We start from the raw sequence: 57,347 nt of genomic DNA on the forward strand, positions 1-57,347 counted from the left end.
ACAGCTGCTGACCGAACGCACCAACCTGCAGGGCGACCTGCAAAAGGCCCTGGCAGACGCCAACACCCTGAACATCACCGCCCAGACTCGCCCCGAGCGCGCCCAGGCCGAAATCAGCAGCAGCCAGACACGCATCCTGCAGATCAATGCCGCGCTCAAATCCGGCAAGGACAGCGGCAAGCTGCTCAGCACTGACCAGCGCAACCTGCTCAACGCCGAACTGGCGGCGATCAACGCCCTGATCCCCCTGCGCCGCCAGGAACTGGCCGGCAACAGCCAGTTGCAGGACCTGGGCAGCAGCCAGCATGACCTGCTGATGGAAAAGACCGCGCGCCTGGAACAGGAAATCCAGGACCTGCAGACCCTGATCAACCAGAAGCGCCTGGCCCAGTCCCAGGAAACCGTGACCCAGCAGTCCATCGAAGCGCAGAAAGCCGGGAGCAGCAGCCTGCTGGCCACCGAGAGCGCCACCAATCTCAAGCTCTCCGACTACCTGCTCAAAAGCACCGACCGCCTCAACGAATTGACCCAGCAGAACCTGCTGACCAAGCAGCAGCTGGACAGCGTGACCCAGAGCGACGCCGCCCTGGACGAGCAGATCAACGTGCTCAAGGGCAGCCTGTTGCTGTCGAAGATTCTCTATAAACAGAAGCAGGCCCTGCCCCGCCTCAAACTCGACCGCGACCTGGCGGACGAAATCGCCGATATCCGCCTGTACCAGTTCGAGGTCAACCAGCAGCGCGAACTGCTGGGCAGCCCCAGCAGCTACGTCGACAACCTGCTCAAGACCCAGCCCCCGGAGCAGGTCACGCCACAATTGCGCCGGACCCTGATCGACCTGGCCATCACCCGCGCCGACCTGCTGGAGCGGCTGAACCGCGAACTGAGCGCGCTGCTCAATGAATCCATCACCCTGCAACTGAACCAGAAGCAGTTGCTCAGCACTTCCCAGAGCTTGCGGGCGACCCTCGACGAGCAGATGTTCTGGATCCCCAGCAACAAGCCGCTGGATGCCGAATGGCTGCAAAGCGTGCCCCAGCGCCTGGAACGCCAGGTCACGACGCTGCCCTGGGCTTCAAGCCTCAGCGAACTGACCGACGGCCTGGCCCAGCGACCGCTGCTGTTCCTGCCCCTGGCGCTGCTGATCGGCGCCCTGCTGTGGCGGCGCAAGGCCCTGTATGCGCGCCTGAACAAGGTGCACAAGGACATCGGCCACTTCAAACGCGACAGCCAGTGGCACACGCCGCTGGCGATCCTGGTGAACATTCTCCTGGCGATGCCGGTCACCCTGGCCCTGGCCTTGTGCGGTTATGCCCTGCAGATCGACGCCCGCGGACAGAACGCCAACCTCGGCGCGGCGCTGTTGCAGATCGCCCAGGCCTGGCTGGTGTTCTACACCGCCTATCGGATCCTCGCCCCCGGTGGCGTGGCCGAGCTGCATTTCCGCTGGGAAAAACCCCAGGTGGAATTCCTCCAGGGCTGGGTCCGGCGCCTGGGCCTGGTCGTGCTGGCCCTGGTGGCGGTGGTCGCGGTGGCCGAACATCAACCGGCGGCCCTGGCCGATGACGTGCTGGGCATCGCCGTGGTGCTGACCTGCTACGCGCTGATGGCCTGGCTGCTGAGCCGCCTGCTGCTGAGCAGCCCGACGCACCAGAACACCGCGCTGTTTCGCAAGGTCATGGGCGTGCTGTTCACCCTGTTGCCGATCGCCTTGTTCATCGCCGTGTGCTTCGGCTACTACTACACCGCCCTGAAACTCAGCGACCGGCTGATCAACACCCTGTACCTGCTGATGTTCTGGCTGGTGATCGAGGCCACCTTCGTTCGTGGCCTGAGTGTCGCCGCGCGGCGCCTGGCCTATCAGCGGGCCCTGAGCAAGCGCCAGGCAGCCAAGGAAGCCGGGGAAAGCGGCGAGTCGGTGGTGGAAGAGCCAACCCTGGATATCGAGAAAGTCAACGAACAGTCCCTGCGCCTGATCCGCCTGGCCCTGCTGGGCGGTTTCATGGCGGCGCTGTACTGGGTCTGGGCGGACCTGATCACGGTCTTCTCCTACCTAGACAACGTCACCCTCTACGAATACACCAGCGGCACCGGCGCCAACATGAGCATGGTGCCCATCAGCATCGGCGACGTGCTCGGGGCGCTGATCATCGTCGGCATCACCTTCGCCCTGGCGCGCAACCTGCCGGGCCTGCTCGAGGTCCTGGTGCTGTCCAAACTGGACCTGGCCCAGGGCAGCGCCTACGCCACCACCACCCTGCTGTCCTATGCCATTGCCGGGATCGGTTTCGTCGCCACGCTTTCGACCCTCGGGGTCAGCTGGGACAAGTTGCAGTGGCTGGTAGCGGCCTTGTCGGTGGGCCTGGGCTTCGGCATGCAGGCGATCTTCGCCAACTTCATCTCCGGCATCATCATCCTGTTCGAGCGCCCGGTACGGATCGGCGACACCATCACCATCGGCAACCTGTCGGGCACGGTGAGCAAGATCCGCATCCGCGCCACCACCATCACCGACTTCGACCGCAAGGACATCATCGTCCCCAACCAGACCTTCATCACCGGGCAACTGATCAACTGGTCGCTGACCGACACCATCACCCGGGTGACCCTCAAGCTCGGCGTCGACTACGGCTCGGACCTGGACCTGGTGAAAGAGCTGCTGCTCAAGGCCGCCCGGGAGAACCCGCGGGTGCTCAAGGAACCGGAGCCCCATGTGTACTTCCTGAACTTCGGTGAAAGCACCCTGGACCATGAACTGCGCATGCACGTGCGTGAGCTGGGGGACCGCAACCCGGTGGTCGACGAGGTCAACCGCTTCATCAACCGCGAATTCAAGAAGCAGCACATCAACATCTCGTTCCGGCAGATGGAGGTCTACCTGAAGAACCTCCACGGCCAGGAATACAAGATGGTGCCCATCGAACCCGAGACCAAGACCATAGTCCCGGTGGCCGAGGGCAAGCCGCTGCAGGAACCGCCGCCCGGCAAACTCGACTAAGGCCTCTATCCCTAGCAGAATGCTCGGACATTCTGCTGGGAGATGGCCGTTGAAAGCCCTCGACGAACTGACCTTCGACAACCGCTTCGCTCGCCTGGGCGATGCCTTCTCGACCCACGTACTGCCCGAACCCCTGGACAACCCGCGGCTGGTGGCGGCCAGCCCCGCCGCCATGGCGTTGCTGGACCTGGACCCGGCCGTGGCCGAAAGCCCGGTGTTCGCCGAACTGTTCGGCGGGCACAAGCTATGGGCCGAAGCCGAACCCCGGGCCATGGTCTATTCCGGGCATCAGTTCGGCTCCTACAACCCGCAACTGGGGGACGGTCGCGGCCTGCTGCTGGGCGAGGTCTACAACCAGGCGGGGGAACACTGGGACCTGCACTTGAAAGGCGCCGGGCAGACCCCTTACTCCCGCATGGGTGATGGCCGCGCGGTACTGCGCTCGTCGATCCGTGAATTCCTCGCCTCCGAAGCCCTGCATGCCCTGGGCATTCCCAGCAGCCGCGCGCTGTGCGTGATCGGTTCGGACACCCCGGTGTGGCGCGAGAAGCAGGAGCGCGGGGCGATGGTCCTGCGCCTAGCGCCGAGCCATGTCCGCTTCGGCCACTTCGAATACTTCTACTACACCAGGAAACCCGAGCAGCAGAAGCAGCTGGGGGAGCATGTGCTGGCCCTGCATTTCCCCGAATGCCTGGAGCAGCCGGAACCCTACCTGGCGATGTTTCGCGAGATCGTCGAGCGCAATGCCGAGCTGATCGCCAAATGGCAGGCCTACGGCTTCTGCCACGGGGTGATGAACACCGACAACATGTCGATCCTGGGCATCACCTTCGACTTCGGCCCGTTCGCCTTCCTCGATGATTTCGACGCCCACTTCATCTGCAACCACTCCGATGACCAGGGCCGCTATTCCTTCAGCAATCAGGTGCCCATCGGCCAGTGGAACCTCAGCGCCCTGGCCCAGGCCCTGACCCCGTTCATCAGCGTCGAGGCGCTACGGGAAAGCCTCGGCCTGTTCCTGCCGCTGTATCAGGCCCACTACCTGGACCTGATGCGCCGGCGCCTGGGCTTCACCCAGGCCGAGGACGACGATCAGAAGCTGGTGGAACGCCTGCTGCAACTGATGCAGAACAGCGGCGTGGACTACAGCCTGTTCTTCCGCCGCCTGGGGGACGAGGCGCCGGAACAGGCGCTGGCCCGGCTGCGGGACGATTTCATCGACCGCGACGGCTTCGATGCCTGGGCTGGGCAATACCGGGAACGGGTCGCCCGCGATCCGATCCAGGGCCAGGACCTGCGCCGGGAACGCATGCACGCGGTCAATCCGCTGTACATCCTGCGCAACTATCTGGCGCAGAAAGCCATCGACGCCGCAGAGGCGGGGGATTACTCAGAAGTGCGGCGCCTGCACCAGGTACTGAGCCGGCCTTTTGAAGAGCAAGAGGGCATGCAAGGGTATGCCGAACGTCCGCCAGAGTGGGGCAAGCACCTGGAAATCAGCTGCTCGTCCTGAGTCAGGCGAAGGTCTCCATCGACAACTTGAAGCGCTCGGCCAGCCAGCGGATCTGCCGCAGGTTGAGCTGGCGCTTGCCACTGAGCACTTCCGACACCACCGATTGCGCGCCCACCCCGGGCAGGTCGCTTTGAGTCAGGCCATGTTCACGCATCAACGAGCGTAGAACCTCCACTGCGCTGACCGCCGGCATCGGATGGTGCTCTTCGTCGTAGGCCTCGATCCAGTCACCCATGATGTCCACCAGCGAAGCCAGTGGGTGCGATTCGTCTTCACCCATGATGTCCAACAGCTCATCGAGTGCCAGGGCCAGCGCCTCGGCCGTCGTGCAGAAAAGCGCCAAACACAAGATTGCGCATGGACCCGTCCGCAGCGGATGCGGATAATGCGCGCCCCTGATTTCCAGTACCTGCAAGGATGCGCATGAACCTGTTCCTCACCCTGGCCACCCTGGTTTTCGGCGTGATAACCCTGGTGTCGGCCATCATCTACCTGAGCCGCCGCGCCAAGTACTGCATGAACCTGCAGGCCCAGTCGATAAAACACGTGTCGATCGCCGGTACTCCCGTGGAATTCCCCTACCCGATGGACAGCTTCCTGGCCGACAGCAACCAGGCCGAAGTGGTGATCGCCAAGAAGTTCACCGTGGTCATCGGCCTCAACGGGCATCGCCTGGCCCTGTGACGCACCGGCGGCCTGACTGCCACCTTCACCGCTCGCCCATGCCACGAGCCCTGTCCCCCATCGACGCCCTGCACGAGTCCGCCATGAAACCTCGCTACCTACTGCTGTTGCCGCTGCTGATCGCCCTGACCGGGTGCAAGGAAGATTTCGCCACCCTGCACTTCCAGGAGTCGGTGCGTTCCGACCCCAAGGCCGGCCCGCAATACTCCGACCAATTGGTGCACGAAGCGTACAAGCAGAGCATCTACAGCGCGCTCGACGCCCAGGGCCTGGACCCGGATGCCATCGCCCTGGAACGCGACAAGGAGGATGACAAGGTGATCCACCTGCGCCTGGTGGACTACTCCCTGAGCCCGGAACAACGGGGCCGCCTCAAGGCGCTCTTCGAGCAGGTCACCGAGGCGCGCAAGGCCAGCTCGATGAACCTGCGCCTGGAGCTGGACAACGCCCATGCCAAGGTCACCCCGTCCGGCACCAGCGACTTGCCGGAGCGCATCGACGCCAACCTGGCGTTCGAGCCGCAGTTCGGCATGCTGCTGGACCGCAGCTACGAAGACAGCATGCAGGCCATCGTCAACGCGAGCGAAATCCAAGGCCCGGTCAGCTGCAAGATCACCGCGCGCCTGACGCTGCCCATGCCCTTGAAACTGATCGCCTACGAAGCCCTTGAACAGGACAACAGCGAGCGCGGCCTGATCTCCTTGCTGACCCGCAGCGGCAGCATTGCCAAGGTGCCACTCAAGGTGCATTTCGATGACCCGGACCTGAACCGGCTCCTGCAACAGAAAACCGTCCAGGCCTGGCCATCCAGCTCGAAGATCACCCGGCCCGCCCCCGTGCCCCTCGACGAATTCGCCATCGTCATCGGCTCCATCGGTGTCCAGACCCTGACCTCGGCCCTGCCCTTCGACACCCGCAAGGACGAGCTGCAAGCGCTGTGCGAGCAGAAGATGCAGACCCTGGGCCGGCCCTTTACCTTTTACATCGGCCGCTCCATGGACCGTCTGGTCAGCGTCGAACTGGCCTCGCCCAGCCCGTGAAGCCATGGCAACACCTGCCCGGCGGGCGCCAACTTGATATTCAGCCCTGGCGCCGCCATCTAGGGCGCTCTACCTATTTGCGGAGCCCATCATGTCCGAGCCACTGCTGATTCCCTGCCCGCACTGCAACGGCCTCAACCGCATCCCCGGCGAACGCCTGGGCGATCAGCCCAAGTGCGGACGCTGCAAGGCCGAGGTCTTGCTGAACAAGCCTTTCGACTTGAAACAAGGCGACTACGCCAGCCAGATCAAGGGCGACCTGCCGTTGCTGGTGGACGTGTGGGCCGACTGGTGCGGGCCGTGCAAATCCTTTGCGCCGATCTTTGCGCAAGCCGCCACGCAACTGCGCGGCCAATGCCGGCTGGCCAAGCTCGACAGCGAAGCCAACCCGCAGTTGTCGGGACAATTGGGCATTCGCTCGATTCCCAGCCTGATCCTGTTCAAGAACGGCCGCGAAGTGGCTCGGCAAAGCGGCGCCTTGCCTTTGCCACAACTCATGGGCTGGTTGCGCAGCCAGGGGATTTAACGTGACGCCATGAGCCGCAGGACACGCCCTGCGCTCACGACCACTTGAGGGTCAGGCGTTTTCCAGCAGGTTGTGCAGGTCGACGAACTGCTGGGTCAGCTTGTGCCGTGGGTCGAGATGGATCAACGGCATGCTGGCCTGGTGCGATTCACGCATGCGCACCGAACTGCCCAGGTACACCGGCAGCACCGGCAGACCTTCGCTGATCAACTCATCGAGCATCTGCTGCGGCAGGCTGGCCCGGGCCTGGAACTGGTTGACCACGATGCCCTCGACCTCCAGGCCCTCGTTGTGGTCTTCCTTCAACTCTTCGATCTCTGCCAGCAGGCCGTACAGCGCCTGGCGGGAAAAACTGTCGCAGTCGAAGGGGATCAGCACGCGATCGGCGGCGATCAGTGCCGATACCGCGTAAAAATTCAGGGCCGGCGGGGTATCCAGGTAGATCCGGTCGTAATCCTCGGCCAGTTCGTCCAGCAATTTGCGCAGCTTGTTGATCTTGTGCTTGGCCTCAAGCTTGGGCTGCAGGTCCGCCAGTTCGGCGGTGGCCGTGACCACGTGCAGGTTGTCGAAAGGCGTTTCGTAGATATCCACCTGGTTCTTCTTGGCGAACGGCCCGGACGACAGGGTCTGCTTGAAGAAATCGGCAATGCCCATGGGAATGTCCTCGCCGGTCAGGCCGGTGAGGTACTGGGTCGAGTTGGCCTGGGCATCCAGGTCCACCAGCAAGGTGCGATAGCCCTCGCTGGCGCTGACCGCCGCCAGATTGCAGGCAATACTGGATTTGCCCACGCCACCTTTCTGATTGAACACCACACGCCGCATGTCTAGACCTCCCTGTATCAAAGATCACCGAGTGTAGTAGGCCACCTCACCCCTTAGCTACCTCGACAGCGCAAGAGTTTGCACAGCCCCGGCGCCTCTGGCCCGGGCCAGGCAAAGGCCTGGCGAGGGGGGATGGCGCTCGGAGCAAGCATCGATAGTGGCAAATAGACACCTTTCGCCACCTCAGATTCGTCGCTTTTACGACCAACAGACCAAGCAGCATTTGCTACAAGCCAGTCGCACCGGGATAATGCGCGCCACTGACGCCTTCGCGTCATTCAGGTCAATCGCCGTTCGAAGCGATACACCGCGTCAAGGAAGCCCGCAGGGGCGGGATGAAATCAAGTGATCAAGTTCAACATCGCTCAATGGCGTGCGTGGGCCCCTGGGCTCGAAAGCGTGGACGCCTGGCAGGCCTGGAGCCATCAGCCGGCCCTGCCTGAAAACAGCGATGCCGCTCCCGATGTGTCCTTTCTCCCTGCCATGCAACGGCGCCGCCTCAGTCGCCTGGCGCGCATGGCCTTCAGCGTCGGCTGGCCCCTGGCCGAGGGCCTGGAACAGCTGCCACTGGTGTTCATCTCCCGGCATGGCGAAACCCCGCGCACCTTCGAGATCCTCAGCGACCTGGCCGCCGAGCAGCCGCTGTCGCCCACCCAGTTCAGCCTGTCGGTGCACAACGCGGTGATCGGCCTGTGGTCGATCATGCGCGGCGAAACCAGCGAGATGACCGCCCTGGCCGCCGCCGGTGATGGCCTGGAACACGGCCTGCTGGAAGCCGCCACCCTGCTGGCCGACGGCGCGCCCCATGTGCTGCTGGTGATCACCGAGGAGCAGCCGCCCGAAGCCTATGCCAGCTGGATCGACGACGTGCCGTTCCCCTACGCCCTGGGCCTGCTGCTGACTCCGGGCGACGACTGGCAGCTGTCGTTGGGCAGCGACGACGGTCAAACGCCCAAGGCCCAATGGCCCCATGCCCTGAACCTGTTGCGCACCCTGCTGGGCGCGCAGACCTTTTGCCAACATGCCTGGATGAATCGTGTATGGACCTGGCAACGCAACCGCTGAGTGCCAAGGGCCGCAATGCCTACTACTGGCGCCTGATGGCCACCGCGCTGAGCTTTGCACTGTTCGGAATAGGTGGTTTGTGCCTGCGCCTGGTGATTTTCCCGCTGCTTGCCTGCCTGCCCGGCGATGCCCACAACCACCGCCAGCGGGCGCGCAACACCGTCAGCCGGCTGTTCTGGCTGTTTATCCGCTTCATGGCCAGGAGTGGCGTGCTCACCTATGAGGTGCAAGGCGCCGAGCGGCTCGGGCGACCGGGGCAGATGATCATCGCCAACCACCCGTCGCTGATCGACGTGGTGTTCCTCATCGGCCTGGTGCGCGACGCCAACTGCGTGGTGAAACAGAGCCTGTGGAGCAACCCCTTTACCCGCGGGCCGGTGCGCGCCACCCAGTACATCAGCAACGACGGCAGCCTGGACATGCTCGATGCGGCCTCCGGGGCACTGCGGGAAGGCCAGACCCTGATCGTCTTTCCCGAAGGCACCCGGACCCAGCCCGGCAGCGCCCCGGCCTTTCATCGGGGAGCCGCGGCCATCGCCCTGCGGGGTGCGAAAATCATTACCCCGGTGGTGATCCGGGTCAGCCCCAGCACCCTGACCAAGGCCGAGCCCTGGTACCGCATCCCGCCACGCCGTGTGCACTTCAGTTTTCACGTCGGTGCCGATATAGACCCACAGACCTTTGCAGCCCAAGGCCCGGCGCCCCAGGCTTCGCGCAAGCTCAATGAGCACTTGCACCATTTTTTCATTAAGGAGCTCGCCAGAGATGAGCGATACACACCCGGACCTGATGCTTGAAATCAAACTGCTGATCATCGACGCCCTGGGCCTCGAAGACATCAGCGCCCAGGACATCGGCAACGATCAGACGCTGTTCGGCGAAGGCCTCGGCCTGGACTCGGTGGACGCCCTGGAACTGGGCCTGGCGATCCAGAAAAAGTACGGCATCAAGATCGATGCCGACGCCAAGGACACCCGCAACCACTTCAGTAACGTGGCGAGCCTTGCGGCGTTCGTCACTGCAAAACAGGCAGCTTGAGAACCGACCATGCAAACCCGTGACGACATCTTCAACACCCTGCGCGATGCCCTGGTCGAACTCTTCGAACTGGAGCCCGAGCGCATCAGCCTCGAATCCAACCTGTACCAGGACCTGGAAATCGACAGCATCGACGCGGTCGACCTGATCGACCACATCAAGCGTCAGACCGGCAAGAAAATCGCCGCCGAGGAATTCAAGTCGGTGCGCACCGTCAACGACGTGGTCGAGGCGGTCTACCGTCTGGTCCAGCCGGCCGCATGAGCCGGCTGATCGGCCTGGGCTTGTTGCTGGCCGGCCTGCTTTACCCCTTCGCGGTGTACTTCGGCATGGAGCACTTCGCTCCGTGGCAGTTCGGCCTGCTGCTGGGCGGCCTGTGGCTGGCCCGGGCGCTGACCGGCGAACGCCGCCCCGGCAGCCTGTGGATGGCCGTTGCGGCGATCGCCTTCTGCCTGCTGCTGGCCTGGTTCGACAACCCGGCGCTGCTGCGCTGGTACCCGGTGCTGATCAGCAGCTTCATGCTCGGCCTGTTCGGCCTGAGCCTGAAATATGGCCCACCGGTGGCGGAACGCCTGGCGCGCCTTGGCGAGCCGGACCTGCCGGAAAAAGCCATACGTTATACGCGTCAGGTGACCATCGCCTGGAGCGTGTTTTTCCTCTGTAACGGAGTGCTCGCCGCGGCCCTGACCCTGTGGGCGCCGCTGAGCTGGTGGACGTTGTACAACGGCCTGATCGCCTACGGGCTGATGGGCCTGCTGTTTGCCATTGAATGGCTGTTACGACAACGGGTAAGAGGCCGTAGATGAACTGGATTCCCCTTGAGCGGCTGTTGCTCAAGACACACACACCGCGGGCCGTCAGCGCCGCGCCGGCCATCGACCTGGAGCCCCTGCAGGCGCAGGCCCTGAGCCTGGCCGCCGCCCTGCAAGCCCGTGGCGTGCGGCGCCTGGCGGTGCACCTGGAAGATGCCGTGGAACTGGCGGTGGCGCTGCTCGGCGCCTGGCGCGCCGGGGTCAGCGTGCTGCTGCCCGCCGACCTGCAAGCCCAGACCCGCCAGCGCTGGTCGAGCGAAGTCGACCTGTGGCTGACCGATCAGGACACGCCCCTGCAACAGTTGCAGGCCCAGCCCCTGGCACCGGCCGAACTGGACCTGGACAGCTGCCAGTTGAGCCTGTGCACCTCGGGCTCCAGCGGCGAACCCAAGCGCATCGAAAAGAACCTGCGGCAACTGGCCAACGAAGTCAGCGCCCTGGAACAGCTGTGGGGCGCTGACCTGGGCCAGGCCTGGATCATCGGCAGCGTCGCCACCCAGCACATCTACGGCTTGCTGTTCCGCGTACTCTGGCCGCTGTGTGCCGGGCGCCCCTTCGTGCGCCGCCAACTGCCCTTTCCCGAAGACCTGCAACGGGCCAGCCGCGAATGCCCGGCATTCGCCTGGGTGGCCAGCCCCGCGCTGCTCAAGCGCATGGGCGACAACCTCGACTGGCCAGCCCTGAGCCAGGTACGGCGGGTATTTTCCTCCGGCGGCGCCTTGCCCGCCGACGCCGCCAGCAGCCTGCAACAACGCCTGCGGCAATGGCCAACGGAGATCCTCGGCAGCTCGGAAACCGGTGGCATTGCCTGGCGTCAGGGCCAGGCCCTGTGGCAGCCCTTCGCTGACGTGCGCCTGAGCCAGGACCCCGACGGCGCGCTGCTGATCGCCTCGCCCTACCTGCCGGCCGGGCATGTCGAACACACGGCCGATGCCGCGCGGATCGCCGAAGACGGGCGCTTCGAATTGCTGGGGCGCCTGGACCGCATCGTCAAGCTGGAAGAAAAACGCATCTCCCTGCCCATGCTGGAACAGGCCCTGGCCAGCCATGAGTGGGTGGCGGAAGCCCGGCTCGGGGTGATCGAAGACAACCGCGCCTACCTCGGCGCCCTGCTGGTGCTCAGCGAACCCGGCCTGCACGCCCTGCGCAACCAGGGCCGGCGCCACCTGACCCAGACCCTGCGCCAGCACCTGTCCCGGCACTGCGAGGCCTTGGCCCTGCCGCGACGCTGGCGCCTGGTGCGGCAACTGCCGCTGAACAGCCAGGGCAAGTTGCCCCAGGCGCAGGTGCAGGCCCTGCTGCTGGCGCCACGCCCGCAGGCCCCGGAAGTGCTGGAGCAGGTGCAGCACGAGGACGAGTGGCAACTGCAATTGGCGATCCCGCCGGACCTGGCGTATTTCAGCGGGCACTTCCCGCAGACCCCGGTGCTGCCAGGGGTGGTGCAAGTGGATTGGGCCCTGGCCCTGGGCCAGCAACTGCTGGCACTGCCGGGACGCTTCACCGGCATGGAAGTGCTGAAGTTCCAGCAACTGGTGCGCCCCGGTGATCGTATCCAGTTGAACCTGCGCTTCGATGCCCAGCGCCAGAAACTGTATTTCGCCTACCTCAATGACGGCGCTCCTTGCTCCAGTGGGCGGATCGTCCTGGAGGCCAGCTGTGGATAACTCTTCCGGCTTCACGGCTGTAGGAGCTGGCTTGCCAGCGAAGGGGCCAACGCCGACCCACAGGCCCTGCGCCGTCATCCCGGTCTACAACCACGAAACCGCCGTGCCCGCGGTGGTCGACGCGCTGCTGGCCCGGGGCCTGCCCTGCGTGCTGGTGGACGATGCCAGCAGCCCCGAATGCGCCGCGGTGCTGGAGCACATGGCCAGCCGCGAGCAGGTGTTCCTGATTCGCCTGGCGATCAACCAGGGCAAGGGCGGCGCGGTCATGGCCGGCCTGCGCGAAGCCGCGCAGCTGGGTTTCAGCCACGCCCTGCAGGTGGACGCCGACGGCCAGCACGACCTGACGGATGTGGATCACTTCATCCAGCACTCCCAGGCCCACCCCGAGGCGCTGGTCTGCGGTTATCCACAGTACGACGCCAGCGTGCCCAAGGGCCGCCTGTACGCCCGCTACCTGACCCATGTGTGGGTCTGGATCAACAGCCTGTCGCTGCAGATCCCGGATTCGATGTGCGGCTTCAGGGTCTATCCCCTGCCCGCGACATTGGCCCTGCTGGACTCGGTGCAACTGGGCCGGCGCATGGACTTCGACCCGGAGATCCTAGTGCGCCTGTCCTGGCGCAACCAGCCCATGCGCTGGCTGCCGACCCGGGTGCACTACCCGCAGGACGGCCTGTCGCACTTTCGCCTGTTCCACGACAACGCGCTGATTTCCAAGATGCACGCCAAGCTGTTCTTCGGCATGTTGCTGCGCCTGCCGCTGATCCTCTGGCGCCGGTGGCGCCCATGAGCCAGACGCCCCCCAACGAACACTGGGCCGAGCACCAGGAACGCGGCAGCTTCTGGCTGATGAAGCTCACCGCCTTCGGCGTGCGGGTGCTGGGGCGCCGGCTGCTGAGCCCGGTGCTGTACGCCATCGTGTTCTACTTCTTCCTGTTCGGCCGCCGCGCCCGGCGCAGCATCTGGCAGTACCAGCAGCGCCTGGCCCAGTGGAGCGGGCGCAACGAGTTATACCCCAGCCACTGGCGGGTGTTCGGCCAGTTCATGGCCTTCGCCGATGCCCTGCTGGACAAGCTCGACGTGTGGAACGGCAAGTTGCGCATCGAGCAGATCGAGATCGTCGACCCGGCGCAGCTGCGCCATCAGCTGCGCGGTGAACGCGGGCAGATGCTGGTGGGCGCGCACCTGGGCAACCTGGAAGTCTGCCGGGCCCTGGCCGAGCTGGGGGAGCAGGTGACCATGAACGTGCTGGTGCACACCAAGCACGCCGAACGCTTCAACCGCCTGCTGGGCGAGGCCGGCGCCAGCAACCTGCGGCTGATCCAGGTCAGCGAGCTGGACCCGGCAATCATGCTGCAACTGAGCCAGCGCCTGGATCGCGGCGAGTGGCTGGCGATTGCCGGCGACCGCGTGCCATTGCACGGCGGGCGCAATGTGCGGGTGGATTTCCTCGGCCACCCGGCGGCCTTCCCCCAGGGCCCCTGGCTGCTGGCGGGGCTGCTCAAGTGCCCGGTCAACCTGCTGCTGTGCCTGAAACAGCAGGGCCGCTACCAGGTGATCCTCGAGCCCTTCGCCGAGGCCGTGCAGTGGAAACGCAACGACCGCCAGCAGGTGATCGCCCAGTGGACCGCCCGCTACGCCGAGCGCCTGGGCCAGTACTGCCTGCAGGCACCGCAACAATGGTTCAACTTTTACCCATTCTGGAAGACCGATGACGACCTCGACCCATGAGCCGGTAACCTTCGGCGAACACCCCCTGCGCATCGAAGACGTGCTGGCCCTGGCCAACCGCCAGGCGCCGACGCGCCTGCAAGACGACGCCGCCTGGCGCCAGCGGATCGCCAAGGGCGCGCAGTTCCTCGACTCCCTGCTGGACAAGGAAGGGGTGATCTACGGCGTGACCACCGGCTACGGCGACTCCTGCGTGGTGGCGGTGCCGCTGCAGCACGTCGAGGCTTTGCCGCGTCATCTGTACACCTTCCACGGCTGCGGCCTGGGCAAACTGCTCGACGCCCAGGCCACCCGCGCCGTATTGGCCGCGCGTCTGCAGTCGCTGTGCCACGGCGTGTCCGGGGTGCGGGTGGAACTGCTGGAACGCCTGCAGGGCTTCCTCGACCAGGACATCCTGCCGCTGATCCCCGAAGAGGGTTCGGTGGGCGCCAGCGGCGACCTGACGCCGCTGTCCTATGTGGCGGCGACCCTGTCCGGCGAACGCGAGGTGCTGTTCCGTGGCGAGCGTCGTGAGTCCGCCGACGTGCACCGCGAGCTGGGCTGGGAGCCCCTGGTGCTGCGGCCCAAGGAAGCCCTGGCGCTGATGAACGGCACCGCGGTGATGACCGGGCTGGCCTGCCTGGCCTTTGCCCGGGCCGACTACCTGCTGCGCCTGGCCACCCGCATCACCGCCCTCAACGTGGTGGCCCTGCAAGGCAATCCGGAGCACTTCGACGAGCGCCTGTTCGCCGCCAAGCCGCACCCGGGGCAGATGCAAGTGGCCGCCTGGCTGCGCCAGGACCTGGCGATCGACGCACCGACCGCGCCCCTGCACCGTCTGCAGGACCGCTACTCGCTGCGCTGCGCGCCCCACGTGCTGGGGGTACTGGCCGACAGCCTGGGCTGGCTGCGCGGCTTCATCGAAACCGAACTCAACAGCGCCAACGACAACCCGATCATCGATGCCGAAGCCGAGCGCGTGCTGCACGGCGGGCACTTCTATGGCGGGCACATCGCCTTTGCCATGGACAGCCTGAAGAACCTGGTGGCCAACGTCGCCGACCTGCTGGACCGGCAACTGGCGCTGCTGGTGGACGTGCGCTACAACCACGGCCTGCCGAGCAACCTGTCCGGCGCCAGCGCCGAACGCGCCATGCTCAACCACGGCTTCAAGGCGGTGCAGATCGGCGCCAGCGCCTGGACCGCCGAAGCCTTGAAGAACACCCTGCCGGCCAGCGTGTTCTCGCGCTCCACCGAGTGCCACAACCAGGACAAGGTGAGCATGGGCACCATCGCCGCCCGCGACGCCATCCGCGTGCTGGAACTGACCGAGCAAGTGGCGGCCGCCACCTTGCTCGCGGCCAACCAGGGCGTCTGGCTGCGCAGCCAGGAAGCCGATGCCCGGCCGCTGCCGCCGGCCCTGGATGCCATGCACCGGGAACTGGCCGCGGACTTCGCGCCCGTCATCGAAGACCGCGCCCTGGAGCGCGAACTGCGCCTGTGCCTGCAGCGCATCGCCGAGCAACACTGGAGGCTGCATGCGTAGCAAGGGAGTGATCCACGCCGACACCCAGATCCTGGTGCCGTTCTTCGACGTCGACACCATGCACGTCGTCTGGCACGGGCATTACGTCAAGTACCTGGAAGTCGCCCGCTGCGCCCTGCTGGACCAGCTCGGCCACAACTACAACCAGATGCTCGAATCCGGCTACGCCTGGCCGGTGATCGACCTGCAACTGCGCTACGTGCGCGGCGCGGTGTTCGGCCAGACCCTGAACGTGCGCGCCAGCCTGGTGGAGTGGGAGAACCGCCTGAAGATCAACTACCTGATCACCGACCTGGCCAGTGGCGAGCGCTTGACCCGCGCCAGTTCGGTGCAAGTGGCGGTGGAGATTGCCAGCCGGGAAATGCAGCTGGCCTCGCCCAAGGTCTTCACCGACGCCGTCGCGAGGGCCCTGCCATGAGCTGGCTCGCGAAGATCATCAACCTGTATGCCCATTGTCGGACACCGGGTGCGGCGGTGCGGCGGCTCGCGAGCAAGCTCGCTCCTACAGTGTTTGTGTTGCTGGCGGTGCCGGGGCTGGCCCAGGCCTTCGACCTGCAACAGCTGAGCGATCAACTGTCGCGGCCGGAGGTGATCCACGGCCGCTTCATCCAGGAGAAACACCTGCGCGCCCTGCCCCAGCCGTTGACCAGCAAGGGCCACTTCGTCCTGGCGAAAAACCACGGCCTGCTGTGGCTGCTGCAAACCCCGCTGCAACAGGACTACCGCATCACCGCCCAGGGCATTGCCCGGCGCGATGCCGGTGGCTGGCAGATGCTCCCCGGCAAGAGCGCCGGGGCCGAGCAGAACCGCCTGTTCCTCGCCGTGCTGCAAGGCGACAGCAGCGGCCTGCAACGCGACTTCGAACTCAAGCTGCAAGGCAGCGCGCAGAACTGGCAGTTGCAACTGACCCCGCGCTCGCTGCTGCTGCAACAGATCTTCACCCAGATCAACATCGACGGTGGCGAGCTGGTGCAGCGCATCGAACTGCTGGAAGCCCAGGGCGACCGCACCCTGCTGATCATGCAGGACAGCAGCAGCGCCCAGCCGCTCAGCGAGACGGAGCAACATGACTTTGCCGAGTGAACGCTGGCTGCCACGCTTCTTCCTGATCCTGCTGGTGCTGGTCCTGGCCCTGGGTGCCTGGCAATGGCGCCACGGTGCGCCGCTGTCGGCCAATCTCATGGAGCTGGTGCCCGGCACCGCCCCGGACGCCTTGGAGCTGCAGGCCGAGCAGCGCATGCAGGAGCCGCTGAACCGGGAAATGCTGGTGCTGGTCGGGCATGCCGAGCGCCAGCAAGCGCTGGCCATGGCCCGGCAACTGGCCGAGCAATGGCAGGCCAGCGGCCTGTTCGAGAAGGTCCAGTGGAACCTCCAGGCCGACTTGCCGGCGCTGCGCCAGCAACTGCTGCAAGGCCGCCTGGCGATGCTCGGGGCCAAGGATCGCGAACAGTTGCTGCAGCAGCCTCAGGCCTTTATCCAGCAACGGGTGCAGAGCCTGTTCGACCCGTTCACCGGCTTTAGCCTGGTGCCCAGCCAGGATGACTGGCTGGGCCTGACCGGACGCATCCAGAACAACCAGCCGCAACACGGCGCGGTACAGCTGGACATCGGCAGCGGCGCCCTGGTGGCCGAAGCCGACGGCCAGCACTGGGTGTTGCTGCGCGCCCGCACCGGCGGCAATGCCTTCGACATGCAGCTGCCCCTGCAAGTGGCCGAGTTGCTGCGCCACAGCCGTGAGCAGGCCGGCCAGCAGCAGGTACAACTATTGGCCGCCAGCGGCTTGCTGTACGCCGCCAACGGCCAGCAACAGGCCAGCCGCGAGATCACCTGGGTCGGCGGCGGCGCCACCCTGGGCATCCTGTTGCTGCTGCTCCTGGCCTTTCGCCGCTGGCGTGCCCTGCTGGCCTTCGTCCCGGTGCTGGTGGGCATGCTGTTCGGCGCGGTGGCTTGCGTCGCGCTGTTCGGCCGCATGCACGTGATGACCCTGGTGCTGGGGTCGAGCCTGATCGGCGTGGCCGTCGACTACCCGCTGCATTACCTGTCCAAGAGCTGGAGCCTGAACCCCTGGCGCAGCTGGCCGGCTCTGCGCCTGACCTTGCCGGGGCTGAGCCTGAGCCTGGTCACCAGTTGCATCGGCTACCTGGCCCTGGCCTGGACCCCGTTCCCGGCCCTGACCCAGATCGCCGTGTTCTCCGCCGCCGGGCTGCTGGGGGCTTATCTGTCGGCGGTGTGCCTGCTGCCAGCGCTGCTCAAGGGCGTCGAGTTGCGTCCGGCGCAATGGCCGCTGCGGGTGGCCGAAGCCTTGCTCAAGGTCCGCGCGGCCCTGCTCAAGCGCGTACCCAGCCCGGTGCTGCTGGTCCTGCTGGCGCTGTTCTGCGCCACCGGCCTGTGGCAGCTCGACAGCAAGAACGACATCCGCCAGTGGGTCGGCGCGCCGCCGCAACTGCTGCAAGAAGCCCAGGCCATTGCGCGGATCACCGGCTATCAGCCCACCAGCCAGTTCTTCCTGGTGCGCGCCGCCGACCAGCAACAGCTGCTGGAGCGCCTGGACGCTCTGGACCAGCGCCTGCAGCAATTGGTGAACCTGGGCAAGCTCAAGGGCTACCTGTCGCTGAACCAGTTGCTCAACCAACCGACGCAACAGCAGCAGGTGCGTGAGGCCCTCAAACAGTTGCCGCATTTCTGGCAACCGCTGCTCGACCTGGGGGTGCCCGAGGCCGCGCTGCAGGCGGAGCTGGAGCAATTGCAGCAACTGCCACAGGAAGACCTCGACACCGCGCTCAGCGGGCCGCTGGCCGAACCCTATCGCCCACTGTGGCTGGGCAAAAATGCCGACGGCGTGGCTGCCATGGTCAGCCTGCAAGGGCTGAACGACGCCACGCTGCTGCGGGTCCAGGCCGACGATCTGCCGGGGGTGCAACTGGTGGACCGCCTCGGTGAGCTGAACCGGGTGTTCGCCGCCACCCAGGTCAGCGCCGCTGAACTCAAGCTGGCCTCCTGCGTGCTGATCGTGCTGCTGCTGATCCTGCCCTTCGGTTTCGGTGGCGCCCTGCGCCTGGTGGCCCTGCCGCTGCTGGCGGCGTTGTGCAGCCTGGCCAGCCTCGGCTGGCTGGGGCAGCCGTTGACCCTGTTCAGCCTGTTCGGCCTGTTGCTGGTGACCGCCATCAGTGTCGACTACGCCATCCTCATGCACGAGCAGATCGGCGGCGCGGCGGTGAGCCTGCTGGGCACCCTGCTGGCGGCCCTGACCACTTGGCTGTCGTTCGGCCTGCTGGCGATTTCCAGTACCCCGGCGGTGAGCAACTTCGGCCTGGCGGTGAGCCTGGGGCTGGCCTTCAGCTTTATCCTCGCGCCCTGGGCCGGGCATACGGCGCAGCCGGCGCCCGCAACGGAGAACCCGGCATGCTGATCCTGTTGTTCTGGCTGCTGGCCCTGGCCTTGTTCGCCCTGGCGACCCATTTCGGCCGGCGTTTGGGCCTGATCCCGATTGTCAGCCAACTGCTGCTGGCGACCTTCGGCCTGCCCTTGCTGATGCTGCTGTGGATCGAGCCGCACTGGCAGCTTGGCGGCGCGCAACTGGTGTCGCCGCAGTGGCTCAAGCACCTGTACAGCCTGAGCTTCGCCCTGCTGCTAGGGCATATCCTCAGCGACGTGATCGACCTGCGCCTGGACCGCCAGAGCCTGAAGATCGCCGTGCCGAGCTTTGGCATTCCCTTCGCCTGCGGGCTGGCCACGGCCTTCTGGCTACTGCCAGCGCAACCCTGGATCAGCTCCCTGGCGGTGGGCCTGCTGTTCGCCATTACCGCGATCCCGGTGCTCTACCTGTACCTGCGGCACATCCACTACCCACCCGCCGCCACCCGCCGCCTGGTGCAGACCGCGATCCTCATCGACCTGACCTGCTGGAGCCTGTTCGCCCTGGCCCAGGGCAGCCTGCACCTGAGCAGCCTGCTGCTGCCGCTGGCCGGCGCCTGCCTGCCGTTGCTGCTGCGCACCCTGGGCCTGCGCCAGCCGCTGCTGTACAGCCTGGGCTTTTTCGGCCTGCTGGTGGTGGCCGAGCACTACAAGCTCAATGCGCTGATCTTCGGCATCGGCTACCTGCTGTGCATGGCCGCCCTCAAGCTGCCGCTGGTGCTGCCGTTAAAGGCGGCCTGGATGAACCGCTTGCAGACCGGCATCGCCATTCCGCTGATCCTCACGTTCGGCATCGTGCAGATCAACGTGCACAGCGCCATGGACAGCCTCGGCTGGAGCCAACTGGCGGCCCTGCTGCTGTTGCCGATCGCCAGCAAGCTGCTGGGCAACTGGCTGGGCCTGGGCTGGGCCGGCGCCTCCTTCGCGGGCGCCAGCCGCTGGCGCGAGAGCCTGCTGCTGAACATTCGCGGCTTGAGCGAGATCGTCTTTCTCAACCTGCTGCTGCAACAACAGCTGATCAGCCCGGCGCTGTACTTCGCGCTGATGCTCATGGGCCTGATCGCCACCCTGCTGCCGGCCCTGGCCGGGCTGCACCGAACTCCCCTGGCGGCGACCCACGCCGCCCCCTTGAATCTGAACATCGCCAAACCGGCAAGGAGCCCCAGTGCCAACAGTTGAAATGCAACGTCGCCAGGTCGTGGTGATCGGTGCCGGCCCCTCGGGGGCCATCGCGGCCGCGCTGCTCAAGCGCCAGGGCCACGACGTACTGATCGTCGAGCGGCAACATTTCCCACGTTTCTCCATCGGTGAAAGCCTGCTGTCCCACTGCCTGGATTTCGTCGAGGAAGCCGGGATGCTGGAGGCGGTGCAGGCCGCCGGATTCCAGCTCAAGAACGGCGCAGCGTTCGCCTGGGGCGAGCACTACAGCACCTTCGATTTCGGCGACACCTTCAGCCACGGCAAGCCCACCACCTTCCAGGTCCAGCGCGCCGACTTCGACAAGCTGCTGGCCGATCAGGCGGCGCTGCAAGGGGTCGAGATCCGCTACGGCGAAGAGATCATCGCGGTGGACGTGGCGCGGCCGTTGCCGCAGCTCGACTGCCGTCGCGAGGACGGCAGCCAGTACCGCATCGAAGCCGACTTCATCCTCGACGCCAGCGGTTACGGCCGGGTGCTGCCGCGCCTGCTGGAGCTGGAAGCGCCGTCGAATTTCCCGGTGCGCCGGGCGGTGTTCACCCATGTCGAAGACCGCATCGACTGCGAGCACTTCGACCGCAACAAGATCCTCATCACCACCCACCCGGAACACCGCGACATCTGGTTCTGGAGCATCCCCTTCAGCAACGGCCGTTGTTCGGTGGGGGTGGTGGCCGCCGATGAACACTTCGCCGGGCGCGATGGCGACCTGGACGCCTGCCTGCGCGGCTTCATCGAGCAAACACCGAGCCTGGCCAAGGTCCTGGCAAACGCCGTGTGGGACACCCCGGCGCGGACCATCGGCGGCTACTCGGCCAACGTCACCACCCTGCACGGCCCGGGCTTCGCGCTGCTGGGCAATGCCGCGGAGTTCCTCGACCCGGTGTTCTCTTCCGGGGTGACCATCGCCATGCGCTCATCGAGCATGGCCGCCGCCGTGCTGCACCGACAGTTGCAGGGCGAAAGCGTCGACTGGGCGAGCGAGTTCGCCGCACCGCTCAAGCGCGGCGTCGATACCTTCCGCTGCTACGTCGAGGGCTGGTACGCCGGCACCTTCCAGGACGTGATCTACCACCCGGGCAGCTCGCCGGAGATCCGCCGGATGATCAGCTCGATCCTCGCCGGCTATGCCTGGGATGAACGCAACCCCTTCGTCAGCGAGCCCAAGCGCCGGCTCAAGGCACTGTCGGAAGTCTGCGCGAGGGACTGCGCATGAACGAGCCATCCACCCAGTACCTGAGCGACAGCTACGTCGAAGAGACCCGCTTCGGCTTCTGGTTCCTGCGCAGCCACACCTGGCAGCACCATGTGCTGCGGGTGGCGATCAATGACCTGCGCTCGCTGTTCGACGGCGAACTGCCGGCCCATCCGGTGCTGCTGGACGCTGGCTGCGGCCAGGGCAAATCGTTCCAGTACCTGCGCCAGGTGTTCGCCCCGCAGCGGCTGATCGGCCTCGATGCCGACCCCCACAGCCTCAAGCTCAGCGCCGAGGAAGCCCGGCGCCAGCAGTTGGATGTGGAGCTGATCGGCAGCGACTGCGCGACCCTGCAACTGGCCGACGCCAGCGTCGACCTGCTGTTCTGCCACCAGACCTTTCACCACCTGGTGGAACAGGAAAAGGCCCTGGCCGAGTTCTACCGGGTGCTCAAGCCCGGGGGTTACCTGCTGTTCGCCGAATCCACCGAGGCCTACATCGATACCTGGGTGATCCGCTGGCTGTTCCGCCACCCGATGCACGTGCAGAAAAGCGCCGCCGAGTACCTGCAGATGATTCGTCGGCAGGGCTTTGAATTCGGCCCGCAGAACGTGTCTTATCCCTATCTGTGGTGGAGTCGCGCCAAGGACTTCGGGCTGCTGGAGCGCTTCGGCCTGCGCCAGCCGCCGCCGGTCGGCCAGCGCGAAGAAACCCTGGTCAATGTCGTGGCGCGCAAGCCGCTGGAACCCGCTGCTGTCGAGGAAGGCCTGTCCGCATGATCCGCGCCCTGCTGCTCGGTTGTGTCTTGTTGCTGAGCGCTTGCGTCAGTCAGGCGCCGCTGCCCGAGCGCACGCCCTCGCTGGCGCTGCCATTACAGCTGCATGTGCAGCGCCAGGCCGAAAACCAGCGCCAGGACTGGTTGCTGGTGATCCAGGCCGAAGGCCCGGACCTGCGCTGGTCGCTGATGGACCCGCTGGGCATTCCCCTGGCCCGTCAGCGCCTGGTGGCTGGCCACTGGCAGGCCGACGGCCTGCTGCCGCCCAACCCGGAAGCGCGGGAGCTGTTCGCGGCCTTGCTGTTTGCCCTGACACCCGCCGCCGAGCTGGCGGCCAATTATCCGCATGCCCGCCAACAGGGTGGCCAACGATCCCTTGGCCAACGCTGGCGGATTGACTATCAACAACCTCTGGATTTTGCGTTGAACCTGCCTCAAGGCCCGTCCTACCACATCACTGCACTGAGCACCGAGGCCACGCCATGACGGCCTACCTCAACGCCCTCGGGGTGATCTGCGCCCTGGGCGACAATCGCCAGGCCGTCGCGCGCAGCCTGTTTGCCGGCGACTGCTCGGGCATGCGCGAGGAAAGCCATTGGGTACCCGAGCGCACCCTGCCGGTGGCCGCCGTGCGCAGCCCGCTGGCGAGCATGCCGGCCGGCCTCGAAGCTCACAACAGCCGCAACAACCAGCTGTTGCTGCACGCCGCGCGGCAGATCGAAGCCCCCATCCAGCAGGCGATCCAGCGCTACGGCCGGGGCCGCATCGGCATCGTCCTGGGCACCAGCACCTCGGGCATCGACGAGGCCAGCCGGGGCATTGCCCGCTACCTGCAGGACCGGCAGTTCCCGGCGGACTACGACTACCGTCAGCAGGAGCTCAGCGCCCCGGCGAACTTCCTCGCCCAATGGCTGCAACTGAGCGGCCCGGCCTATGTGATTTCCACCGCCTGCACCTCCAGCGCCCGGGCCCTGATCAGTGCCCGGCGCCTGCTCGACCTGGGCCTGTGCGACGCCGTGCTGTGCGGCGGGGTCGACAGCCTGTGCAAACTCACCTTGAACGGTTTCACGGCCCTGGAAGCGGTGTCCGGGCAACGCTGCAACCCGTTTTCGCGCAACCGCGACGGCATCAATATCGGTGAAGCCGCGGCGCTGTTCCTGATGAGCAGGGAACCCGGCGACGACGCCAGCATCGCCCTGCTGGGCGGTGGCGCCAGCTCCGACGCCTACCATATTTCCGCGCCGGCCCCCGATGGCCGCGGCGCCTTGCAGGCCATGCACCTGGCGCTGCGCAGCGCCGGCCTGCAGCCGCAGCAGATCGGCTACCTGAACCTGCACGGCACCGCCACCCAGCACAACGACGCCATGGAAAGCCTGGCCGTTGCCCAACTGTTCCCCGACGGCGTGCCCTGCTCCTCGACCAAACCCCTGAGCGGCCACACCCTGGGCGCCGCCGGGGCCCTGGAAGCGGCCTTCTGCTGGCTGGCCCTGAGTGCCGACAACCCCGGCCAGGCGTTGCCGCCCCATGTCTGGGACGGCGAGGCCGACCCGGCCTTGCCGCCACTGCGCTGGGTCACCCCGGCCGACCACCTGGACCCGCACGCACCGCGCCACCTGATGAGCAACTCCTTCGCCTTCGGTGGCAACAACGTCAGCCTGATTATCGGAGACGCCCCATGATTGACTGGCCGCTCGCCGAGTTGCTGCCCCATGCCGGGGACATGATCCTCATCGATCAGGTCCTGGACTTTGATCAAGAACAGATCCGCACCCGCCTCGAAGTCCGCCCCGGCGGTTTGTTCAACCGCCCCGATGGCAGCCTGCCGGCCTGGGTCGGCATCGAGCTGATGGCCCAGAGCGTGGCCGCCTACGCCGGTTGCCGCGCGCGCCAGCAAGGCTTGCCGGTGGAACTGGGCTTTCTGCTTGGCACCCGTAAATTCGAATGCAATGTCGAACACTTTGCCGTCGGCAGCATCCTGGACATCCACGCCTTGCGCTCACTTGAAGACGACAACGGCATGGGCGTGTTCGAGTGCCACCTCAGCGGCCCCGGCATTGCCGCCAGCGCGCGCCTGAACGTGTTCCGTCCGCCCCAGGCCGCCGACTACCTGCATGAAACACCTGCCTCTTCTACAGGAACCCCGTCATGACTGACTCCGTACTGGTCACCGGCTCCAGCCGTGGCATCGGCCGCGCCATCGCCTTGCGCCTGGCCCAGGCCGGCTATGACCTGGTGCTGCACTGCCGCAGTGGCCGCACCGAAGCCGAAGCCGTCAAGGGCGAAGTCGAGGCCCTGGGCCGCAACGCCCGCGTCCTGCAATTCGATGTATCGGACCGGGAGGCCTGCCGGGCTGCCCTGGAGGCCGACGTCGACGCCCACGGCGCCTATTACGGCGTGGTACTCAACGCCGGCCTGACCCGCGATGGCGCCTTCCCGGCGCTCAGCGAAGACGACTGGGACCAGGTGCTGCGCACCAACCTCGACGGTTTCTACAACGTCCTGCACCCGGTGATGATGCCGATGATCCGCCGCCGCGCCGCCGGGCGCATTGTCTGCATCACCTCGGTCTCGGGGCTGATCGGCAACCGCGGCCAGGTCAACTACAGCGCCTCCAAGGCCGGCCTGATCGGCGCCGCCAAGGCCCTGGCCATCGAGCTGGGCAAGCGCAAGATCACCGTCAACTGCGTGGCCCCGGGGCTGATCGACACCGCCATGCTCGATGAGAACGTGCCGGTGGACGAGCTGATGAAGATGATCCCCGCGCAGCGCATGGGCACCCCGGAAGAGGTGGCCGGGGCGGTGAACTTCCTGATGTCCGCCGAGGCCGCCTACATCACCCGCCAGGTGCTGGCGGTGAACGGGGGCCTGTGCTGATGAAACGCGTGGTTGTCACCGGCATGGCCGGCATCACCTCCCTGGGCAACGACTGGGCCAGCATCGCCGAGCGCTTCGCCGCCAACCGCAGCGGCATCCGGCGCATGGACGAGTGGGACCGTTTCAGCGAGCTCAACACCCGCCTGGCCGGCCCCATCGACGATTTCCAGGTGCCCGGGCACTGGACCCGCAAACAGCTGCGCAGCATGGGCCGGGTTTCGCGCCTGGCCGTGGGCGCCGCCGAACAGGCGCTGGCCAACGCCGGGTTGCTGGGCGACCCGTCGATCAAGGACGGGCGCATGGGCGTGGCCTGTGGCTCTTCCACCGGCAGCACCGACGAGATCAAGGCCTTCGGCAACATGCTGCTGAATTCGGTGGCCGAGGGGCTCAACGCCAACTCCTACGTGCGCATGATGCCCCACACCACCGCGGCCAATATCAGCATCTTCTTCGGCCTCACCGGGCGCCTAATTCCCACCTCCAGCGCCTGCACCAGCGGCAGCCAGGGCATCGGCTACGCCTACGAGGCGATCAAGTTCGGCCGCCTGCCGCTGATGCTCGCCGGCGGCGCCGAAGAGCTGTGCCCCACCGAAGCCATGGTGTTCGACGCGCTCTACGCCACCAGCCTGAAAAACGACGCGCCGCATACCAGCCCCCGGCCCTACGACATGGACCGCGACGGCCTGGTGATCGGTGAAGGCGGCGGCATGCTGGTGCTCGAAGAGCTGGAACACGCCCTGGCCCGTGGCGCGCACATTTACGCGGAAATCGTCGGCTTCGGCAGCAACGCCGACGGCCAGCACACCACCCGCCCCGAGCAGAGCACCATGCGCCGGGCCATGGAACTGGCGCTGGAAGACGCGGCCCTGGCCCCGGCGGCCATCGGCTACGTCAACGGCCATGGCACCGCCACCGAGCAGGGCGATATTGCCGAAACCCTGGCCACCAGCAGCCTGTTCGGCAGCCGCATGCCCATCAGCTCGCAGAAGAGCTTCCTCGGCCACACCCTGGGCGCCTGCGGCGCGCTGGAATCCTGGTTCAGCATCGAGATGCTCAACCGCGACCTCTATGTGCACACCTGCAACCTGGAGAAGGTCGACCCGCGCTGCGGCGAGCTGGACTACCTGCAGGACGGCTTCCGGGCCATGAGCCACGAATACGTGATGAACAACAACTTTGCCTTTGGCGGCGTCAACACCTCGTTGATCTTCCGCCGCTGGTCCTGACGCACCCAACCCTACTGGAGAAATGGAATGTCCTCCCTGTTTCGCGCGACGCTGATCGTCCTGGCCCTGCTGAGCACGGCCGCCTGTACCAGCAAACCGATGTACACCCCCAACCGGGTCATCCCAACCACCATCCAGGCCAGCCAGGAACAGGTCAAACAGGCGATCCTGAAGAACCTGGTGGCCCGCAAGTGGACCGTGCAGCGCATCAGCCCGGAGCTGATCCAGGCCGAGATCACCGTGCGCGAGCAGTTCCACGCCGAGATCGATATCCAGTACAGCGCCAGCGCCTACAAAATCGTCTACCGCGACAGCCGCGACCTGGACTACAAGGACGGCAAGATCCACAAGAACTACATCCGCTGGGTGCGCCTGCTGGACAAGGGCATCCTGCGCGAGCTGCGGGACAACCAGAACGAACGGACCGCGCAACAACTGTCCGACGCGGCGGCCAAGAGCTTTCCGGCCGCGCAATGAGCCCCTCCCTGTGACCCCGGTCACAGGGCTGCTTCACCCCCTTTAATGTCATGGAGAATGCGATGCGTTTGAAGACACTGGCGGCCACCGCCACCCTGCTGCTGTGCACCCTGCCCGGCATCAGCCAGGCCCGCGATACCGCCCTGTACCTGCCCTTCGACAAGGTCGTGGCCGAGGCCATCAGCACCGGCAAGATCGATGGCAGCGTGAAGTTCTACCTGGCGGGCAACAAGCCGGCCGGCAAGGTCAGCGTACTGAGCCCGGGCGCCGTGACCAACAAGAAGACCAACGCCTTCGGCAAGGCCGACCAGGTGGCCTGTGAATGGGCCCTGCAATCGGCGCTGATCACCCTGCATGAAGCGGCGAAGAAAGTCGGCGCCAACGCCGTGACCGACATCGCTAGCTTCTACAAGAGCCGCGAGCGCAAGGACGCCACCACCTATGAGTGCCACGCCGGCGCCATCATGGCTGGCGTAGCGTTGCGCGGGGATCTGTCCAAGGTTCAGTGAACCCGCCCCGGCGCCGTCATCAGCGCCAAGCCGGTTCCAGCGAGGAGCCGGCTGCCTGCCTCGCCCAACTCAAGCCACTGCGTCGAGCTTGCGAGTGAGCAACTCGACAAACGCCTTGGCCATGGGCGAAGCCTGGTCCTTGCGCTGCACCAGCCACACCGCCGACATCGCTGCCGGGTCCAGCAGGCGGCGATAGACCACGCCGTCGATGCGCATGCGCTGGTAGGACGCCGGCAGTACCGAAACCCCCAACCCTGCCGCCACCAGACCGATGATGGTCATGGCTTCCGCCGCCTCCTGGGCGAAATGCGGGGTGAAGCCGGCATCCCGGGACAGGCTCAGCAACTGCGCATACAGGCCGCTGCCATAGCTGCGGGGAAAGAACACGAAGGGTTCCTGGGCCAGCTCCGCCAGGTGCAGCCCCTCTTCACTGCCGCTGGCCAGCGGGTGCTTGGAACTGAGCACCGCCACCAGCGGCTCGCGCAGCAGTTCCACCACCGACAGCGAATCCGGCAATGGCAGGGGCCGCATGATGCCGACCTGGATCGACTGGTCCACCAGCGCCTCGGCGACCTGGGTGCTGCTCATTTCCTTGAGCTTGAGGTGCACCGCGGGAAAGCGCTGGCGGAAGGCAAAGATCGCCTGGGGAATGGTCGAGTTGAAGGGCGCCGACGAGGTGAAACCGATCTTCAGTTCCCCCAGCTCGCCCAGTTGCGCGCGCCGCGCCACATCCGCCGCCTTGTCCACTTGGGCCAGCACCAGCCGTGCCTCCTCCAGGAACAGGCGCCCAGCCTCGCTGAGCTCGACCCGGCGATTGGTTCGTTCGAACAGGCGCGCGCCCACTTCCTGTTCCAGCGCCTGGATCTGCTGGCTCAGCGGCGGCTGGGAAATGCCCAGCACCTGGGCCGCACGGCCGAAATGCAGTTCTTCGGCGACAGCGATGAAGTAGCGCAGGTGACGCAATTCCATGGGGGCCTCATTAAGTCTTAAAACCTATCAAACAGGTCGAACAATATATTGGAAAGAATCATTAGCCAGCTATATGCTTTTTCCATTGCCTGACTGGCTGCGTTCCCCCCCGAGGTCCCCCGTGAAGTCCGCTGTTGCGCCCCTTGCCCACGAAATTCCTGCCACGCCCCTGGACGAGGTGGTCGCCCAGCTCAACGAGGTCTACATCGAAAAAGGCACGCCGATGTTCATGCGCACGGTGCTGGCGCTGTTTTCCGGCGGCTTTGCCACCTTTGCCCTGTTGTACTGCGTGCAGCCGATGATGCCGCTGCTGTCCCGGGACTTTGCCATCAACGCCGCCCAGAGCAGCCTGATCCTCTCGGTCGCCACCGGCATGCTGGCCATCGGTCTGCTGATCACCGGGCCGATTTCCGACCGCATCGGCCGCAAGCCGGTGATGGTGACAGCCCTGCTGGCCGCCGCCCTGTGCACCATTGCCAGTGCGCTGATGCCCAGCTGGCACGGGGTGCTGCTGATGCGCGCCCTGGTCGGCCTGTCGCTGAGCGGGCTGGCAGCGGTGGCCATGACCTACCTGAGCGAAGAGATCCACCCTCAGCACATCGGCCTGGCCATGGGCCTGTACATCGGCGGCAACGCCATTGGCGGCATGAGCGGGCGGCTGATCACCGGGGTGCTGATCGACTTCGTCAGCTGGCACACGGCGATGCTGGTGATCGGCGGCCTGGCACTGATCGCTGCCGCGGTGTTCTGGCGCATCCTTCCAGAGTCGCGCAACTTCCGCCCGCGCTCGCTGCATCCGCGCAGCCTGCTGGATGGCTTTGCCATGCACTTTCGCGACGCCGGCCTGCCCTGGCTGTTCCTCGAAGGCTTCCTGCTGATGGGGGCTTTCGTCACCCTGTTCAACTACATTGGCTACCGCCTGCTGGCCGAGCCCTATCACCTGAGCCAGGCCCTGGTTGGCCTGCTGTCGGTGGTCTACCTGTCGGGCATCTACAGCTCGGCGAAGATTGGCGCCCTGGCCGACCAACTGGGCCGACGCCGGGTACTGTGGGGCACCATCGTGCTGATGCTGGCGGGGATCGCCCTGACCCTGCTGTCGCCGCTGGCCCTGGTGCTGGGCGGGATGCTGCTGTTCACCTTCGGCTTCTTCGGTGCCCACTCGGTGGCCAGCAGTTGGATCGGCCGCCGCGCCACCAAGGCCAAGGGCCAGGCCTCATCGCTGTACCTGTTCAGCTACTACGCCGGTTCGAGCATTGCCGGCACCGCGGGCGGGGTGTTCTGGCACCTGGCGGGGTGGAACGGCATCGGCCTGTTCATCAGTGCGCTGTTGATAGGCGCGTTGCTGGTCGCCATGAAGCTTGCAAAGCTTCCCCCTCTGACCCGCAGCGAAGCTGCCTAAGCGCGCGCCAAACCTTCAGAAACGAAAACGCCCGGCATTGGCCGGGCGTTTTTGATGGGGTGGCGCTTATACGTGGTATTGCGCCGACAACTCGTGCACCGCTTCCAGGAAAGCACCGGCGTGCTCGGGCTTCACTTCCGGGGTAATGCCGTGGCCCAGGTTGAACACGTGGCCGCTGCCGGTGCCGTAGCTGGCAAGGATGCGTGCGACTTCACTGCGGATCGCCTGCGGGTTGGCGTAGAGCACGGTGGGGTCCATGTTGCCTTGCAGCGCGACCTTGCTGCCGACGCGGCGGCGGGCTTCGCCGAGGTCGCAGGTCCAGTCCAGGCCCAGGGCATCGGCGCCGGCATCGGCAATGCTTTCCAGCCACAGGCCGCCGCCCTTGGTGAACAGGATCACCGGCACCTTGCGCCCGTCGTGCTCGCGGATCAGGCCGCTGACGATCTTGCGCATGTAGGCCAGGGAGAACTCCTGGTAAGCCGCCGCCGAGAGGCTGCCGCCCCAGCTGTCGAAGATCTGCACCGCCTGCGCACCGGCGAGGATCTGCCCATTGAGGTAGGAAGTGACCGACTGCGCCAGCTTGTCCAGCAGCAGGTGCATGGCTTGCGGGTTGTCGTAGAGCATGGCCTTGGACTTGCGGAAGTCTTTCGACGAACCGCCTTCAACCATATAGGTGGCCAGGGTCCAGGGGCTGCCGGCAAAACCGATCAACGGCACACGGCCATTGAGTTCGCGACGAATGGTGCTGACCGCATCCATCACGTAACCCAGGTCCTTTTGCGGATCGGGAATCGGCAGGGCTTCGATGTCGGCCAGGGTGCTGACCACTTTCTTGAAGCGCGGGCCTTCACCGGTCTCGAAGTACAGGCCTTGGCCCATGGCATCGGGAATGGTCAGGATGTCGGAAAAAAGGATGGCCGCATCCAGCTGTGGATAGCGGTCCAGAGGCTGCAGGGTGACTTCGCAAGCGAACGCCGGGTTCATGCACAGGCTCATGAAGTCACCGGCGTTGGCACGGCTGGCGCGGTATTCAGGCAAGTAGCGCCCAGCCTGACGCATCATCCACACCGGGGTGACGTCTACGGGTTGCTTGAGCAGGGCACGAAGGAAACGGTCGTTCTTCAGGGCAGTCATGTCGGCATCCGGAAAAAAAGTGGGGGCATTTTCTCAGAGCGCGACGCAGAAAGACAGCCGCAAGCGGCAAGCTACAAGCCGCAAGCTGAAAGCGCTGATGCCTTCAACTTGTCGCTTGCAGCTTGAAGCTTGCTGCTGGCGTCGTCAGACGCCCAGGTAGTCGAGGATGCCTTCGGCGGCGTTGCGCCCTTCGAAGATCGCCGTCACCACGAGATCAGAACCACGCACCATGTCGCCACCGGCGAAGATCTTCGGGTTGCTGGTCTGGTGCTTGTACTGGCCCTGTTCCGGGGCCACGACGCGGCCCTGGCTGTCGGTCTGGATCTGGAACTGCTCGAACCACGGCGCCGGGCTCGGGCGGAAGCCGAAGGCGATGACCACGGCGTCGGCCGGGATGATCTCTTCGGAACCGGGGATCGGCTCGGGGCTGCGGCGGCCACGGGCGTCCGGCGCGCCGAGACGGGTCTCGACCACCTTCACGCCTTCGACCTTGTCTTCACCGACAATCGCGATCGGCTGGCGGTTGTAGAGGAATTTCACGCCCTCTTCCTTGGCGTTCTTCACCTCTTTGCGCGAGCCGGGCATGTTGGCTTCGTCACGACGATAGGCACAGGTCACCGACTTGGCGCCCTGGCGGATGGAGGTGCGGTTGCAGTCCATCGCGGTGTCGCCACCGCCCAGTACCACCACCTTCTTGCCTTTCATGTCGACGAAATCTTCCGGCGACTTTTCAAAGCCCAGGTTGCGGTTGACGTTGGCGATCAGGAAGTCCAGGGCGTCATACACGCCCGGCAGGTCCTCACCGGCAAAGCCGCCCTTCATGTAGGTGTAGGTGCCCATGCCCATGAACACGGCATCGTATTCGGCGAGCAGTTGCTCCATGGTCACGTCCTTACCCACCTCGGTGTTGAGGCGGAACTCGATGCCCATGCCACTGAAGACTTCGCGACGATTGCTCAGCACGGTCTTTTCCAGCTTGAACTCGGGGATGCCGAAGGTCAGCAGGCCGCCGATTTCCGGGTTCTTGTCGAACACCACCGGGGTCACCCCGCCGCGCACCAGCACATCGGCGCAGCCCAGGCCCGCCGGGCCCGCGCCGATGATCGCCACGCGCTTGCCGGTGGGCTTGACCTTGGACATGTCCGGGCGCCAGCCCATGGCGAAGGCGGTGTCGGTGATGTACTTCTCCACCGAACCGATGGTCACCGCGCCAAAGCCGTCGTTGAGGGTGCAGGCACCCTCGCACAACCGGTCCTGCGGGCAGACCCGGCCGCAGACTTCCGGCAGGGTGTTGGTCTGGTGCGACAGCTCGGCGGCGGCGAGGATGTTGCCCTCGGCCACCAGCTTGAGCCAGTTGGGAATGAAGTTGTGCACCGGGCACTTCCATTCGCAGTACGGGTTGCCGCAACCCAGGCAGCGGTGGGCCTGGTCGGCCGATTGCTGGGGTTTGAAGGGTTCGTAGATTTCCACGAACTCCTTCTTGCGCTGACGCAGCAGTTTCTTCTTCGGGTCTTTGCGCCCGACATCGATGAACTGGAAGTCGTTATTCAGACGTTCAGCCATTTTCAAAACCTCTTAACAGCAGCTGCAAGCTTCTAGCTGCAAGCCGCAAGACGATCACTTATGCCCGGCAAACCTCGAACTGCTTCACTTGCAGCTTGAGGCTTGCCACTTGCAGCTGCTTTATTGCGGACTCGCACGAGTACTGGTGAGCAGAGACTTCAGGTTCGCTGCCTTGGGTTTGACGAGCCAGAAGCGACGCAGGTAGTCGTCGAGGTTCTCGGCGAGGTTGCGACCCCATTCGCTGTCGGTCTCCTCGACATACTCGTTCAGCACGCGTTGCAGGTGGCTGCGATAGGCTTCCATCGCTTCGCCGCTGATCCGCTGGATTTCCACCAGTTCGTGGTTGACCCGGTCAACGAAGGTGTTGTCCTGGTCGAGCACGTAGGCGAAACCACCGGTCATGCCCGAGCCGAAGTTGTAACCGGTCTTGCCCAATACGCAGACGAAACCACCGGTCATGTACTCGCAGCAGTGATCGCCAGTGCCTTCCACCACGGTGTGGGCACCGGAGTTACGCACGGCAAAACGCTCGCCCGCGGTGCCGGCGGCGAACAGCTTGCCGCCGGTGGCGCCGTACAGGCAGGTGTTGCCGATAATGGCGCTGTCCTGGGTCTTGTAGACGCTGCCCTTGGGCGGAACGATGACCAGTTTGCCGCCGGTCATGCCCTTGCCCACGTAGTCGTTGGCATCGCCTTCCAGGTAGAGGTTCAGGCCGCCGGCGTTCCACACGCCGAAGCTCTGCCCCGCAGTGCCCTTGAAGCGGAATGTGATCGGCGCCTGGGCCATGCCCTGGTTGCCGTGGAGCCTGGCGATTTCACCGGAGATCCGTGCGCCGATGGAACGGTCGCAGTTGCAGATATCCAGGCTGAAGTCGGCACCGCTCTTGTCATTGATCGCCGAGCGCGCTATCTCGACCATTTTCTCGGCCAGCAGGCCCTGGTCGAACGGTGGGTTGCGGTCCACCTGGCAGAACTGTGGCTTGTCCGCCGGAATGTGGTCGCTGCCCAGCAACGGGGTCAGGTCCAGGTGGTGCTGCTTGGCGGTCTGGCCTTCGAGGATTTCCAGCAGGTCGGTACGACCGATCAGTTGTTCCAAGGAGCGCACGCCAAGCTTGGCCAGCCACTCACGGGTTTCTTCGGCGACGTAGGTGAAGAAATTCACCACCATGTCGACGGTGCCGATGTAGTGATCCTTGCGCAGCTTCTCGTTCTGAGTGGCGACGCCAGTGGCGCAGTTGTTCAGGTGGCAGATACGCAGGTACTTGCAGCCCAGGGCGATCATTGGCGCGGTGCCGAAGCCGAAGCTCTCGGCGCCGAGGATGGCCGCCTTGATCACGTCGAGGCCGGTTTTCAGGCCGCCGTCGGTCTGCACCCGGACCTTGCCGCGCAGGTCGTTGCCGCGCAGGGTCTGGTGGGTTTCCGCCAGGCCCAGTTCCCAGGGCGCACCGGCGTACTTGATCGAGGTCAGCGGCGAAGCGCCGGTGCCGCCGTCGTAGCCGGAAATGGTGATCAGGTCGGCATAGGCCTTGGCCACACCGGCGGCGATGGTACCGACGCCGGCTTCCGCCACCAGCTTCACCGAGACCAGGGCCTGAGGGTTGACCTGCTTGAGGTCAAAGATCAGCTGCGACAAGTCTTCGATGGAATAGATGTCGTGGTGCGGTGGTGGCGAGATCAGGGTCACGCCGGGCACGGCGTAGCGCAGCTTGGCGATCAGGCCGTTGACCTTGCCGCCGGGCAGCTGGCCGCCTTCGCCGGGCTTGGCGCCCTGGGCCACCTTGATCTGCAGCACTTCGGCGTTGACCAGGTATTCCGGGGTCACGCCGAAACGGCCAGTGGCCACTTGCTTGATCTTCGAGCTCTTGATGGTGCCGTAGCGCGCCGGGTCTTCGCCGCCTTCGCCGGAGTTGGAACGCGCACCGAGGCGGTTCATGGCTTCGGCCAGGGCTTCGTGAGCTTCAGGCGACAGGGCCCCCAGGGAGATACCGGCGGAGTCGAAGCGCTTGAGAATCGACTCCAGGGGCTCGACTTCGCTGATGTCCATCGGCGTGTCCAGGGTCTTCACCTGGAACAGGTCACGGATCATCGACACCGGGCGGTTATCCACCAGCGCGGTGTACTCCTTGAACTTGGCGTAGTCGCCCTGCTGCACGGCGGCTTGCAGGGTGTTGACCACGTCCGGGTTGTAGGCGTGGTATTCGCCACCGTGGACGAACTTCAGCAGACCGCCTTGCTGGATCGGCTTGCGCGGGCTCCAGGCTTCGGTCGCCAGGGCTTTCTGCTCGGCTTCGATGTCGACGAAACGCGCGCCCTTGATCCGGCTCGGTACGCCACGGAAGCTCAGGTTGCAGACTTCCTCGGACAGGCCGATGGCTTCGAACAGCTGCGCGCCACGGTAGGAAGCGATGGTGGAGATGCCCATCTTCGACAGGATCTTCAGCAGGCCCTTGGTGATGCCCTTGCGGTAGTTCTTGAACACCTCGTAGAGGTCGCCCAGCACTTCACCGGTACGGATCAGGTCACCCAGCACTTCGTAGGCCAGGAACGGATAGACCGCCGAGGCGCCAAAACCAATCAGCACCGCGAAGTGGTGCGGATCGCGGGCCGTGGCGGTTTCCACGAGTATGTTGGAATCGCAGCGCAGGCCTTTTTCGGTCAGGCGGTGGTGCACCGCGCCCGTGGCCAGGGAAGCGTGGATCGGCAGCTTACCCGGCGCGATATGGCGGTCGCTGAGGACGATCTGGGTGCGACCGGCACGCACGGCTTCTTCAGCCTGATCGGCGACATTGCGGATCGCCGCTTCCAGGCCGACGCTCTCGTCGTAGTTGAGGTCGATGACCTGGCGCTCGAAGCCCGGGCGTTCGAGGTTCATCAGCGAACGCCACTTGGCCGGGGAGATCACCGGCGAGCTGAGGATCACGCGCGAGGCGTGCTCGGGCGATTCCTGGAAGATGTTGCGCTCGGCACCGAGGCAGATCTCCAGGGACATGACGATGGCTTCGCGCAGCGGATCGATCGGCGGGTTGGTGACCTGGGCGAACTGCTGGCGGAAGTAGTCGTAAGGGGTACGCACGCGCTGCGACAGCACCGCCATCGGCGTGTCGTCACCCATTGAGCCCACCGCTTCGTAGCCCTGCTCGCCCAGCGGGCGCAGGACCTGGTCACGCTCTTCGAAGGTGACCTGGTACATCTTCATGTACTGCTTGAGCTGGTCGACGTCGTAGAAGGCCGAACCGTGGTCGTTGTCTTCCATGGTGGCCTGGATGCGCAGGGCGTTCTTGCGAAGCCATTGCTTGTACGGATGACGGGACTTCAGACGGTTGTCGATGGCGTCGGTGTCGAGGATCTGCCCGGTTTCGGTGTCCACGGCAAAGATCTGCCCCGGGCCGACCCGGCCCTTGGCGATCACGTCCTCGGGCTGGTAGTTCCACACGCCGATTTCCGAAGCCAGGGTGATGAAGCCGTTCTTGGTGGTGACCCAACGGGCCGGACGCAGGCCGTTGCGGTCCAGCAGGCAGACGGCATAACGGCCGTCGGTCATGACTACGCCGGCCGGGCCGTCCCAAGGCTCCATGTGCATCGAGTTGTATTCGTAGAACGCGCGCAGGTCGGCGTCCATGGTCTCGACGTTCTGCCAGGCTGGCGGAATGATCATGCGCACGCCGCGGAACAGGTCAATGCCGCCGGTGACCATCAGCTCCAGCATGTTGTCCATGCTCGAGGAGTCGGAACCCACGCGGTTGACCAGCGGGCCGAGTTCTTCCAGATCCATCAGGTCGTTGGTGAACTTGGTGCGCCGGGCCTGGGCCCAGTTGCGGTTGCCGGTGATGGTGTTGATCTCGCCGTTGTGGGCGAGGAAGCGGAATGGCTGGGCCAGCGGCCATTTCGGCAGGGTGTTGGTGGAGAAGCGCTGGTGGAACACGCAGATCGCGGTTTGCAGGCGCGGATCGCCCAGGTCCGGATAGAAGGCGGCGAGGTCCGCCGGCATCATCAGGCCTTTATAGATGATGGTCTTGTGGGAAAAGCTGCAGATGTAGTGGTCGGTGTCGGCGGCGTTGGCCACCGAGGAGCGACGACGGGAGCTGAACAGCTTGATGGCGAAATCCTGATCGCTCAGACCCTGGCCGCCGATGAACACTTGCTCGATCTGCGGCAGGCGCTCCAGGGCCAGACGCCCGAGCACACTGGTATCGATCGGCACTTTGCGCCAGCCCACCAGCTGCAGGCCGGCGGCGAGGATCTCGCGGTTCATGTTTTCGCGAGCGGCTTCGGCCTTCACCGGATCCTGGTTGAAGAACACCATGCCCACTGCATATTGCTTGGGCAGCTCGACGCCGAAGTGCTCCTGGGCGACGGCGCGCAGGAACAGGTCGGGCTTTTGCATCAGCAGACCGCAACCGTCGCCGGTCTTGCCGTCCGCGTTGATCCCACCGCGGTGGGTCATGCAGGTCAGGGCCTCAATGGCCGTTTTCAACAGGGTATGACTGGGTTCGCCCTGCATATGGGCTATCAGGCCGAAACCACAGTTATCCTTAAATTCATCTGGTTGGTACAGACCTGCTTTCATAGACACTTTCTCACCAGGCTGTCTCTTATCGAGACAAATTTCTTTTCAATTCAACCACTTACCATCCACGCCGAACGTACGCCGGCTTTGCGGGGGCAAAAGGGAGGTCATTGTACACACCGACACAAAGGCCCACAAATTAAGCGACGATCTGTCGCAAATTTATGTCGCATTTATGAACGTTTTAAAGCGATATGCTGTGCTAGTCAAAAAGTTTTGCTTTTGACTGCCGCGACTCAAAAACTACTGTGACGCAGACACCACAAGGCACGCGGCCTGTAAGGCAGCATGCCAATGCGGAAATTTGAGGTTGCCGGGAGAGGCGGCCTGGGTAAGGCCGCCGAATCTTCAGCGAGTTGTTGCCAGTTCTTGTTGAACGCTAGCGACAGTGCGAGGCCAAGGTTTACCAGCCTGAACCTTCGCTGGCAAGGATTTGATGGCGCTGACTGCGGCATCGCGGCTGGAGAAGTTGCCGTAGGTGATCACATACAGCGGCTTGCCGTTGAGGACTTTCTTGAAGTAGCGGTATTCGCCGCCCTGTTCCTTGACGAAGCTCTGGGCCGTGGCTTCCGAGCTGGTGCCGAGGATCTGCACCACGTAGTTGCCTGGTGCTTGGCCGGCGTACCAGCTGCCACCGGCGGCCTTGGCCACGGTGACCGGTTTCTCGGCCGGCTTGGCCGCTGGAGCTGGCTTGGCCGCCACGGGCTTCTCAACCGGCTTCTCAACCGGCTTCTCGACCGGTTTGGCCGCAGGCGCTGGCTTGGCCGTGGCCACCTGGGTCGGTGCCGGGGTCGGACGCGCAGCTGGAGTCGGCGCAGGGCCTGCCACGGCACCCGCAGGTGGCGCGGTGGTGGTCACGGTCGGCGGAACGGCACTGGAGCCTTCCACCGGCACCCCATCGTCACCCTCGCTGATACCACCGGCGGCTTCAGCCAGGGGGCCGCGCATCACGGGCTGCGACTGGCCGACCAACGGCAGTGGCATCGGCTGCGACGAACCGGCGAATTCCACCGACGGGCTGCCATTGGCATTCGGTGTCGGCGTCTGCCCCAGCGGCAACTGCGCTTGTTCATTGGCGGGAGCCCCGGTAGTCGGAGCCTTGCTGCGGCCCGGCATCAACCAGGCCGCGGCCACGGCCACCACCACCACTGCGGAAATGGCCAATACGTGTTTCTTCGGCATGTTGAACCCCATACTTGGACGCTTGACCGCGGAGCGGCTGGCGATCATGGCTTCGATCATCGCATCCCTGGCGACCTGGTTGATGTTGCCCGGCCAGCCATCGGAGCTTTCGTGAATATCACTGATCTGATCTGCGGAGAAAAGTTCGATGCCTTGCCCTGCGCCTTCGAGTCGCTGGGCGAGATATTCACGGGTTTCCTCTTCGGTGTAGGGCTGCAACTCGATGACGTGGAAGCGTTCTTCCTCGGTATTGAGCTGGTCCAGAGCAGCGATCAGCGACGACTCGCCGAACAGGAATACATGAGGACGGCCTTCCGGAGCACCGGCCGCCAGGGCCAGCAGCGCCTCAAGGGCGGACTCGTCGAGTTGCTCGGCGTCATCCACCAGCAGATAGACTTCCTGGCCGGTCAGGGCCAGCTGCACTATCTGGGCGAGGATCGCGCCGATCTCGGCCTGGGCCACGCTCAGCGCCTGGGCCACCTGGCGCAGCACGCCGGCAGCATCGCCGGCACCGCGCGCGGAAACCACCACGCTTTGCACCGATTGCTTGTTGGTACTGGCTACCAGTGCCTGGCGCAGCAGGGTCTTGCCGCTGCCCTGAGGGCCAGTGACCACCAGCAGCAGTTGGCTGTAGCGGGCCAGGTGATGCAGTTGCCCCAGCACGGGCTTGCGCTGGGCAGGAAAGAACTTGAAGCCAGGGACCCGGGGAGCGAAAGGATCGTGGCTCAACTGGTAGTGGCCGAGGAAAGCCTCGTCGGCATGCAAACTAGTCATCGGGATCTTATTAACCTTTAAGCTGAGCCAGGGCGCGGTAATCCGCTCCCAGCGTGGCCTGTAAAACCTCTTTCGGATAATCGTCGGTCACTACGGCTTCGCCCATGCGGCGCAACAGCACCAGACGCAAACGACCGTCGATCACTTTCTTGTCAATTGCCATGTGTTCGAGAAAGTCCGCTTCGGTCATTTCCTCGGGCGGGATGACCGGCAGGCCCGCGCGCTGGAACAGGCGAATACCGCGGTCACGCTCCTGGCTGGAAATCCAGCCCAGGCGCGCGGACATTTCCAGGGCCATGACGGTGCCAGCAGCGACCGCTTCACCGTGCAACCACACGCCGTAACCCATGTGGGTTTCGATGGCGTGGCCGAAGGTATGCCCCAGGTTGAGGGTGGCACGCACCCCCGATTCACGTTCGTCGGCACCTACGACCGCAGCCTTGGCCGCGCAGGAGCGCTCGATCGCGTAGGTCAGCGCCTGCTGGTCCAGGGCCCGCAGGCGGTCGACGTTTTCTTCCAGCCAGGTGAGGAACGGTTCGTCACAGATCAGGCCGTACTTGATCACTTCCGCCAGGCCCGCCGACAGCTCGCGGCTGGGCAGGGTATTGAGGCTGGTGGTATCGATCAGCACCACGTTCGGCTGATAGAAGGCGCCGACCATGTTCTTGCCCAGCGGATGATTGATGCCAGTCTTGCCGCCCACCGAGGAGTCCACCTGGGACAACAGGGTGGTCGGGACCTGGATGAAATCCACACCACGCTGGTAGCAGGCGGCGGCAAAGCCGGCCATGTCGCCAATCACGCCGCCACCGAGGGCAATGATGGTGGTGCGTCGATCGTGGCGCGCAGTGAGCAGGCCATCGAAGATCAACTGCAGGGTTTCCCAGTTCTTGTAGGCCTCGCCATCGGGCAGGACCACCGAGATCACCGAGAACTGCCCCAGGCTGCGGGTCAGACGCTCAAGGTACAGCGGCGCGACCGTCTCATTGGAAATGATCGCCACTTGCTTCCCGGCGATATGCGGCACCAGCAGCTCGGGCTGGTCCAACAGGCCTTCACCAATGTGAATCGGGTAGCTGCGCTCGCCTAGATCGACCTTAAGTGTCTGCATGTGTCCCCACAGTGAAGATGGAAGCAGGCATTGTGCCTTGCATTGACGATGGGCCTCGTCTGGTCTTCTGACGCGGCCCGATAGCTCTGCGCCACACCTTGGCGGTCTGGCGCGACGCCGAGAATAGCGCATTTCGCTCGGAGCATTAACGGGGTGGCAGCTGCTGCAGGCGCTCCAGGATGTCCAGCACCACCATTCGCGGCGGCCGCTCATCGGTTTCCACCACCAGATCGGCGATTTCCCGATAAAGCGGGTCGCGGATTTCCAGCAGGTCGCGCAGGGTCTTGGCCGGATCAGCGGTACGCAACAAAGGACGATTGCGGTCCCGAGCGGTGCGCCCCACCTGCTGTTCCACCGATGCGTGCAGATATACCACTCGTCCGCCAGCGTGCAGTGCCCGACGATTGGCTTCGCGCATCACCGCGCCACCGCCGGTGGCCAGTACCACGCCATCGGTGCCGCACAGCTCGGCGATCATCGCCTGTTCGCGATCACGAAAGCCCGGTTCGCCTTCCTTATCGAAGATCCACGGGATGTTCGCGCCTGTACGCAGTTCAATTTCCTTATCGGAATCTTTGAATGGCAGGCGCAGCTCTTTGGCCAGTAAGCGACCGATGGTGCTTTTTCCAGCCCCCATCGGCCCAACAAGAATCAAATTTCGCACAGAATCAACGACTCACAGCAATCGCCTGGTTGTTCATGATACGCGGAGTGAGAAATACCAGCAGCTCGGATTTTTTCTCCGACACCACGTCACGCCGGAAAAGGCGGCCAAGATACGGCACATCGCCAAGAAATGGCACTTTATCTACAACCTTGCTCTGGGTATTCGAGAAAACCCCGCCGATGACAATGGTCGCCCCGTCATCGACCAGGACCTTGGCCTCGACCTCGTTCTTCTTGATCGGCGGCACATCCTGGACCTTGTTCAGGTAGTCCGGCTCGTCCTTGGTGACCTTGACCGCCATGATGATGCGATTGTCCGGGGTGATCTGCGGCGTCACCTCAAGCGACAGCGAAGCCTCCTTGAACGACACCGAGGTCGCGCCACTGGAGCTGGCTTCCTGGTAGGGAATTTCGGTGCCCTTGAGGATCTTCGCGGTTTCCTTGTCGGAGGTGACCACCTTGGGCTGGGAGACAATCTCGCCGTTGCCGGTCTTTTCCATGGCAGTCAGTTCCAGGTCCAGCAGCACGCTGTCGGTGATGTAGGCGATGCCGAGGCCCGAGGTATTGGCCGTGGCCCCCAGGTCGACGAAAGGCGAGTTGCTACCGCTGCTGCCCGGCGTACCGATGGTCGTTGACCCGTTGGCGCCGCTCTGCACCCCGGAGGCATTCCAGTTGCCCTTGTTCTGCACCGAGCCACCCCAGCGCACCCCCAGGCTCTTGTCGTAGTCGACGTTGGCCTCGACGATACGCGCCTCGATCATCACCTGACGCACCGGCACATCCAACTGGGCGACGATGCGCCGCAGCTCATCGAGGCGCTCCCGGCTCTGGTGGGCAATGATGCTGTTGGTGCGCTCATCGACAGTGATCGAACCACGCTCATCGGCTTTTTCCTCGGCACCGGTCACCGACTGGAACAACCTGGCGATGTCCGCCGCCTTGGCGTAGTTGACTTGCAGCAGCTCCCGGCGCAGCGGCGCCAGATACTCCAACTGCTTCTGCAACTCCAGCTCCTGACGCTCCCGGGCGGTGATTTCATCCGCCGGCGCCACTAGCAGCACGTTACCGATCGTGCGCGAATCAAGCCCCTTGGTCCTGAGCACCAGATCCAGAGCCTGATCCCAGGGCACATTCTGCAGGCGCAAGGTGATGCCACCCTGCACGGTATCGCTAGCCACCAGGTTGAGGCCGGTGAAGTCAGCGATCAATTGCAGCACCGAGCGCACCTCGATGTTCTGGAAGTTCAGCGAAAGCTTTTCCCCCTTGTAGGCAGGACGGGCTGCAGCCCGGGGTTCTGCCATGACCTGGCCTGCCACATCCGCGGCAGCAGGCTTGAGCTCGGCGGCGCCGACCCGCGGCGCCAGCAACGCTATCCATAGCGCGGCACCGAGGGCTGAAACAGTCCTGTTCATTGTCCAGATTCCACTTAAGAGTGTTTTTTCAGCGCCAGTGTCCGCGGCCGCTCCTGCCAGGCTCCCGCTCCATCGGGAACAATTTCCACCACCTCGATCTGCGAATCGCTGATGGCCACGACCCGGCCTTCGTTGCGCCCCAGGTAATCACCCACCTGCAAACGATGGATGCCACTCACGCCGCGCAGCAGGGCGAAGCTCCCGGAAGCGTTGGACAGGCTTCCAACCATCTGCAACTGATCGATATCGAACCCTTCGAGGTATTGCCGGACCCGCTGCGGGTCGGGCCGGACCTCGTTCGCCCCTTGCCGGCGGACCGCCGGATCGAGCCGTTGCGGTGGCTGGAACGGGCTGCGCAATGCGCTGGCGCCATAAGTGAATGAGGGGTAAGAGCGGATGACCGGTGCCGGCTCAATCGGCCCCGGCGGTTGCTCACGCATCCGCTTCATGTAAGCGTCCAGGTCGGCGACGCCATCGCCGACTCCACAGCCCCACAGCCCGGCACACAGAGCGCTGAGCACTGCCCGACCAAGGCCCCTCATGAGTGCGGCTCCGGACTGTCGTATCGGTAGGTTCGCGCCTCGATGTTCATGCGCAACAGCGCCGGATTGCCGGCCACCACGGGCATGATCCGAAAGTCATGCAACGTGACGATACGCGACAGGCCGGCGACGCCACTGACGAAGGTCGCCAGGTCGTGATAAGCCCCCGTGACCGAGATCTGGATCGGCAGCTCAACGTAAAACGGCCGAGCCACTTCCGGCTGCAGCTTGATCACCTCGAACCCCAGGCCACTGCCCAGCCCTACGCGACTGATGTCCTCCAGCAAGCCGGGAACTTCAGTGTCGCTGGGCAACTGGCGCAACAGCGCGTCGAAACTGTTGCGCATGACCGCAAGCTGCTCCTGGTAGCGCAGCAGGCTGGCTCCCTGGCGCGCCTTGTCGGCAAATGCCTGCTTGAGCCGGGTTTCTTCCTGACGCTGACGCTCCAGCTGAATCAGGTTCGGGCCCAGGTAAAAGTTGTAGCCCGCTACCAGCACCAGCAGTAGAAACAGGGCCGCCACCAGGCTCTTGACCGGCCCGGGCCAGGAGCCGAGGTTGCTCAGGTCCAGCTCACGCGGATCGGTACGGCGCAACTGCGCCAGCCATTGCCCAGGCATCATTGCCGAGGCTCCCCGGACAGTGCCGTGGCCTGCCCGACATTCAGCCGAAACAGGTTGCCCAGCCCTTGTTGAGGGTCCACCGCGCGCTTCACCTCAGTCAGGCTGGGAACAGCAAGCCCCTCGGCTGCCTGCAGGTTGCGCATCAGGTCGGAGACCCGGTTGTTCGACTCGGCGGCGCCACTGATGCCGAGGTTCTGCCCCTGCAGATCGACCTCGGTGAAATACACGCCTTCAGGCAGGCTGCGAGCCAACTGCTCGAAAACCCGCACGCTGGTCGAGCGATTGCCTTGCAGGTCTTCGATGACGCCCATGCGTTCAAGCAACTGCTGACGCTGCACCTTGAGTTCCTCGATGCTGGCGATCTGCTTATCCAGGCGAGCCGTCGCCTGCTGCAGATATTGATTACGCAGGTGCTGGCGTTCGATCACCCGGTTTACATAGGCATCGGCCAACAGGGTCACCCCGCCGCCGACCATCACCATCGCCACCAGCACCTGCAGGAATTGCCGGCGCCGGCGTTCGCGCGATGCCTCGCGCCAGGGGAGCAGATTGATCCGTGCCATCAGTCGAACCCTCGCAAGGCCAGGCCACACGCCAGCAACAAGCTCGGCGCCTGCTCGTTCAAGGCCTGGGCGTCGACCTGCGCGCTCACCGTCATGCTTCGAAACGGATTGGCCAGCAGCGCAGTGATTCCCGTCTCGTCCTCAACCCGGCGCGCCAGGCCAGCCAGGCAACTGCCGTCGCCGGCCAGCAGCAACTGCGCCAACGGCTGTTGCTGGGGAGAAGTGGCGAACTGCTGCAGGGCGCGGGCGACCTGTTGCAACAGCTCCTGCTCGAACGGTTGCAGCAGCTCCTCGGCGCAGCCTTGCGGCAAACGGCCCTGGCGCTGCGCCAGCAACGCTGCGTCCAAGGTCAGCGCATAACGGCGCTGGAGCGCTTCCAGCAACGGCCAGCTGCCGAACAACTGCTCGCGGCTGTAGATCACCCGCTGCCCGTGCAAGACGCTGAAGCGGGTAAGGTTCGGGCCCATGTCCAGCAGTGCCACGGCACCATCGGCAGCGGCTGGCAGGTCAGCGGCCAGCATCAGCAGGCAGCGCTCCAGGGCCAGGGGTTCGGTATCCACCACCCGGGCCGTCAGCCCGGCGAGAGCCAGCACGGCCTCCAGGGCTTCGACCCGTTCGCTGCGACAGGCCACCAGCAGCACCTGGAGCCGCTGCGGGTGACCGGGCAGCGTGCCCAGTACCTCAAAGTCGATGGCCACCTCTTCCAGGGGATAGGGAATGTACTGGCCGGCTTCCAACCTGACCTGCTGCTCCAGTTCGTCGGCGTGCAGGCCAGCCGGCATCTCGATCAGCTTGCTGATCAGCGCCTCGCCGGCCACCGCCACCGCCGCCCCCTTGAGACGGCTGCCGGTCTTGAGCCAGGCGCGGGACAGCGCCGCTGCCAGGGCCTCGGGGTCGGCAGTGTGCTGGTCGAGCAACGTGTTGGGCGCCAGGGGCTCCCTGGCGTAGGCCTCGACCCGGTATCCCTGCCCCTGGCGGCCCAAGGCCAGAAACGTGACCGATGTCGCATTGATATCGAGCCCCATAAGGGAACTCGGCTTTTTGCCGAAGAGTCCAAGCACGACAAATTCCTTATGACTATCCGTGACTTACGGACTGCTTAAGCTGCATTGCGCTCAATCGTCACGTCTTGACAGACGGGCAAATGACGCTCTCGGCGGAAAATGCTTATAATGCCCAGCGTTTTTTTCCGCTTTTACCTGCTGCGTGGGTCGGTCCCTGGCGACCGTGAATGCCCTGACGCCTAATTCATTCCTTTCTCTGGAAATCCAAAAGCCTTGATTCGTCTGCTGAAGTTTTTCGGGTGGTCCATCGTCGCGGTGTTCTGCGGGCTCCTCCTCGCCCTCTCCGGTGCGTTTCTCTATCTTAGCCCCGGCCTTCCATCGGTTGAGGCGCTGAGAAGCATCCAGTTGCAGATTCCCCTTCGGGTGTACAGCAGCGACGGCAAGTTGATCGCCGAATTTGGCGAAATGCGCCGTACCCCCATACGTTTCGCCGACATTCCCCCCAACTTCATCAATGCGTTACTAAGTGCTGAAGACGACAACTTCGCTAACCATTACGGGGTTGACCCGAGCAGCCTGATGCGCGCCGCGAGCCAACTGGTCAAGAGCGGACACATCCAGTCCGGCGGCAGCACCATCACCATGCAGGTGGCGAAAAACTTCTTTCTGACCAGCGAGCGCAGCTTCTCGCGCAAGACCACCGAGATCCTCCTGGCCCTGCAGATCGAGCGACAGCTGACCAAGGACGAGATCCTCGAGCTGTACGTGAACAAGATCTACCTGGGCAACCGTGCCTACGGGATCGAAGCCGCAGCCCAGGTGTACTACGGCAAGTCCATCCGTGAAGTGAGCCTGGCGCAGATGGCGATGATCGCCGGCCTGCCCAAGGCGCCTTCGCGCTTCAACCCCCTGGCCAACCCGGCGCGCAGCAAGGAACGTCGCGACTGGATCCTGGGGCGCATGTACAAGCTCGGCAAGATCACCGAAGCGGCTTACACCGAAGCCATCAACGAACCACTGAACGCCAGCTACCACGTACCGACACCGGAAGTGAACGCGCCGTACATCGCCGAGATGGCCCGTGCCGAAATGGTCGGCCGGTATGGCAGCGATGCCTATACCGAAGGTTTCCGGGTGACCACCACGGTGCCTAGCGACCTGCAGGAAATGGCCAATACCGCGGTGCATGAAGGCCTGATGACCTACGACCAGCGCCACGGCTATCGCGGCCCTGAATCACGCCTGCCGGGCAAGACCCAGACTGCCTGGGCCAACGAGTTGACCAAGCAGCGGACCATCAGCGGCCTGGAGCCGGCGATCGTCACCCAGGTGGAGAAGAATGGTATCCAGGTGCTGACCCGCAATGGCGAAGAGCATGTGGCCTGGGACAGCATGAAATGGGCCCGGCCGTTCCTCAACACCAACAGCATGGGCCCGGTGCCGCGCCAGCCGGCGGACGTGGCCCAGGTCGGCGACCTGATCCGCGTGCAACGCCAGGCGAACAACTCGCTGAAGTTCAGCCAGATCCCGGTAGCCCAGGGCGCCCTGGTGACCCTCGACCCGCAGAACGGTGCAATCCGCGCCCTGGTGGGGGGGTTTGCCTTCGAGCAAAGCAACTACAACCGCGCGATGCAGGCCAAGCGCCAACCCGGTTCGAGCTTCAAGCCGTTCATCTACAGCGCGGCGCTGGATAACGGCTACACCGCGGCCAGCCTGGTCAACGACGCGCCGATCGTGTTCGTCGACGAGTACCTGGACAAGGTCTGGCGCCCAAAGAACGACACCAACACCTTCCTCGGCCCGATCCGCATGCGTGAAGCGCTGTACAAGTCGCGCAACCTGGTGTCGATCCGCCTGCTGCAGAGCATGGGCGTGGACCGCACCATCGACTACATCAGCAAGTTCGGCTTCAACAAGCAGGACCTGCCGCGCAACCTGTCCCTGGCCCTGGGTACCGCAACCCTGACACCAATGGAGATCGCCACCGGCTGGAGCACCTTTGCCAACGGCGGCTACAAGATCAGCCCGTACATCATCGACAAGATCGAAAGCCGCAACGGCGAGCTGCTGTTCAGCGCCAACCCGCCAAGCGTTCCCACCGGCAACACCGCCAGCAGCGGTATCGCCGCACCGGAACACAGCTTCACGATCAACAGCGTGGCCGGTGAAGCTCCCGCGCCAGCAGCGGCACAAACCCCGGCGATAGCCGAGCGGATCATCGATGGGCGTACCACCTACATCCTCAACAGCATGCTCGAGGACGTGATCAAGCTGGGGACCGGGCGCCGCGCACTGGCCCTTGGACGCTCGGACCTGGCCGGCAAGACCGGTACCACCAACGAATCCAAGGACGCCTGGTTCTCCGGCTACAACGCCGACTACGTGACCACCGTATGGACCGGTTTCGACCAACCGGAAAGCCTGGGGCGCCGCGAATACGGCGGCACCGTGGCACTGCCGATCTGGATGAACTTCATGGGCGCAGCCCTCAAGGACAAGCCGCCACATACCCAGCCTGAGCCGGAAGGCATTCTCAGCCTGCGGGTTGACCCGGTCAGCGGCCGCGCCGCCACACCGGGCACGCCGAACGCCTACTTCGAACTGTTCAAGAGCGAAGACACTCCGCCTTCGGTCAACGAGCTGGGCAATGGCGTCGCCCCGGGCAGCCCGCTGCCGGCGGACGAAGCAGCGCCGATCGACCTCTTCTAAGAGCAGCGGCAAGCCAGAAGCTGCAAGGAAGCAGCGACACCCTCTTCTCTTGCAGCTTGGAACTTGCCCATAAAAAAACCCGGCTCGATGGCCGGGTTTTTTTATGGGCTGCTATTAGCCGTTGAACACATCATCCACGCTTTTCAGCGGGTAGTTCTTCGGATAAGGCAGGGTTGCAACGCCGGTCTCGATGGCGGCCTTGGCCACGGCATCGGAGATCACGGTGATCAGACGGGCATCCATTGGCTTCGGAATGATGTACTCACGGCCGAACTCCAGCTTGATGCCGCCGTAGGCGTCGCACACTTCCTGAGGCACTGGCAGCTTGGCCAGTTCACGCAGGGCGTTGGCCGCAGCGATCTTCATTTCCTCGTTGATGCGCTTGGCGCGAACGTCCAGGGCACCACGGAAGATGAACGGGAAGCCCAGCACGTTGTTCACCTGGTTCGGGTAGTCCGAACGACCGGTGGCCATGATCACGTCGTCACGGGTGGCATGAGCCAGCTCTGGAGCGATTTCCGGATCCGGGTTCGAGCAGGCGAACACGATCGGGTTCGGCGCCATGGATTTCAGGCCTTCAGCGCTCAGCAGGTTCGGACCGGACAGGCCAACGAACACGTCGGCGCCTTGCAGGGCGTCGGCCAGGGTGCGCTTGTCGGTGGTGTGGGCGAAGACCGCCTTGTACTGGTTCAGGTCGTCACGGCCAGCGTGGATAACGCCGGTACGGTCAACCATGAAGATGTTTTCGATCTGTGCACCCATGCTCACCAGCAACTTCATGCAGGAGATGGCGGCCGCACCGGCACCCAGGCAGACGATCTTGGCATCGGCCAGGGTTTTGCCAGCGATTTCCAGGGCATTGATCATGCCGGCAGCGGTCACGATCGCGGTGCCGTGCTGGTCATCGTGGAACACCGGGATGTCGCACTGCTCGATCAGAGCGCGTTCGATCTCAAAGCACTCGGGTGCCTTGATGTCCTCCAGGTTGATGCCACCGAAGGTGATCGAGATGCGCTTGACGGTGTCGATGAAGGCCTGCGGGCTTTCGGAATCGACTTCGATGTCGAACACATCGATGCCGGCGAAACGCTTGAACAGTACGCCCTTGCCTTCCATTACAGGCTTGGAGGCCAGTGGGCCGAGGTTACCCAGGCCGAGAATCGCGGTGCCATCGGAAATGACGGCAACCAGGTTGCCTTTGCCGGTGTACTTGTAGGCCAGTTCCGGATCGCGAGCGATCTCGCGTACCGGTTCGGCTACGCCGGGGCTGTAGGCCAGCGCCAGATCACGAGCGGTAGCAGTGGCCTTGGTGAGCTCGACACTCAGCTTTCCTGGACGAGGATTGGCATGATATTCGAGAGCGGCAGTTTTCAAATCAGACATGTGGGCATTCCGCTTTTTACTGTTGGACAGACGGACCGCCGAGGATACGCGTGTCGCATAGTCCCTACAAGACTGCCCAGTCACCCCTGTCAAGGCCTGTAGCGTACGACTTTGGGCCAAGAGCCACGGGGTACAAGGCTTTCAACTGTTCACAATCTATTAAAAAAATGTCTACAATTTTTCTTTATCAGAGAAGTCTGAGCATGGAAGGGGCACTCAGGGACAGGATCAAGCTCGATTGCGCAGAATCTATGCCGCCCTGAGCCGAACGCTCAACCACCCAGCCGCGAGCCTCGATTCGTCGACCCGGCAGTTGCCTGAGCAACCGCTGATCGAAGCGCGCCAGGATATTGGGTGCAATCCGCAATACAACCCGCCCCTGCAATGTGATCCAAAGCCCGCCGCGATTGCGTTGCAGCTTGCTCACACGCCCTTCGAACAAGGCAAAACCGGCGCGCCGGATCTGCTCCGCTTTCAGTACAGGCGAGCGCCGCCACAAGCCCAGCCCCGCTCGACGCGCATGCTGCTCGGCAGCCTGCTGGCAACTCACCAGGGCGACGTTTGGTAGCACCGCTACCTGATACGCCAAGCCCTCAGCAATCAACCGCGCTTCAAGGTTGCCCCCACTGGCGCCATATACGTGGGCCAAGGCACGTCCGTAACGATCCTGCCTTTCACGCCCCCACAACAGGCCGACCCGCCCACCACTCTGCGCCACCAGCTGTTGCAAGCGCCGTCGCGCCGCTTCGGCGAAGGGCTCGGCAGGGCGCCCCTTGCGCGCCAGTTCCGGGGCATTGAGGCCGAGCATGCGGACCTTGCGGCCATCCTTGAGGTGCAGGGTGTCGCCATCCACGACCCGCAGCACCGTTGCCGGCACCAATCCCTTGGGGGCCGGGCAAAACGCCTCGGTGGCGGTCAGCCAAATCGCGCCCACAAAAAAGGCGCCCACTAGGGACGCCTTTTTCATCAGCGAGGAAAGTCGGTATCGGCTTTCCAGAACGATCAGCCTCAGGCCTTCTTCGTTGCGCCGAAAGCACCGAAGCGCGACTTGAACTTGTCGACACGACCGCCAACGTCCAGAGTCTTTTGCTTACCGGTGTAGAACGGGTGGCACTCGTTGCACACGTCCAGGCTCAGAGGCTTGGCCAGGGTGGAGCGAGTTTCGATGACGTTACCGCAGCTGCAGGTAGCGGTAATGGCTTCGTATACTGGATGGATATCGGCTTTCATGATGTATTCCTCAGGCTAGCGTGCCGCCACCCAACACTATTGTTGAATACCGCACGAATTAGGGCGCGAATTCTACCAGACCGCGTCAAACGCGCAAGCGATCCTGAGCACCCCCCATCAGAAAAAACCGACGCGACCTTGACAGCCCCGGCTTTGCCAAACATCGAACGGCGGCGCCTGCTCCGCAACGGGACAACCCCCGCAGACACGGGGGCACGCGCGCTTAATACAGGACACCCCACGGCTCGTCTGTTAGGCTCCGGGGCCTATTTACCCTCTGCTCAACGAGATTTTCCCGCGTGCCCGACGCCATTCTGCGCCTCGCCCTGCCCTCGCCCCTGCGCCGCCTGTTCGACTACCGTGCCCCGGCCGGCGTGCTGCGTGCCCAACTGCACCCCGGCATGCGCCTGCGAGTACCGTTCGGGCGCCGGGAAATGATCGGCATCCTGGTGGAAGTGGCGGATCACAGCGAAGTCCCGGCCGAGAAACTCAAGCCAGCGCTGGCCCTGCTGGACCCTACGCCACCGCTGCCCCCTGCGCTGTTCAAGCTCTGCCTGTGGACCGCCCAGTATTACCAGCACAGCCTTGGCGACACCCTGAGCTGGGCCTTGCCGGTTCTGCTGCGCCAGGGTGAGCTGGCCGAAGCCCGCCAGGAACGCTTCTGGTCGATAGCCCCCGGGGCCCGCCTCGACGACCCGCGCATCACCCGCGCCCCACGCCAGCGCGAGGCCCTGGCAACCCTCGCCCAGCACCCCCACGGCGTGCCCCATACCCTGCTGAGCAAGCTGATGCTGAGCAAGGACAGCCTCGACCTGCTGCTGGCCAAGGACCTGGTACAGGTGGAGGTGCGCAAGCACGCGCCGGGCGTGCGTCACGAACACTGGCTGGCCCAGCCCGAACTGCCGCTCAACAGCGAGCAGCGCGCCGCCTACGAAGCGATCCGCGCCGGGTTCGACAGCTACCACGCGTTTCTCCTGGCCGGGGTCACCGGCAGCGGCAAGACCGAGGTCTACCTGCAGTTGATCCGCGAAACCCTGGAAGCCGGCAAGCAGGCCCTGGTGCTGATTCCTGAGATCAACCTCGGCCCGCAGACCCTGGCGCGCTTCGAGCAGCGCTTCAACGCACGCATTGCTCTGCTGCACTCGGCGGTCAACGACCGCGAGCGCCTGGACGCCTGGCTCGCCGCCCGGGACGGCGAGGCCGACATCATCATCGGCACCCGCTCGGCCTTGTTCACGCCGATGAAGAACCCCGGGCTGATCATCATCGACGAGGAGCACGACGGCTCCTATAAACAGCAGGAAGGCCTGCGCTACCATGCCCGCGACCTGGCCCTGGTGCGCGCGCGCCAGGAGAACATCCCGATCGTCCTCGGCTCGGCCACGCCATCCCTGGAAAGCCTGCACAACGCCTATACCGGCCGCTACGGCCTGCTGCGCCTGAACGAACGGGCCGGCGGCGCCAAGCAGCCGCGCTTTCTGCGCCTGGATGTGAAGAGCCGGCCGCTGGACAGCGGCATTTCCGGCCCCATGCAGCAAGCCATTGGCCAGACCCTGGCCGCCGGCCAGCAAGTCCTGGTGTTCCTCAACCGCCGCGGTTTCGCCCCGACCCTGCTTTGCCACGACTGCGGCTGGATGTCCGAATGCCAGCGCTGCGACGCCCGCATGACCGTGCACCAGCGCTCCGGCGAGCTGCGCTGCCACCACTGCGGCCATGTGGAGCGGGTTCCGCGCCATTGCCCGCAATGCGGCAAGGTCGACCTGCGCCCCGTGGGCGCCGGCACCGAGCGCGCGGAGGAACGCCTGGGCATCCTGTTCCCCGATTACCCGGTGCTGCGGGTGGACCGCGACAGCACCTCACGCAAGGACGCGATGAACCAGCTGTTCGCCACCATCCAGAAAGGGCATCCGTGCATCCTCGTGGGCACCCAGATGCTGGCCAAGGGGCATCACTTCCCCCGGGTCACCCTGGTGTCGATCCTCGATGCCGACGGTGGCCTGTTTTCCGGGGACTTCCGCGCCAGCGAGCGCATGGCGCAGCTGATCGTCCAGGTTGCCGGGCGCGCCGGGCGTGCCGAAGAACCAGGCAAGGTGATCATCCAGACCCACCTCGCCGACCACCCGCTCCTGGTGCAACTGACCGAGCAGGGTTACTTCGCCTTCGCCGAACAGGCCCTGAGCGAGCGTCGCGCCGCCGGCCTGCCGCCCTTCGCCCACCTGGCGCTGCTGCGGGCCGAGGCGCACAAGCCGGGCCAGGCCGAGGGTTTCCTTGATGAAGCTTGCAGCGAGGCCGAGCGCCTGCTGGCGGAACAGAACCTGGGGGGCATCGAGTTGCTGGGGCCGGTTCCGGCGCCGATGGAGCGCCGAGCCGGGCGCTATCGTGCGCAATTGCTGTTGCAAGCCAATGCCCGGGCACCGCTGCATCGACTGTTAAGCAGTTGGCTGCTGGTGCTGGAGCAGATGCCCAGCGGGCGCCAGGTCCGTTGGTCGCTGGATGTGGACCCGGTGGATTTGTATTGATCGATATCGCGTTTTCGCGGGCAAGCCCGCTCCTACAATGGGCTGCATCAACCCCATAGGAGCAGGCTTGCCGGCGAAGGCACTCGAATGCCGCCACCGATCCCCAAGCAGCCCTCTATAGTTGGCAAGCCCGTTCCAGCAACGGATAATGCCCAGTTTTTCCACCTGCGCACCGAAGCGCCGCCGCGCCAGCGGTCGAAAGAGAAGACCATGAAAGACACCATTCGCCAGCTCATCCAGCAAGCCATCACCCAACTCGTCACCGAAGGTGTGTTGCCAGAAGGCCTGACGCCGGCGATCCAGGTCGAAAACACCCGCGACAAGACCCACGGCGACTTCGCCAGCAACATCGCCATGATGCTGGCCAAGCCGGCCGGCATGAAGCCGCGCGACCTGGCGGAAAAGATCATCGCTGCGCTGCCGGCCCATGAGGACCTGAGCAAGGCGGAAATCGCCGGCCCGGGCTTCATCAACTTCTTCCAGAACACCCAGGCCCTGGCCGCGCGCCTGGACGCCGCCCTCGGCGACGAACACCTGGGCGTACGCAAGGCCGGCCCGGTACAGCGCACCGTGATCGACATGTCGGCCCCCAACCTGGCCAAGGAAATGCACGTGGGCCACCTGCGCTCCACCATCATCGGTGACGGCGTGGCGCGGGTCCTGGAGTTCCTCGGCGACACCGTGATCCGCCAGAACCACGTGGGCGACTGGGGCACCCAGTTCGGCATGCTGATGGCCTATCTGGAAGAAAACCCGATCACCAGCGACGAGCTGTCGGACCTGGAGAACTTCTACCGCGCCGCCAAGCAGCGCTTCGACGAATCCGAAGCCTTTGCCGACCGTGCCCGCGGCCTAGTGGTCAAGCTGCAAGCCGGCGACCCGGACTGCCTGGAGCTGTGGACCAAGTTCAAGGACATCTCGCTGTCCCACTGCCAGAAGATCTACGAGCTGCTCAACGTCAAGCTGACCATGGCCGACGTCATGGGCGAGAGCGCCTATAACGATGACCTGATCAACGTGGTCAACGACCTCAAGGCCCAGGGCATGCTGGTCGAGAGCAACGGCGCCCAGTGCGTGTTCCTCGACGAGTTCAAGAATGCCGAAGGCGAGCCGCTGCCGGTGATCATCGTCAAGGCCGACGGCGGCTACCTGTACGCCACCACCGACCTGGCGGCCGTGCGCTACCGCAGCGGCAAGCTCAAGGCCGATCGCGCCCTGTACTTCGTCGACCAGCGCCAGGCCCTGCACTTCCAGCAAGTGTTCGCCGTGGCCCGCAAGGCCGGCTTCGTGACCCATCCGATGGAAATGGAGCACATGGGCTTCGGCACCATGAACGGCGCCGACGGCCGTCCGTTCAAGACCCGCGACGGCGGCACCGTGAAGCTCATCGACCTGCTGACCGAGGCCGAAGAGCGCGCCTACGCCCTGGTAAAGGAAAAGAACCCGCAACTGCCGGAAGCCGATCTGCGCAGCATCGCCAAGGTGGTGGGTATCGACTCGGTCAAATACGCCGACCTGTCCAAGCACCGCACCAGCGACTACAGCTTCAACTTCGACCTGATGCTGAACTTCGAAGGCAACACCGCGCCGTACCTGCTGTACGCCTACACCCGCGCCGCCGGCGTGTTCCGCAAGCTGGGCAAGGATTTCAGCGAAGTCGGCGGCCAGATCGAACTGCACGCGGCCCAGGAACTGGAGCTGGCGGCCAAGCTGGCGCAATTCGGCGAGATCCTCAACAACGTCGCCGACAAGGGCACGCCGCACATCCTCTGCACCTACCTGTACGACGTGGCCGGGCTGTTCTCCAGCTTCTATGAAAACTGCCCGATCCTGGCCGCCGAGACGCCGACCCAGATGCACAGCCGTCTGCGCCTCACCGAGCTGACCCGACGCACCCTCAAGCAAGGTCTGGAACTGCTGGGCCTCAAAGTCCTGGAGCAAATGTAAGTTGGCTGCCAAGAAAAAACCTGCACCCAAGCGTGGCGCCAGCCGTTACCAGGCCCCGGCCAAGAAGCCGATTCCGGGCTGGTTGTGGCTGGCCATCGGCCTGACCATCGGGGCCTTCATCGTGTTCTTGATGAAGCTCGAACCAGGAAAAGGCGGCGACAGCGTCAAGCGCGAGAAGATCGAACAGCAGAAAGCCAGCAAGATCGCCGAGGCCAACAAGACCCCGCCGAGCCCGCAGCAACCGGTGAAGCCGAAATACGACTTCTATACCCTGCTGCCGGAATCGGAGGTCATCGTGCCGCCGGAAGCGGTGCCGGAAAAAACCCTGCCGACGCCTCAAGTGCCGCCAGTGCCGACCACTCCGGTAACCCCGGCGGAAGCGGCGAAGATCGACACCGCCCGGGCCCAGGCGGCCCTGGCCGGGATCACCCCGCCGCCGGCACCACCGGTGGCCAAGGCGGCGCCGGTGACCAAGTTCTTCCTCCAGGCCGGTTCGTTCCGCAAGGAAGCCGATGCCGACAAGGTCCGCGCGCAGATCATTCTGCTGGGCCAGTCGGTCTCGGTGGAATCCGGCACGGTGAAGGATGAAACCTGGTACCGGGTATTGGTGGGCCCGTTCAGCAACCGCGAACAGCTCACCGTGGCACAGAAGCAACTGGCCGGCGCCGGCTTCAGCAATCTGCTGTTACAACAGCGTCAGAGCCGCTAAACCGACCGCCAAGCGGTTGATCCCAGGCAAGCCCGCTCCCACGCACCCTGTAGGAGCGGGCTTGCCCGCGCAGCTTTCAAGCCTTGCGCCAAATACCGCCGGTCCCCCGCTACAGCCTCCGGTTGAAAAACTCCCAGCCACCCCCATATGAGTTTCCATCAGGGCACTTTCGCCCCGCTGTGTGGAGACTCCCCCCTTGACCACCATCGTTTCAGTCCGCCGCCACGGCAAAGTCGTCATGGGCGGCGACGGCCAGGTTTCTCTCGGCAACACCGTGATGAAAGGCAACGCGAAAAAAGTCCGCCGCCTCTATCACGGCCAGGTCATCGCCGGCTTTGCCGGGGCCACCGCCGACGCCTTCACCCTGTTCGAGCGCTTTGAAGGCCAACTGGAGAAGCACCAGGGCCATCTGGTTCGCGCCGCTGTCGAGCTGGCCAAGGAATGGCGTACCGATCGCTCCCTGAGCCGCCTGGAAGCCATGCTGGCCGTGGCCAACAAGGATGCGTCCTTGATCATCACCGGCAACGGCGATGTGGTTGAGCCCGAAGACGGCCTGATCGCCATGGGTTCCGGTGGCGCCTACGCCCAGGCCGCCGCCAGCGCCCTGCTGAAAAAGACCGACCTGTCGGCCCGTGAAATCGTCGAGACCGCCCTCGGCATCGCCGGCGACATCTGTGTATTCACCAACCACACTCAAACCATCGAGGAGCAGGATCTCGCGGAATAAGCCTGTTGCGGCGCTTGCGCCACGGCATTCATTCTTGCTTGAGGACCGCCAATTACTATGTCCATGACACCCCGCGAAATCGTCCACGAACTCAATCGCCATATCATCGGCCAGGACGATGCCAAGCGCGCCGTCGCTATCGCCCTGCGCAACCGCTGGCGCCGCATGCAGCTGCCGGCCGAGCTGCGCGTTGAAGTGACCCCCAAGAACATCCTGATGATCGGCCCGACCGGTGTCGGCAAGACCGAAATCGCCCGTCGCCTGGCCAAGCTGGCCAACGCGCCATTCATCAAGGTCGAAGCCACCAAGTTCACCGAAGTCGGCTACGTTGGCCGCGACGTCGAATCGATCATTCGTGACCTCGCCGACGCAGCGATCAAGATGTTCCGCGAACAGGAAATGATCCGCGTTCGCCATCGCGCCGAAGACGCCGCCGAAGAGCGCATCCTCGATGCCCTGCTGCCACCGGCACGCACCGGTTTCAACAGTGACGACGCGGCCCCGGCCCATGATTCCAACACCCGCCAGCTGTTCCGCAAGCGCCTGCGCGAAGGCCAGCTGGACGACAAGGAAATCGAGATCGAAGTGGCGGAAGCCGCGGGCGTCGACATTTCTGCGCCGCCGGGCATGGAAGAGATGACCAACCAGCTGCAGAACCTGTTCGCCAACATGGGCAAGGGCAAGCGCAAGAACCGCAAGCTCAAGGTCAAGGAAGCGCTGAAGCTGGTGCGCGACGAAGAGGCCAGCCGCCTGGTCAATGACGAAGAGCTCAAGGCCAAGGCCCTGGAAGCCGTCGAGCAGCACGGTATCGTGTTCATCGACGAAATCGACAAGGTGGCCAAGCGCGGCAATGCCGGCGGCGTCGACGTCTCCCGCGAAGGCGTGCAGCGCGACCTGCTGCCGCTGATCGAGGGCTGCACCGTCAACACCAAGCTGGGCATGGTCAAGACCGACCACATCCTGTTCATCGCCTCCGGCGCCTTCCACCTGAGCAAGCCCAGCGACCTGGTGCCGGAACTGCAAGGCCGCCTGCCAATCCGCGTGGAACTCAAGGCGCTGTCGCCGGAAGACTTCGAGCGCATCCTTAGCGAGCCTCACGCGTCGCTGACCGAGCAGTACCGCGAGCTGCTGAAGACCGAAGGCCTGAGCATCGAGTTCCTGCCTGACGGTATCAAGCGCCTGGCGGAGATCGCCTGGCAGGTCAACGAGAAGACCGAGAACATCGGTGCCCGTCGCCTGCACACCCTGCTCGAGCGCCTGCTGGAAGAGGTGTCGTTCAGCGCCGGTGACCTGGCCAGCGCCCACAGCGAAGAGCCAATCCGCATCGACGCCGCCTACGTCAACAGCCACCTGGGCGAATTGGCGCAGAACGAAGACCTTTCCCGTTATATCCTCTAAGCGACAAGCTTTGAGCCTCAAGCTGCAAGTTGATCGCGGTCATCTTGTAGCTTGTAGCTTGCAGCTTTAAGCTGCCCTCATGACTAAACTCCCCACCGGTATCAACCTGCACAAAGCCTCGAAAACCCTGACCCT

The 57,347-nt window shown here is 64.6% G+C and carries 51 protein-coding genes and 1 pseudogene (2 of these 52 only partly in view); 35 read left to right on the top strand and 17 right to left on the bottom strand.

All coding sequences use genetic code 11. The features are described 5' to 3' along the window. Together mscK and selO are read left to right on the top strand one after the other, a co-directional pair. On the top strand, positions 1 to 2,998 hold the 3' portion of the coding sequence (gene mscK / locus LXM55_RS18365; protein WP_233321666.1) for a mechanosensitive channel MscK. Its footprint begins 356 nt before the window's first position; only the last 2,998 of its 3,354 coding nucleotides appear in the window; its start codon lies beyond the left edge, outside the window; its stop codon occupies positions 2,996 to 2,998. Between the two features lie 49 nt (positions 2,999 to 3,047). Next, positions 3,048 to 4,511, top strand: a complete 1,464-nt coding sequence (gene selO / locus LXM55_RS18370) for a protein adenylyltransferase SelO (protein WP_233321667.1) — start codon at positions 3,048 to 3,050, stop codon at positions 4,509 to 4,511. A 1-nt stretch (position 4,512) separates the two neighbouring features. Here selO and LXM55_RS18375 read toward each other — a convergent pair whose 3' ends face one another. Beyond that, the gene (locus tag LXM55_RS18375) at positions 4,513 to 4,860 is read right to left on the bottom strand and encodes a helix-turn-helix domain-containing protein (protein ID WP_233321668.1); all 348 of its coding nucleotides are present in this window, start codon (positions 4,858 to 4,860) and stop codon (positions 4,513 to 4,515) included. Between the two features lie 74 nt (positions 4,861 to 4,934). On the opposite strand from LXM55_RS18375, the gene LXM55_RS18380 reads away from it, so the two are divergent. The 3 genes from LXM55_RS18380 (at position 4,935) to trxC (ending at position 6,761) form a co-directional block, all read left to right on the top strand. Further along, positions 4,935 to 5,195 carry a hypothetical protein gene (locus tag LXM55_RS18380; RefSeq protein ID WP_233321669.1) on the top strand — a complete coding sequence of 87 codons (261 nt, stop codon included), beginning with the start codon at positions 4,935 to 4,937 and terminating at the stop codon, positions 5,193 to 5,195. An 83-nt stretch (positions 5,196 to 5,278) separates the two neighbouring features. After that, a complete protein-coding gene (locus LXM55_RS18385) occupies positions 5,279 to 6,235 on the top strand; it encodes a hypothetical protein (protein WP_233321670.1) in 957 nt (318 codons plus the stop codon). 91 nt (positions 6,236 to 6,326) lie between these two features. Beyond that, positions 6,327 to 6,761, top strand: coding sequence for a thioredoxin TrxC (trxC, locus tag LXM55_RS18390; RefSeq protein ID WP_233321671.1), 435 nt, complete (start codon positions 6,327 to 6,329; stop codon positions 6,759 to 6,761). Positions 6,762 to 6,812: 51 nt separating this feature from the next. Here trxC and LXM55_RS18395 read toward each other — a convergent pair whose 3' ends face one another. Beyond that, positions 6,813 to 7,583, bottom strand: coding sequence for a ParA family protein (locus LXM55_RS18395; RefSeq protein ID WP_060842278.1), 771 nt, complete (start codon positions 7,581 to 7,583; stop codon positions 6,813 to 6,815). 345 nt (positions 7,584 to 7,928) lie between these two features. On the opposite strand from LXM55_RS18395, the gene LXM55_RS18400 reads away from it, so the two are divergent. The 22 genes from LXM55_RS18400 (at position 7,929) to LXM55_RS18505 (ending at position 27,085) form a co-directional block, all read left to right on the top strand. Continuing rightward, positions 7,929 to 8,648 carry a beta-ketoacyl synthase chain length factor gene (locus LXM55_RS18400; RefSeq protein ID WP_233321672.1) on the top strand — a complete coding sequence of 240 codons (720 nt, stop codon included), beginning with the start codon at positions 7,929 to 7,931 and terminating at the stop codon, positions 8,646 to 8,648. Then, complete coding sequence (locus LXM55_RS18405; RefSeq protein ID WP_233321673.1) at positions 8,624 to 9,445, top strand: lysophospholipid acyltransferase family protein; 822 nt, start codon at positions 8,624 to 8,626, stop codon at positions 9,443 to 9,445. Before LXM55_RS18400 ends, LXM55_RS18405 begins: the two co-directional genes overlap by 25 nt. After that, on the top strand, positions 9,414 to 9,686 hold the full coding sequence (locus LXM55_RS18410) for a phosphopantetheine-binding protein (RefSeq protein ID WP_011058851.1): 273 nt from the start codon (positions 9,414 to 9,416) through the stop codon (positions 9,684 to 9,686). Before LXM55_RS18405 ends, LXM55_RS18410 begins: the two co-directional genes overlap by 32 nt. A gap of 9 nt (positions 9,687 to 9,695) precedes the next feature. Continuing rightward, positions 9,696 to 9,950, top strand: a complete 255-nt coding sequence (locus LXM55_RS18415; protein WP_233321674.1) for an acyl carrier protein — start codon at positions 9,696 to 9,698, stop codon at positions 9,948 to 9,950. Then, positions 9,947 to 10,492 carry a hypothetical protein gene (locus tag LXM55_RS18420; protein WP_233321677.1) on the top strand — a complete coding sequence of 182 codons (546 nt, stop codon included), beginning with the start codon at positions 9,947 to 9,949 and terminating at the stop codon, positions 10,490 to 10,492. The genes LXM55_RS18415 and LXM55_RS18420 overlap by 4 nt, the downstream gene beginning before the upstream one ends. Beyond that, entirely contained in the window at positions 10,489 to 12,162 is a 1,674-nt protein-coding gene (locus tag LXM55_RS18425; RefSeq protein ID WP_233321678.1) for an acyl-CoA synthetase family protein, read from the top strand. Before LXM55_RS18420 ends, LXM55_RS18425 begins: the two co-directional genes overlap by 4 nt. Before the next feature lie 31 nt (positions 12,163 to 12,193). Continuing rightward, positions 12,194 to 12,952, top strand: a complete 759-nt coding sequence (locus LXM55_RS18430; protein WP_267924471.1) for a glycosyltransferase family 2 protein — start codon at positions 12,194 to 12,196, stop codon at positions 12,950 to 12,952. Beyond that, the gene (locus tag LXM55_RS18435; RefSeq protein WP_233321680.1) at positions 12,949 to 13,893 is read left to right on the top strand and encodes an LpxL/LpxP family acyltransferase; all 945 of its coding nucleotides are present in this window, start codon (positions 12,949 to 12,951) and stop codon (positions 13,891 to 13,893) included. The genes LXM55_RS18430 and LXM55_RS18435 overlap by 4 nt, the downstream gene beginning before the upstream one ends. Then, positions 13,874 to 15,418, top strand: coding sequence for an HAL/PAL/TAL family ammonia-lyase (locus tag LXM55_RS18440; protein WP_233321681.1), 1,545 nt, complete (start codon positions 13,874 to 13,876; stop codon positions 15,416 to 15,418). The genes LXM55_RS18435 and LXM55_RS18440 overlap by 20 nt, the downstream gene beginning before the upstream one ends. Continuing rightward, positions 15,411 to 15,836 carry an acyl-CoA thioesterase gene (locus LXM55_RS18445; RefSeq protein ID WP_233321683.1) on the top strand — a complete coding sequence of 142 codons (426 nt, stop codon included), beginning with the start codon at positions 15,411 to 15,413 and terminating at the stop codon, positions 15,834 to 15,836. Before LXM55_RS18440 ends, LXM55_RS18445 begins: the two co-directional genes overlap by 8 nt. Beyond that, positions 15,833 to 16,501: an outer membrane lipoprotein carrier protein LolA gene (locus LXM55_RS18450; RefSeq protein ID WP_233321685.1), complete on the top strand. Its 669-nt coding sequence runs from the start codon at positions 15,833 to 15,835 to the stop codon at positions 16,499 to 16,501. Before LXM55_RS18445 ends, LXM55_RS18450 begins: the two co-directional genes overlap by 4 nt. Continuing rightward, positions 16,485 to 18,827: an MMPL family transporter gene (locus tag LXM55_RS18455; RefSeq protein WP_233321686.1), complete on the top strand. Its 2,343-nt coding sequence runs from the start codon at positions 16,485 to 16,487 to the stop codon at positions 18,825 to 18,827. The genes LXM55_RS18450 and LXM55_RS18455 overlap by 17 nt, the downstream gene beginning before the upstream one ends. Then, positions 18,821 to 20,011 carry a sodium:proton antiporter gene (locus tag LXM55_RS18460; protein WP_233321688.1) on the top strand — a complete coding sequence of 397 codons (1,191 nt, stop codon included), beginning with the start codon at positions 18,821 to 18,823 and terminating at the stop codon, positions 20,009 to 20,011. The genes LXM55_RS18455 and LXM55_RS18460 overlap by 7 nt, the downstream gene beginning before the upstream one ends. After that, positions 19,998 to 21,245: an NAD(P)/FAD-dependent oxidoreductase gene (locus tag LXM55_RS18465; protein WP_233321690.1), complete on the top strand. Its 1,248-nt coding sequence runs from the start codon at positions 19,998 to 20,000 to the stop codon at positions 21,243 to 21,245. Before LXM55_RS18460 ends, LXM55_RS18465 begins: the two co-directional genes overlap by 14 nt. Next, a complete protein-coding gene (locus LXM55_RS18470; RefSeq protein WP_233321693.1) occupies positions 21,242 to 22,003 on the top strand; it encodes a class I SAM-dependent methyltransferase in 762 nt (253 codons plus the stop codon). The genes LXM55_RS18465 and LXM55_RS18470 overlap by 4 nt, the downstream gene beginning before the upstream one ends. Next, positions 22,000 to 22,485, top strand: coding sequence for a DUF3261 domain-containing protein (locus tag LXM55_RS18475; protein WP_233321695.1), 486 nt, complete (start codon positions 22,000 to 22,002; stop codon positions 22,483 to 22,485). Before LXM55_RS18470 ends, LXM55_RS18475 begins: the two co-directional genes overlap by 4 nt. Next, on the top strand, positions 22,482 to 23,678 hold the full coding sequence (locus LXM55_RS18480; RefSeq protein WP_233321697.1) for a beta-ketoacyl-[acyl-carrier-protein] synthase family protein: 1,197 nt from the start codon (positions 22,482 to 22,484) through the stop codon (positions 23,676 to 23,678). The genes LXM55_RS18475 and LXM55_RS18480 overlap by 4 nt, the downstream gene beginning before the upstream one ends. Continuing rightward, positions 23,675 to 24,148 carry a hotdog family protein gene (locus LXM55_RS18485; RefSeq protein WP_233321698.1) on the top strand — a complete coding sequence of 158 codons (474 nt, stop codon included), beginning with the start codon at positions 23,675 to 23,677 and terminating at the stop codon, positions 24,146 to 24,148. The genes LXM55_RS18480 and LXM55_RS18485 overlap by 4 nt, the downstream gene beginning before the upstream one ends. Continuing rightward, positions 24,145 to 24,873, top strand: coding sequence for a 3-oxoacyl-ACP reductase FabG (fabG, locus tag LXM55_RS18490; protein ID WP_233321699.1), 729 nt, complete (start codon positions 24,145 to 24,147; stop codon positions 24,871 to 24,873). Before LXM55_RS18485 ends, fabG begins: the two co-directional genes overlap by 4 nt. Next, positions 24,873 to 26,099: a beta-ketoacyl-ACP synthase gene (locus tag LXM55_RS18495; protein ID WP_233321701.1), complete on the top strand. Its 1,227-nt coding sequence runs from the start codon at positions 24,873 to 24,875 to the stop codon at positions 26,097 to 26,099. Before fabG ends, LXM55_RS18495 begins: the two co-directional genes overlap by 1 nt. A gap of 27 nt (positions 26,100 to 26,126) precedes the next feature. Next, positions 26,127 to 26,576, top strand: coding sequence for a hypothetical protein (locus LXM55_RS18500; protein ID WP_233321702.1), 450 nt, complete (start codon positions 26,127 to 26,129; stop codon positions 26,574 to 26,576). A gap of 62 nt (positions 26,577 to 26,638) precedes the next feature. Then, entirely contained in the window at positions 26,639 to 27,085 is a 447-nt protein-coding gene (locus LXM55_RS18505) for an excinuclease (protein ID WP_233321703.1), read from the top strand. Positions 27,086 to 27,154: 69 nt separating this feature from the next. Here the strand turns inward: LXM55_RS18505 and LXM55_RS18510 are convergent, their stop codons facing one another. After that, complete coding sequence (locus tag LXM55_RS18510) at positions 27,155 to 28,054, bottom strand: LysR family transcriptional regulator (protein WP_233321704.1); 900 nt, start codon at positions 28,052 to 28,054, stop codon at positions 27,155 to 27,157. A gap of 121 nt (positions 28,055 to 28,175) precedes the next feature. Between LXM55_RS18510 and LXM55_RS18515 the strand changes: the two genes are divergently transcribed. Next, positions 28,176 to 29,453, top strand: a complete 1,278-nt coding sequence (locus LXM55_RS18515) for an MFS transporter (RefSeq protein ID WP_233321706.1) — start codon at positions 28,176 to 28,178, stop codon at positions 29,451 to 29,453. Positions 29,454 to 29,519: 66 nt separating this feature from the next. Here the strand turns inward: LXM55_RS18515 and hemE are convergent, their stop codons facing one another. The 11 genes and pseudogenes from hemE to pilM form a co-directional block, all read right to left on the bottom strand. After that, positions 29,520 to 30,587 (bottom strand): uroporphyrinogen decarboxylase, encoded by a 1,068-nt coding sequence (hemE, locus tag LXM55_RS18520; protein ID WP_233321707.1) that lies wholly within the window; start codon positions 30,585 to 30,587, stop codon positions 29,520 to 29,522. A gap of 144 nt (positions 30,588 to 30,731) precedes the next feature. Further along, positions 30,732 to 32,150 carry an FAD-dependent oxidoreductase gene (locus LXM55_RS18525; RefSeq protein ID WP_103742084.1) on the bottom strand — a complete coding sequence of 473 codons (1,419 nt, stop codon included), beginning with the start codon at positions 32,148 to 32,150 and terminating at the stop codon, positions 30,732 to 30,734. Positions 32,151 to 32,270: 120 nt separating this feature from the next. Then, a complete protein-coding gene (gene gltB, locus LXM55_RS18530; protein ID WP_233321708.1) occupies positions 32,271 to 36,716 on the bottom strand; it encodes a glutamate synthase large subunit in 4,446 nt (1,481 codons plus the stop codon). A gap of 348 nt (positions 36,717 to 37,064) precedes the next feature. Further along, on the bottom strand, positions 37,065 to 38,672 hold the full coding sequence (locus tag LXM55_RS18535; RefSeq protein ID WP_233321709.1) for an AAA family ATPase: 1,608 nt from the start codon (positions 38,670 to 38,672) through the stop codon (positions 37,065 to 37,067). Between the two features lie 10 nt (positions 38,673 to 38,682). Continuing rightward, positions 38,683 to 39,783, bottom strand: coding sequence for a 3-dehydroquinate synthase (gene aroB, locus LXM55_RS18540; RefSeq protein ID WP_233321711.1), 1,101 nt, complete (start codon positions 39,781 to 39,783; stop codon positions 38,683 to 38,685). Between the two features lie 145 nt (positions 39,784 to 39,928). Then, on the bottom strand, positions 39,929 to 40,447 hold the full coding sequence (aroK, locus tag LXM55_RS18545; RefSeq protein ID WP_011058824.1) for a shikimate kinase AroK: 519 nt from the start codon (positions 40,445 to 40,447) through the stop codon (positions 39,929 to 39,931). A 4-nt stretch (positions 40,448 to 40,451) separates the two neighbouring features. Then, positions 40,452 to 41,720: pseudogene (locus LXM55_RS18550) on the bottom strand (type IV pilus secretin PilQ); the annotation flags it as partial. 155 nt (positions 41,721 to 41,875) lie between these two features. Next, positions 41,876 to 42,403, bottom strand: a complete 528-nt coding sequence (locus LXM55_RS18555) for a pilus assembly protein PilP (RefSeq protein WP_233321712.1) — start codon at positions 42,401 to 42,403, stop codon at positions 41,876 to 41,878. Continuing rightward, positions 42,400 to 43,023 (bottom strand): type 4a pilus biogenesis protein PilO, encoded by a 624-nt coding sequence (locus LXM55_RS18560; protein ID WP_233321714.1) that lies wholly within the window; start codon positions 43,021 to 43,023, stop codon positions 42,400 to 42,402. Before LXM55_RS18560 ends, LXM55_RS18555 begins: the two co-directional genes overlap by 4 nt. Then, positions 43,020 to 43,586 (bottom strand): PilN domain-containing protein, encoded by a 567-nt coding sequence (locus LXM55_RS18565; RefSeq protein WP_233321716.1) that lies wholly within the window; start codon positions 43,584 to 43,586, stop codon positions 43,020 to 43,022. The genes LXM55_RS18560 and LXM55_RS18565 overlap by 4 nt, the downstream gene beginning before the upstream one ends. Beyond that, positions 43,586 to 44,647 (bottom strand): type IV pilus assembly protein PilM, encoded by a 1,062-nt coding sequence (gene pilM, locus LXM55_RS18570; RefSeq protein ID WP_233321717.1) that lies wholly within the window; start codon positions 44,645 to 44,647, stop codon positions 43,586 to 43,588. Before pilM ends, LXM55_RS18565 begins: the two co-directional genes overlap by 1 nt. 219 nt (positions 44,648 to 44,866) lie before the next feature. Between pilM and LXM55_RS18575 the strand changes: the two genes are divergently transcribed. Further along, complete coding sequence (locus LXM55_RS18575; protein WP_233321991.1) at positions 44,867 to 47,299, top strand: penicillin-binding protein 1A; 2,433 nt, start codon at positions 44,867 to 44,869, stop codon at positions 47,297 to 47,299. Positions 47,300 to 47,413: 114 nt separating this feature from the next. Here the strand turns inward: LXM55_RS18575 and LXM55_RS18580 are convergent, their stop codons facing one another. From LXM55_RS18580 to rpmE, 3 genes are all read right to left on the bottom strand, one after another. Beyond that, positions 47,414 to 48,682: a malic enzyme-like NAD(P)-binding protein gene (locus tag LXM55_RS18580; protein ID WP_060837157.1), complete on the bottom strand. Its 1,269-nt coding sequence runs from the start codon at positions 48,680 to 48,682 to the stop codon at positions 47,414 to 47,416. A gap of 187 nt (positions 48,683 to 48,869) precedes the next feature. Next, the gene (locus LXM55_RS18585; RefSeq protein WP_233321718.1) at positions 48,870 to 49,649 is read right to left on the bottom strand and encodes a thermonuclease family protein; all 780 of its coding nucleotides are present in this window, start codon (positions 49,647 to 49,649) and stop codon (positions 48,870 to 48,872) included. Between the two features lie 41 nt (positions 49,650 to 49,690). Next, positions 49,691 to 49,912 (bottom strand): 50S ribosomal protein L31, encoded by a 222-nt coding sequence (gene rpmE / locus LXM55_RS18590; RefSeq protein ID WP_011058815.1) that lies wholly within the window; start codon positions 49,910 to 49,912, stop codon positions 49,691 to 49,693. 299 nt (positions 49,913 to 50,211) lie between these two features. On the opposite strand from rpmE, the gene LXM55_RS18595 reads away from it, so the two are divergent. The 6 genes from LXM55_RS18595 to LXM55_RS18620 all read left to right on the top strand — a co-directional run. Beyond that, a complete protein-coding gene (locus LXM55_RS18595) occupies positions 50,212 to 52,431 on the top strand; it encodes a primosomal protein N' (protein ID WP_233321719.1) in 2,220 nt (739 codons plus the stop codon). A gap of 210 nt (positions 52,432 to 52,641) precedes the next feature. Then, positions 52,642 to 54,378, top strand: a complete 1,737-nt coding sequence (gene argS, locus LXM55_RS18600) for an arginine--tRNA ligase (RefSeq protein ID WP_016962746.1) — start codon at positions 52,642 to 52,644, stop codon at positions 54,376 to 54,378. A 1-nt stretch (position 54,379) separates the two neighbouring features. Then, positions 54,380 to 55,087 carry an SPOR domain-containing protein gene (locus LXM55_RS18605; protein WP_123725060.1) on the top strand — a complete coding sequence of 236 codons (708 nt, stop codon included), beginning with the start codon at positions 54,380 to 54,382 and terminating at the stop codon, positions 55,085 to 55,087. A gap of 196 nt (positions 55,088 to 55,283) precedes the next feature. Next, positions 55,284 to 55,814 carry an ATP-dependent protease subunit HslV gene (gene hslV / locus LXM55_RS18610; protein WP_003186641.1) on the top strand — a complete coding sequence of 177 codons (531 nt, stop codon included), beginning with the start codon at positions 55,284 to 55,286 and terminating at the stop codon, positions 55,812 to 55,814. A gap of 57 nt (positions 55,815 to 55,871) precedes the next feature. Beyond that, complete coding sequence (gene hslU, locus LXM55_RS18615) at positions 55,872 to 57,212, top strand: ATP-dependent protease ATPase subunit HslU (protein WP_233321720.1); 1,341 nt, start codon at positions 55,872 to 55,874, stop codon at positions 57,210 to 57,212. A gap of 79 nt (positions 57,213 to 57,291) precedes the next feature. Then, on the top strand, positions 57,292 to 57,347 hold the 5' portion of the coding sequence (locus LXM55_RS18620; protein ID WP_233321721.1) for a gamma-butyrobetaine hydroxylase-like domain-containing protein. The gene runs 322 nt beyond the window's last position; 56 of the gene's 378 nt are visible here — the first part of the coding sequence; its start codon is at positions 57,292 to 57,294; its stop codon lies off the right edge, out of view.

This window comes from Pseudomonas sp. Au-Pse12, assembly GCF_021341665.1.
Classification (GTDB): Bacteria; Pseudomonadota; Gammaproteobacteria; order Pseudomonadales; family Pseudomonadaceae; genus Aquipseudomonas.

Excerpts from the sequence above, each read along its gene's own strand:
- LXM55_RS18380 (WP_233321669.1), top strand. The coding sequence starts at position 4,935 with ATGAACCTGTTCCTCACCCTGGCCACCCTGGTTTTCGGCGTGATAACC.
- LXM55_RS18385 (WP_233321670.1), top strand. The coding sequence starts at position 5,279 with ATGAAACCTCGCTACCTACTGCTGTTGCCGCTGCTGATCGCCCTGACC.
- trxC (WP_233321671.1), top strand. The coding sequence starts at position 6,327 with ATGTCCGAGCCACTGCTGATTCCCTGCCCGCACTGCAACGGCCTCAAC.
- LXM55_RS18395 (WP_060842278.1), bottom strand. The coding sequence starts at position 7,583 with ATGCGGCGTGTGGTGTTCAATCAGAAAGGTGGCGTGGGCAAATCCAGT.
- LXM55_RS18405 (WP_233321673.1), top strand. The coding sequence starts at position 8,624 with ATGGACCTGGCAACGCAACCGCTGAGTGCCAAGGGCCGCAATGCCTAC.
- LXM55_RS18410 (WP_011058851.1), top strand. The coding sequence starts at position 9,414 with ATGAGCGATACACACCCGGACCTGATGCTTGAAATCAAACTGCTGATC.
- LXM55_RS18415 (WP_233321674.1), top strand. The coding sequence starts at position 9,696 with ATGCAAACCCGTGACGACATCTTCAACACCCTGCGCGATGCCCTGGTC.
- LXM55_RS18420 (WP_233321677.1), top strand. The coding sequence starts at position 9,947 with ATGAGCCGGCTGATCGGCCTGGGCTTGTTGCTGGCCGGCCTGCTTTAC.
- LXM55_RS18425 (WP_233321678.1), top strand. The coding sequence starts at position 10,489 with ATGAACTGGATTCCCCTTGAGCGGCTGTTGCTCAAGACACACACACCG.
- LXM55_RS18435 (WP_233321680.1), top strand. The coding sequence starts at position 12,949 with ATGAGCCAGACGCCCCCCAACGAACACTGGGCCGAGCACCAGGAACGC.
- LXM55_RS18440 (WP_233321681.1), top strand. The coding sequence starts at position 13,874 with ATGACGACCTCGACCCATGAGCCGGTAACCTTCGGCGAACACCCCCTG.
- LXM55_RS18445 (WP_233321683.1), top strand. The coding sequence starts at position 15,411 with ATGCGTAGCAAGGGAGTGATCCACGCCGACACCCAGATCCTGGTGCCG.
- LXM55_RS18450 (WP_233321685.1), top strand. The coding sequence starts at position 15,833 with ATGAGCTGGCTCGCGAAGATCATCAACCTGTATGCCCATTGTCGGACA.
- LXM55_RS18455 (WP_233321686.1), top strand. The coding sequence starts at position 16,485 with ATGACTTTGCCGAGTGAACGCTGGCTGCCACGCTTCTTCCTGATCCTG.
- LXM55_RS18460 (WP_233321688.1), top strand. The coding sequence starts at position 18,821 with ATGCTGATCCTGTTGTTCTGGCTGCTGGCCCTGGCCTTGTTCGCCCTG.
- LXM55_RS18470 (WP_233321693.1), top strand. The coding sequence starts at position 21,242 with ATGAACGAGCCATCCACCCAGTACCTGAGCGACAGCTACGTCGAAGAG.
- LXM55_RS18475 (WP_233321695.1), top strand. The coding sequence starts at position 22,000 with ATGATCCGCGCCCTGCTGCTCGGTTGTGTCTTGTTGCTGAGCGCTTGC.
- LXM55_RS18480 (WP_233321697.1), top strand. The coding sequence starts at position 22,482 with ATGACGGCCTACCTCAACGCCCTCGGGGTGATCTGCGCCCTGGGCGAC.
- LXM55_RS18485 (WP_233321698.1), top strand. The coding sequence starts at position 23,675 with ATGATTGACTGGCCGCTCGCCGAGTTGCTGCCCCATGCCGGGGACATG.
- fabG (WP_233321699.1), top strand. The coding sequence starts at position 24,145 with ATGACTGACTCCGTACTGGTCACCGGCTCCAGCCGTGGCATCGGCCGC.
- LXM55_RS18495 (WP_233321701.1), top strand. The coding sequence starts at position 24,873 with ATGAAACGCGTGGTTGTCACCGGCATGGCCGGCATCACCTCCCTGGGC.
- LXM55_RS18500 (WP_233321702.1), top strand. The coding sequence starts at position 26,127 with ATGTCCTCCCTGTTTCGCGCGACGCTGATCGTCCTGGCCCTGCTGAGC.
- LXM55_RS18505 (WP_233321703.1), top strand. The coding sequence starts at position 26,639 with ATGCGTTTGAAGACACTGGCGGCCACCGCCACCCTGCTGCTGTGCACC.
- LXM55_RS18510 (WP_233321704.1), bottom strand. The coding sequence starts at position 28,054 with ATGGAATTGCGTCACCTGCGCTACTTCATCGCTGTCGCCGAAGAACTG.
- hemE (WP_233321707.1), bottom strand. The coding sequence starts at position 30,587 with ATGACTGCCCTGAAGAACGACCGTTTCCTTCGTGCCCTGCTCAAGCAA.
- LXM55_RS18525 (WP_103742084.1), bottom strand. The coding sequence starts at position 32,150 with ATGGCTGAACGTCTGAATAACGACTTCCAGTTCATCGATGTCGGGCGC.
- gltB (WP_233321708.1), bottom strand. The coding sequence starts at position 36,716 with ATGAAAGCAGGTCTGTACCAACCAGATGAATTTAAGGATAACTGTGGT.
- LXM55_RS18535 (WP_233321709.1), bottom strand. The coding sequence starts at position 38,672 with ATGACTAGTTTGCATGCCGACGAGGCTTTCCTCGGCCACTACCAGTTG.
- aroB (WP_233321711.1), bottom strand. The coding sequence starts at position 39,783 with ATGCAGACACTTAAGGTCGATCTAGGCGAGCGCAGCTACCCGATTCAC.
- LXM55_RS18555 (WP_233321712.1), bottom strand. The coding sequence starts at position 42,403 with ATGAGGGGCCTTGGTCGGGCAGTGCTCAGCGCTCTGTGTGCCGGGCTG.
- LXM55_RS18560 (WP_233321714.1), bottom strand. The coding sequence starts at position 43,023 with ATGATGCCTGGGCAATGGCTGGCGCAGTTGCGCCGTACCGATCCGCGT.
- LXM55_RS18565 (WP_233321716.1), bottom strand. The coding sequence starts at position 43,586 with ATGGCACGGATCAATCTGCTCCCCTGGCGCGAGGCATCGCGCGAACGC.
- LXM55_RS18580 (WP_060837157.1), bottom strand. The coding sequence starts at position 48,682 with ATGTCTGATTTGAAAACTGCCGCTCTCGAATATCATGCCAATCCTCGT.
- LXM55_RS18585 (WP_233321718.1), bottom strand. The coding sequence starts at position 49,649 with ATGAAAAAGGCGTCCCTAGTGGGCGCCTTTTTTGTGGGCGCGATTTGG.
- rpmE (WP_011058815.1), bottom strand. The coding sequence starts at position 49,912 with ATGAAAGCCGATATCCATCCAGTATACGAAGCCATTACCGCTACCTGC.
- argS (WP_016962746.1), top strand. The coding sequence starts at position 52,642 with ATGAAAGACACCATTCGCCAGCTCATCCAGCAAGCCATCACCCAACTC.
- hslU (WP_233321720.1), top strand. The coding sequence starts at position 55,872 with ATGTCCATGACACCCCGCGAAATCGTCCACGAACTCAATCGCCATATC.